The organism is Flagellimonas sp. (genome assembly GCF_965222555.1).
In the GTDB taxonomy this organism is placed as follows: Bacteria; Bacteroidota; Bacteroidia; order Flavobacteriales; family Flavobacteriaceae; genus Flagellimonas.
Genome location: NZ_CBDCUG010000005.1, coordinates 519044 through 576714, shown reverse-complemented (window position 1 = coordinate 576714; position 57671 = coordinate 519044). Strand labels below are relative to the sequence as shown.

Annotated in this window: 49 protein-coding genes and 1 tRNA gene (2 of these 50 running past the window's edge); 33 read left to right on the top strand and 17 right to left on the bottom strand. The window is 39.4% G+C overall.

What is annotated here, in order from left to right; translation table 11 throughout:
* From ACOQO1_RS11085 to ACOQO1_RS11030, 12 genes are all read left to right on the top strand, one after another.
* Positions 1 to 943, top strand: partial view of an oligosaccharide flippase family protein gene (locus ACOQO1_RS11085; protein WP_420602940.1) — the 3' portion only. It extends 404 nt beyond the left edge of the window; 943 of the gene's 1347 nt are visible here — the last part of the coding sequence; the start codon falls outside the window, past its left edge; its stop codon occupies positions 941 to 943.
* The gene (locus ACOQO1_RS11080) at positions 940 to 2424 is read left to right on the top strand and encodes an O-antigen ligase family protein (protein WP_420602939.1); all 1485 of its coding nucleotides are present in this window, start codon (positions 940 to 942) and stop codon (positions 2422 to 2424) included. Before ACOQO1_RS11085 ends, ACOQO1_RS11080 begins: the two co-directional genes overlap by 4 nt.
* A gap of 10 nt (positions 2425 to 2434) precedes the next feature.
* Positions 2435 to 3334, top strand: coding sequence for a glycosyltransferase family 2 protein (locus ACOQO1_RS11075; RefSeq protein WP_420602938.1), 900 nt, complete (start codon positions 2435 to 2437; stop codon positions 3332 to 3334).
* A gap of 120 nt (positions 3335 to 3454) precedes the next feature.
* Positions 3455 to 4144 carry a hypothetical protein gene (locus ACOQO1_RS11070; RefSeq protein WP_420602937.1) on the top strand — a complete coding sequence of 230 codons (690 nt, stop codon included), beginning with the start codon at positions 3455 to 3457 and terminating at the stop codon, positions 4142 to 4144.
* Positions 4145 to 4345: 201 nt separating this feature from the next.
* Positions 4346 to 6271, top strand: coding sequence for an LruC domain-containing protein (locus ACOQO1_RS11065; protein ID WP_420602936.1), 1926 nt, complete (start codon positions 4346 to 4348; stop codon positions 6269 to 6271).
* Between the two features lie 51 nt (positions 6272 to 6322).
* Positions 6323 to 7675, top strand: a complete 1353-nt coding sequence (locus ACOQO1_RS11060) for a UDP-glucose dehydrogenase family protein (protein ID WP_420602935.1) — start codon at positions 6323 to 6325, stop codon at positions 7673 to 7675.
* Positions 7676 to 7685: 10 nt separating this feature from the next.
* Entirely contained in the window at positions 7686 to 8654 is a 969-nt protein-coding gene (locus ACOQO1_RS11055; protein ID WP_420602934.1) for a UDP-glucuronic acid decarboxylase family protein, read from the top strand.
* Positions 8655 to 8678: 24 nt separating this feature from the next.
* Entirely contained in the window at positions 8679 to 9887 is a 1209-nt protein-coding gene (locus ACOQO1_RS11050) for a glycosyltransferase (RefSeq protein ID WP_420602933.1), read from the top strand.
* A 6-nt stretch (positions 9888 to 9893) separates the two neighbouring features.
* Complete coding sequence (locus ACOQO1_RS11045) at positions 9894 to 11051, top strand: glycosyltransferase family 4 protein (RefSeq protein WP_420602932.1); 1158 nt, start codon at positions 9894 to 9896, stop codon at positions 11049 to 11051.
* Between the two features lies 1 nt (position 11052).
* On the top strand, positions 11053 to 12246 hold the full coding sequence (locus tag ACOQO1_RS11040) for a glycosyltransferase (RefSeq protein WP_420602931.1): 1194 nt from the start codon (positions 11053 to 11055) through the stop codon (positions 12244 to 12246).
* A gap of 11 nt (positions 12247 to 12257) precedes the next feature.
* Positions 12258 to 12893: an acyltransferase gene (locus ACOQO1_RS11035; RefSeq protein WP_420602930.1), complete on the top strand. Its 636-nt coding sequence runs from the start codon at positions 12258 to 12260 to the stop codon at positions 12891 to 12893.
* Positions 12894 to 13151: 258 nt separating this feature from the next.
* On the top strand, positions 13152 to 14360 hold the full coding sequence (locus ACOQO1_RS11030) for a glycosyltransferase family 2 protein (RefSeq protein WP_420602929.1): 1209 nt from the start codon (positions 13152 to 13154) through the stop codon (positions 14358 to 14360).
* Here the strand turns inward: ACOQO1_RS11030 and ACOQO1_RS11025 are convergent.
* Positions 14357 to 15490, bottom strand: coding sequence for a hybrid sensor histidine kinase/response regulator (locus ACOQO1_RS11025; RefSeq protein ID WP_420602928.1), 1134 nt, complete (start codon positions 15488 to 15490; stop codon positions 14357 to 14359). The two genes, ACOQO1_RS11030 and ACOQO1_RS11025, sit on opposite strands and share 4 nt — an antisense overlap.
* A gap of 225 nt (positions 15491 to 15715) precedes the next feature.
* Here ACOQO1_RS11025 and rfbB point away from each other — a divergent pair, with 225 nt between their 5' ends.
* The 3 genes from rfbB (at position 15716) to rfbD (ending at position 18696) form a co-directional block, all read left to right on the top strand.
* Entirely contained in the window at positions 15716 to 16753 is a 1038-nt protein-coding gene (gene rfbB, locus ACOQO1_RS11020; RefSeq protein ID WP_420602927.1) for a dTDP-glucose 4,6-dehydratase, read from the top strand.
* Between the two features lie 10 nt (positions 16754 to 16763).
* A complete protein-coding gene (rfbA, locus tag ACOQO1_RS11015) occupies positions 16764 to 17624 on the top strand; it encodes a glucose-1-phosphate thymidylyltransferase RfbA (RefSeq protein ID WP_420602926.1) in 861 nt (286 codons plus the stop codon).
* 202 nt (positions 17625 to 17826) lie between these two features.
* Positions 17827 to 18696, top strand: a complete 870-nt coding sequence (rfbD, locus tag ACOQO1_RS11010) for a dTDP-4-dehydrorhamnose reductase (RefSeq protein WP_420602925.1) — start codon at positions 17827 to 17829, stop codon at positions 18694 to 18696.
* Here the strand turns inward: rfbD and ACOQO1_RS11005 are convergent.
* Positions 18693 to 19793, bottom strand: coding sequence for a DUF4407 domain-containing protein (locus ACOQO1_RS11005; RefSeq protein ID WP_420602924.1), 1101 nt, complete (start codon positions 19791 to 19793; stop codon positions 18693 to 18695). The genes rfbD and ACOQO1_RS11005 overlap by 4 nt on opposite strands.
* A 248-nt stretch (positions 19794 to 20041) precedes the next feature.
* Here ACOQO1_RS11005 and ACOQO1_RS11000 point away from each other — a divergent pair, with 248 nt between their 5' ends.
* Positions 20042 to 21244 carry an NAD(P)/FAD-dependent oxidoreductase gene (locus ACOQO1_RS11000; protein ID WP_420602923.1) on the top strand — a complete coding sequence of 401 codons (1203 nt, stop codon included), beginning with the start codon at positions 20042 to 20044 and terminating at the stop codon, positions 21242 to 21244.
* Between the two features lie 56 nt (positions 21245 to 21300).
* On the opposite strand, the gene ACOQO1_RS10995 is transcribed toward ACOQO1_RS11000, so the two are convergent.
* The 4 genes from ACOQO1_RS10995 to ACOQO1_RS10980 form a co-directional block, all read right to left on the bottom strand.
* Entirely contained in the window at positions 21301 to 23235 is a 1935-nt protein-coding gene (locus ACOQO1_RS10995; protein WP_420602922.1) for a M56 family metallopeptidase, read from the bottom strand.
* A gap of 2 nt (positions 23236 to 23237) precedes the next feature.
* A complete protein-coding gene (locus ACOQO1_RS10990) occupies positions 23238 to 23603 on the bottom strand; it encodes a BlaI/MecI/CopY family transcriptional regulator (RefSeq protein WP_097046753.1) in 366 nt (121 codons plus the stop codon).
* A gap of 242 nt (positions 23604 to 23845) precedes the next feature.
* Positions 23846 to 24730: a DMT family transporter gene (locus ACOQO1_RS10985; RefSeq protein ID WP_420602921.1), complete on the bottom strand. Its 885-nt coding sequence runs from the start codon at positions 24728 to 24730 to the stop codon at positions 23846 to 23848.
* A gap of 112 nt (positions 24731 to 24842) precedes the next feature.
* Positions 24843 to 26231 carry a dipeptidase gene (locus ACOQO1_RS10980; protein WP_420602920.1) on the bottom strand — a complete coding sequence of 463 codons (1389 nt, stop codon included), beginning with the start codon at positions 26229 to 26231 and terminating at the stop codon, positions 24843 to 24845.
* Positions 26232 to 26330: 99 nt separating this feature from the next.
* On the opposite strand from ACOQO1_RS10980, the gene ACOQO1_RS10975 reads away from it, so the two are divergent.
* Positions 26331 to 26412 (top strand) — tRNA-Leu (locus ACOQO1_RS10975).
* Positions 26413 to 26492: 80 nt separating this feature from the next.
* Here ACOQO1_RS10975 and ACOQO1_RS10970 read toward each other — a convergent pair.
* On the bottom strand, positions 26493 to 27575 hold the full coding sequence (locus ACOQO1_RS10970) for a glycoside hydrolase family protein (protein ID WP_420602919.1): 1083 nt from the start codon (positions 27573 to 27575) through the stop codon (positions 26493 to 26495).
* Between the two features lie 293 nt (positions 27576 to 27868).
* Between ACOQO1_RS10970 and ACOQO1_RS10965 the strand changes: the two genes are divergently transcribed.
* Positions 27869 to 29221 carry a sulfatase gene (locus ACOQO1_RS10965; RefSeq protein WP_420602918.1) on the top strand — a complete coding sequence of 451 codons (1353 nt, stop codon included), beginning with the start codon at positions 27869 to 27871 and terminating at the stop codon, positions 29219 to 29221.
* A 100-nt stretch (positions 29222 to 29321) separates the two neighbouring features.
* The gene (locus ACOQO1_RS10960) at positions 29322 to 31130 is read left to right on the top strand and encodes an arylsulfatase (RefSeq protein WP_420602917.1); all 1809 of its coding nucleotides are present in this window, start codon (positions 29322 to 29324) and stop codon (positions 31128 to 31130) included.
* Between the two features lie 87 nt (positions 31131 to 31217).
* On the opposite strand, the gene ACOQO1_RS10955 is transcribed toward ACOQO1_RS10960, so the two are convergent.
* The 6 genes from ACOQO1_RS10955 to ACOQO1_RS10930 form a co-directional block, all read right to left on the bottom strand.
* The gene (locus tag ACOQO1_RS10955) at positions 31218 to 32348 is read right to left on the bottom strand and encodes a sialidase family protein (RefSeq protein WP_420602916.1); all 1131 of its coding nucleotides are present in this window, start codon (positions 32346 to 32348) and stop codon (positions 31218 to 31220) included.
* Positions 32349 to 32444: 96 nt separating this feature from the next.
* Positions 32445 to 33611: an aldose epimerase family protein gene (locus ACOQO1_RS10950; RefSeq protein WP_420602915.1), complete on the bottom strand. Its 1167-nt coding sequence runs from the start codon at positions 33609 to 33611 to the stop codon at positions 32445 to 32447.
* Between the two features lie 14 nt (positions 33612 to 33625).
* Complete coding sequence (locus ACOQO1_RS10945) at positions 33626 to 35440, bottom strand: glycoside hydrolase family 2 protein (protein WP_420602914.1); 1815 nt, start codon at positions 35438 to 35440, stop codon at positions 33626 to 33628.
* A 99-nt stretch (positions 35441 to 35539) separates the two neighbouring features.
* Positions 35540 to 36475, bottom strand: coding sequence for a pyridoxal-phosphate dependent enzyme (locus ACOQO1_RS10940; RefSeq protein WP_420602913.1), 936 nt, complete (start codon positions 36473 to 36475; stop codon positions 35540 to 35542).
* 92 nt (positions 36476 to 36567) lie between these two features.
* Positions 36568 to 37470: a universal stress protein gene (locus ACOQO1_RS10935; protein ID WP_420602912.1), complete on the bottom strand. Its 903-nt coding sequence runs from the start codon at positions 37468 to 37470 to the stop codon at positions 36568 to 36570.
* Positions 37471 to 37553: 83 nt separating this feature from the next.
* Positions 37554 to 38243 carry a Crp/Fnr family transcriptional regulator gene (locus ACOQO1_RS10930; RefSeq protein WP_420602911.1) on the bottom strand — a complete coding sequence of 230 codons (690 nt, stop codon included), beginning with the start codon at positions 38241 to 38243 and terminating at the stop codon, positions 37554 to 37556.
* Between the two features lie 118 nt (positions 38244 to 38361).
* On the opposite strand from ACOQO1_RS10930, the gene ACOQO1_RS10925 reads away from it, so the two are divergent.
* The 10 genes from ACOQO1_RS10925 to ACOQO1_RS10880 all read left to right on the top strand — a co-directional run bounded on the left by ACOQO1_RS10925 (position 38362) and on the right by ACOQO1_RS10880 (position 48694).
* On the top strand, positions 38362 to 40734 hold the full coding sequence (locus tag ACOQO1_RS10925) for a heavy metal translocating P-type ATPase (protein ID WP_420602910.1): 2373 nt from the start codon (positions 38362 to 38364) through the stop codon (positions 40732 to 40734).
* 15 nt (positions 40735 to 40749) lie between these two features.
* Positions 40750 to 41202, top strand: a complete 453-nt coding sequence (locus ACOQO1_RS10920) for a hypothetical protein (protein WP_420602909.1) — start codon at positions 40750 to 40752, stop codon at positions 41200 to 41202.
* A 69-nt stretch (positions 41203 to 41271) separates the two neighbouring features.
* Positions 41272 to 41481 (top strand): cbb3-type cytochrome oxidase assembly protein CcoS, encoded by a 210-nt coding sequence (gene ccoS / locus ACOQO1_RS10915; RefSeq protein ID WP_420602908.1) that lies wholly within the window; start codon positions 41272 to 41274, stop codon positions 41479 to 41481.
* 2 nt (positions 41482 to 41483) lie between these two features.
* Entirely contained in the window at positions 41484 to 43685 is a 2202-nt protein-coding gene (ccoN, locus tag ACOQO1_RS10910) for a cytochrome-c oxidase, cbb3-type subunit I (RefSeq protein WP_420602907.1), read from the top strand.
* 2 nt (positions 43686 to 43687) lie between these two features.
* Complete coding sequence (locus tag ACOQO1_RS10905) at positions 43688 to 43873, top strand: CcoQ/FixQ family Cbb3-type cytochrome c oxidase assembly chaperone (protein WP_420602906.1); 186 nt, start codon at positions 43688 to 43690, stop codon at positions 43871 to 43873.
* A gap of 4 nt (positions 43874 to 43877) precedes the next feature.
* Positions 43878 to 44762 carry a cbb3-type cytochrome c oxidase N-terminal domain-containing protein gene (locus tag ACOQO1_RS10900; protein ID WP_420602905.1) on the top strand — a complete coding sequence of 295 codons (885 nt, stop codon included), beginning with the start codon at positions 43878 to 43880 and terminating at the stop codon, positions 44760 to 44762.
* Between the two features lie 68 nt (positions 44763 to 44830).
* Positions 44831 to 46240: a cytochrome c oxidase accessory protein CcoG gene (gene ccoG, locus ACOQO1_RS10895; protein ID WP_420602904.1), complete on the top strand. Its 1410-nt coding sequence runs from the start codon at positions 44831 to 44833 to the stop codon at positions 46238 to 46240.
* Between the two features lie 10 nt (positions 46241 to 46250).
* Complete coding sequence (locus tag ACOQO1_RS10890) at positions 46251 to 46697, top strand: FixH family protein (protein ID WP_420602903.1); 447 nt, start codon at positions 46251 to 46253, stop codon at positions 46695 to 46697.
* Positions 46698 to 46699: 2 nt separating this feature from the next.
* Positions 46700 to 47410 (top strand): sulfite exporter TauE/SafE family protein, encoded by a 711-nt coding sequence (locus ACOQO1_RS10885; RefSeq protein WP_420602902.1) that lies wholly within the window; start codon positions 46700 to 46702, stop codon positions 47408 to 47410.
* 12 nt (positions 47411 to 47422) lie between these two features.
* Positions 47423 to 48694 (top strand): acetyl-CoA hydrolase/transferase family protein, encoded by a 1272-nt coding sequence (locus ACOQO1_RS10880; RefSeq protein WP_420602901.1) that lies wholly within the window; start codon positions 47423 to 47425, stop codon positions 48692 to 48694.
* Positions 48695 to 48793: 99 nt separating this feature from the next.
* Here ACOQO1_RS10880 and ACOQO1_RS10875 read toward each other — a convergent pair whose 3' ends face one another.
* Positions 48794 to 49615: a universal stress protein gene (locus ACOQO1_RS10875; protein WP_420602900.1), complete on the bottom strand. Its 822-nt coding sequence runs from the start codon at positions 49613 to 49615 to the stop codon at positions 48794 to 48796.
* A 17-nt stretch (positions 49616 to 49632) separates the two neighbouring features.
* Positions 49633 to 50991, bottom strand: a complete 1359-nt coding sequence (gene hemN, locus ACOQO1_RS10870; RefSeq protein WP_420602899.1) for an oxygen-independent coproporphyrinogen III oxidase — start codon at positions 50989 to 50991, stop codon at positions 49633 to 49635.
* Positions 50992 to 51147: 156 nt separating this feature from the next.
* Here hemN and ACOQO1_RS10865 point away from each other — a divergent pair, with 156 nt between their 5' ends.
* Both ACOQO1_RS10865 and ACOQO1_RS10860 read left to right on the top strand, forming a co-directional pair.
* Entirely contained in the window at positions 51148 to 52992 is a 1845-nt protein-coding gene (locus ACOQO1_RS10865) for a CBS domain-containing protein (protein WP_420602898.1), read from the top strand.
* A gap of 1 nt (position 52993) precedes the next feature.
* Positions 52994 to 54214, top strand: coding sequence for a succinylglutamate desuccinylase/aspartoacylase family protein (locus tag ACOQO1_RS10860; RefSeq protein WP_420602897.1), 1221 nt, complete (start codon positions 52994 to 52996; stop codon positions 54212 to 54214).
* An 18-nt stretch (positions 54215 to 54232) separates the two neighbouring features.
* On the opposite strand, the gene ACOQO1_RS10855 is transcribed toward ACOQO1_RS10860, so the two are convergent.
* On the bottom strand, positions 54233 to 54958 hold the full coding sequence (locus tag ACOQO1_RS10855) for an energy transducer TonB (protein ID WP_420602896.1): 726 nt from the start codon (positions 54956 to 54958) through the stop codon (positions 54233 to 54235).
* 103 nt (positions 54959 to 55061) lie between these two features.
* Positions 55062 to 55769, bottom strand: a complete 708-nt coding sequence (locus ACOQO1_RS10850) for a DUF2490 domain-containing protein (RefSeq protein WP_420602895.1) — start codon at positions 55767 to 55769, stop codon at positions 55062 to 55064.
* A 339-nt stretch (positions 55770 to 56108) separates the two neighbouring features.
* Between ACOQO1_RS10850 and ACOQO1_RS10845 the strand changes: the two genes are divergently transcribed.
* The gene (locus tag ACOQO1_RS10845; RefSeq protein WP_420602894.1) at positions 56109 to 56900 is read left to right on the top strand and encodes a universal stress protein; all 792 of its coding nucleotides are present in this window, start codon (positions 56109 to 56111) and stop codon (positions 56898 to 56900) included.
* Between the two features lie 19 nt (positions 56901 to 56919).
* Positions 56920 to 57671, top strand: the 5' end (the start) of a protein-coding gene (locus tag ACOQO1_RS10840; RefSeq protein ID WP_420602893.1) for an SLC13 family permease. 1084 nt of this gene lie beyond the right edge of the window; the window shows 752 of its 1836 coding nt (coding positions 1-752); the start codon lies at positions 56920 to 56922; its stop codon lies beyond the right edge, outside the window.

Genomic DNA, 57671 nt, shown 5'->3' with positions numbered 1-57671 from the left:
AAGTTGGAACAATGCCATGGCTCTTTTTCAGGCTAAGCAAGATTTTAAAGGGATGATGTATGTGCGTTTGTCCAATATCGGGCTGTTTGTTGTTTTTCTAATTTTCAACCAATGGTTGCTGCATTGGGGAATTCTTGAAATTCTCTGGGTACACCTGGGTGTGAATGTGGTATCGAGCATTTGGTGTGTTGCAAAGAAATGGGATGGATGCCTTTATCTAAAACATGCTGAAAAAAAGACGACAAAAGAGCTTATAAACTTTGGAAAATACTCAATGGGAACCCTTATTGGATCTAGCTTGTTAAAAAGCGCCGATACATTTATTATTGGAATGAGCCCAATTTTGGGGTCGGCCGGAATTGCCATGTATGCCATTCCCCTAAAGCTTACGGATCTTTTGGGAATCCCATTGCGAAGCTTTACCATGACGGCCTATCCAAGAATGTCCAAAAAATGCATTGATGGTGATATGCAAGGAGTTCGCAAAACTTTTTACGCCTATTCCGGAGCCATTACCCTATTGTTTGTTCCCGTTGCAATTGTATGTTTCATTTTGGCCGAAGAGTTGGTGCTTATTTTAGGTGGGACCGAATACATTGAGGTATTGCCACAATTGACGCTTATTTTTAGAATTTTCACCCTCTACACGCTTTTGTTGCCTATAGACAGATTCACAGGTGTACTTTTAGATAGCATCAACAAACCCAGACTAAATCTGAACAAGGTCATTATCATGACTTTGGCAAATATTGTGGTGGATTTTATTGCAGTGTTCGTATTTGAATCCTTGGCTTGGGTTGCCGTGGGAACAGTGATCTTTACCATAATTGGGATCTTCTTAGGTTTTTACTATCTGCGTCGCGAGATTCAAATTCAATCCAAACGCATTTTTCCCGAAGGGATACTTTTTTTCAAGAGCCTTAATACCTATTTGGTACCATGAATCCGTTTGAGCGAACATATGGTCAGGATTTGCTCAAAAAGCCATTGCCGATAATTACACTATTTTCTTTGGCAATTGCATCCGCTTTGCTCATTGCTTCAAAGGGAATAATTGCTGGAATAGGAATCATTGCATTTCCTCTGGGGGTGTTGTACGTAATCAATCTATTTCTTAATCCAAGAATCGGAATTATAACCATTATTGCCTTTAGCTTTTTTGTTACTGGAATTTCAAGATACCTTCCGGGGACCTGGGGTTTAATGATAGATGGCTTGTTGTTTATGATGTACTTGGCTCTCTTTTTTAAAGAGTTCAGGATACGATTGCCATGGAACAATGCACGTTCGCAATTGACCATCTTGGTCAGTATTTGGTTTGGTTATGCCATGATGCAAGCAGTAAACCCAGAAGCGGTTAGCATTGAAGCTTGGTTCTATGCCATGCGGGGGATAGCGCTCTACCAGTGGTTGATTATTCCATTGTGCTTCATTTTGTTCAACCGGCAAAAGGATATGATGACCTTGTTTATGATTTGGGGTGTGATCAGCCTTTTGGGAACTTTAAAAGGAATCGTCCAACTTACGCTTGGAGTAGACCCTTTTGAACAAGCTTGGCTAGATGGTGGAGGTGCTGTTACCCATGTACTATTTGGAAAGCTTAGGATTTTCTCCTTTTATTCTGATGCGGGACAGTTTGGTGCATCACAAGGACATACTGGGGTTGTATTCGGGATTTTGGCCCTCTTTATGAAAGACAACTTTAAACTTAGGGCATTTTTTGGCTTTGTGGCGATCATGGGGCTTTATGGGATGTTGATTTCAGGGACCAGAGGTGCAATTGCCGTACCTGCAATGGGCGGGGTCATGTTCATTATTGTAAGAAAACATATTCCTAGTATTGTTTTAGGTGCGATGGCTGGAATAGCGATTTTTGTCTTTTTCAAATACACTACCATTGGCAATAACAATGACCAAATCAGAAGGATGCGTACCGCATTCGACCCTAACGATGCATCCTTGCAAGTACGTTTAGAGAATCAAAGAAAACTGTCAGGGTATTTGGCATCTAGACCTTTCGGAGGTGGTATAGGATCAACTGGAAATTGGGGGCAACGGTTTACGCCACATACGTTTTTGGCAAACACAGCAACGGACAGTTGGTTTGTGGCCATTTGGGCCGATATGGGAATCATTGGTCTATGGTTGCACTTGTTTATTCTATTTTTTGTTTTGATCACAGGGGCATACAATTGTATGTTCAAAATCCGGGACGATTGGTTAAAAGGACAGATAACCGCTTTGGTGTGTGGTATGGCCGGAATTATGCTGGCCTCTTATGGAAATGGGGTGTTCGGACAGTTTCCCACTGGAATCTTAATGTATGTGGGCATGGTTTTCATTTTTATATCTCCAAAGTTGGACAAGAAAATCCAACAGCAAAAAGCACAATTGGAACAAGAAGAATTAGCTCTAGCAGCATAAACAAAAAATTATGTCAGAAAAATTTCCTTTGGTGTCCATTATCACCATCAATTATAACGAATCGGAAGTAACCCTTGAGATGTTACAATCCCTAAAGGGATTAACCTATCCAAATGTTGAGGTGATTGTAGTGGATAATGCATCGCCCAATGATGATCCAGATATGATCAAAGAGCAATTTCCCGAGATAACTTTGATAAAAAGCAAAGAAAATCTTGGATTTGCCGGCGGAAATAACCTAGGCGTAAAACAATCCGAAGGGGAATATCTGTTGTTCATTAATAATGATACTATTGTTCCGGAAGGATTTATTGAACCTTTGGTTCAAACCTTACAAAAAGATGAAACCATTGGAATGGTAAGTCCCAAGATTAAATTTCATTGGAATCCTGAGTTGATTCAGTATGCGGGCTATACTCCCATGAGTCACTGGACCATTAGAAATAGTAGTATTGGATACCACCAAAAGGATGATGGACGTTTTGATATTGCAGGGGAAACCGAATCCATTCATGGAGCTGCTATGATGGTTCCCAAACAAGTAGTGGATAAGGTTGGAATGATGACCGAAATATACTTTTTATACTACGAAGAGCATGATTGGGCAGAGATGATCAAGCGTGCCGGATATAAAATCTACTATCAGCCAAAATCCTATATTCTTCATAAAGAATCAATTTCCACAGGAAAATTTAGTCCATTGAAAACCTATTACATTTCCCGAAACCGGATTTTGTTCGCTAGACGAAACTTTAAGCCATTGCAATTGGGAATCAGTCTGTTGTTTCAATGCTTCGTTTCCATTCCCAAAAACAGTCTTCAGTTTTTGGTTAAAAAAGAACTCCAACACTTCAAGGCATTTTGGAAAGCCATTTCATGGAATTTGACACACAAAGCGGAAATGGGATAAGTAAATTCAGAGGCATTTTTCGATTCTGTCAATGCAAAATAGGCTTTCATCAATTAAAAGATGGGGTAGGTGTAATATTTTCTATTTTTAACTGGATAGATTTTAATAAAGCACATATATATGTCACAAAGGAAAAAACCATGGGGCACCTATATTTTTTTAGGGGCCATCTTATTTAGTGGATTCATGTTCTATATGATGAGTACCAGTGAAACCAGTAATGGGGTGGTAAATTTGGTTTTAAAAAAGAATAATAAAGTGTATGTCTACTCAAATATGGGGTCAACAATAGTTCAAAGCAGTATCGCAAAAAGGGAAAGCCCTAGCACTATGGCATTTATACAGATGTATGAGGAAGATGATAAGCTCTACATTGCGCCAAATAATGTAAAAGATATAGTCAATCTGCTTTGTGGTAACTATCAAATACATGACTATCCTGAAAAAAGCTCGGATGGTTATGTGACTTCTGGTAGTTCAACATGTTTTGAAAGTACCTATGTAAATCAAACTACCAAAAATATTGGTGAACAGGTAAGTGTTAATACAGTGAAACTGACCAGCGAGAATACAGGTAAGACTTTCAACGTCATATCAGAAACAAACAAGAGGACATTTAAGTCTAAAGCTTTGAAAAACTGCTATGAAAAGTCCTTTATGATAAAAACATCGGTGCAGCCAGGCGAATTTGTCATTGCTTCAAAAGATTTCATAATGGTCAATCTGCAGGATGTGGTTGATTTTTATGGGAACAAAGTTACTCTTACCCTAAACAAAGAGGAGCAGATTTTATATGTAGAGTATCTTTAAAGAGTACAAAATCAACGAGTTATTGTTAGTATTGGGTTATTTTTCCTTTAGACGGCCTTTTGCCTAAAAAAAGCACGTATTCTTTTTTATGGAAACCGTTAACTCGGCGTTGACAACACGAATTGAACACTTTACAACAAATACTTTTCCTTCTAAAAATGTAGGATAATATTTACAATTGTATTTATTAAACCTACTTTAATGCTCAGAAATGTAAAAATAGTCGTCTTATCCATGCTCCTGTCCATTTCATATGGATGTGTGAGCGAAAAAGATCTGGACCCACCTGCGGAAGTGGAAGGTCCCCTTTCTGCATTTGATATACCATCAAGTTTTGATTTTTCTACAAGCAGAAATGTTACCGTGACTTTGGATGTTCCTGAACTTCTGGAAAATGCCGTATTTACACTACATAGTAAAAAAGGATCACAAGATAGTGTTGCCTTTGCAAAAGCAACATTTGATACAAATGGACACTTTGAAAAGAAATTTGATTTAGGAACCGAAACGGATTCTATCTTAATTACCACAAATTATTTGGGATTGACTCCATTGGTGCGATTGCCCATTGTAAACAATAGTATCAGTTTTGATTACAGTACTTTGTATGATCGTAGCAACCCAGTTTCCGGTAAAATAAAAAGTGTTGACCTAAGGGCAAAAACCAATAAACCGCCAGGAGATATCGATTTTGATTTTTTGAGTAGCCATAACTCAAATGGGGTTCCTGATGTAATGGAAACTCCAGATGTGATTACCCAGGAATTGTTGGATGATATCAATGCATCCCTTCCTGAAAATCAAAATGTAAAGGATCTCCATCCCGAATATTTGGACAACAAAGAAACCAATTTGGTGATTACAGAGGAGGCCGATGTTTGGGTCACTTTTGTGGCCGAAAGTGCGGTCTGGAGAAATACGTTGGGCTTCTATTCATTTCCTGTGGGCAATGCTCCCGCATCACCTGATGATATCACTTCCCATACCGTTATTTTCCCCAATGCTTCAATGAATGGGGCCGGAGGAGGACTTTTTCCTGGAGATAAGGTCCATATTGGAAGATTTCCAGCAAATACGGTGGTTTCGTGGTTTGTGGTTTCAAACGGATGGAAAGGGAACAAAGTGGGCAAAGGTCAACATACCTATTATTCCGAAGAAACTTTTAATACGGACAATAATAATAAGTCCCAAATGGTACTACTGCATGATTCGAGTAGAAATCTTGCAGTTTTGGGTATAGAGGATGGTCCTAGAAATGGGGATGACGGGGATTTTAATGATTCGCTGTTTTATATCACTTCAAATCCTGTAAGTGCGGTTCAAGTATTGGATTTTGCTACACTTGATGTGGCCAATGATGCCGATGTGGACGGAGTTGACAATACTCTGGATGATTTCCCTTTCGATTTTAATTTGGCCTTTAACAATTTTGCTCCTTCCATCAATTCCTCTGGGAAAATGGTTTTTGAAGACTTATGGCCACACGTTGGGGACTACGATTTTAACGATTTGGCGATGGACTATAACTTCAACCTGATGGCCAATGCCGATAACATGGTAACAAAACTGCAGGCCACATTCACTATAGAATCCATTGGAGGACATTTGGAAAATGGATTTGCTTTTACGTTTCCAATAGCACCCTCAAACATTTCAAGCATAACCGGACAGGTCTTAAATGCAGGTTACATCAATGTCGATGCTAATGGCACCGAGACAGGAACAGCCTCAGATGAGACTGTAATTTTTGTGATTGGGAATGTGGTTGGTAGAGAAGGCGAAACCATTAATATGGAAGTTACGTTCACCAATCCAATGTCTGTGACCTCGCTGGGGGATGTCCCATTCAACGCATTTTTAATTGCAGATGGAGTTAGGGCCAAAGAAATACATCTACCGGATTTACCTCCTACCAGTAAGGCTGGGTTTCTGGCCACGGGTGACGATTTTAGTAACCCTTCGAACGATAGGTATTATAAAACAAGCATGAACCTTCCGTGGGCACTGAACATTTACGAAGGTTTTGTGCCTCCTCGTGAAACAGTATCCATTAGTGAGGAATATCCCGATTTTGTGAATTGGGCCAACTCAGGGGGAACCCAGAATCTAGATTGGTATATAAAATAACATTTCAAGTAATAGAGCATTTAAAATCAACCTTAATAGAAATATCAAATTATGAATATAACAGTTATCGGAACAGGCTATGTGGGCTTGGTCACAGGAACCTGCTTTGCAGAAACCGGAATCAACGTCGTTTGTGTGGATATTGATGAGAAAAAAATTGAAAAACTCCGAAATGGGGAAGTTCCTATTTATGAACCAGGACTTGACGTGCTTTTAGAGCGAAATATGGACAAAGGAAGAATCTCCTTCACCACCAACCTCAAAAAAGGAATCAAAGAAAGTGATGCTGTTTTCATAGCTGTAGGAACACCTCCGGATGAGGATGGAAGCGCAGATTTAAAATATGTCTTGGGTGTGGCCAGGGAAATAGGTCAACATATGGAAGATTACAAAGTAATCATCACCAAAAGTACGGTACCCGTTGGCACTTCTTATAAAGTTAAAGCTACTGTCGAAGAGGAATTGGCCAACAGAAACGCTCGTATTCCTTTTGATGTGGCTTCAAACCCCGAGTTTTTAAAAGAGGGAAGTGCTGTTGAAGATTTTCTAAAGCCAGATCGTATTGTGGTGGGGATTGAAAGCAAGCGTGCCGAAAAAGTGATGCGCAAACTCTACAAACCCTTCTTAATGAATGGGCATCCACTATTGTTTATGGATATTTTTTCTTCGGAAATGACAAAATATGCTGCTAATTCCATGCTAGCTACCAAGATCAGCTTTATGAACGATATCGCAAACCTATGCGAATTGGTTGGCGCCAATGTCGATTTGGTGAGAAAAGGGATTGGTTCAGATTCCAGAATTGGAAATAAGTTCATTTATCCGGGAACGGGATATGGAGGGAGCTGTTTTCCCAAAGATGTTCAGGCTTTGGTAAGAACCGCAGATGAATATGGACATTCTTTGGAGGTTCTAAAAGCAGTTGAAGCAGTCAACTATCGCCAAAAATCAGTGTTGGTAGAAAAGATAAAAGCGCACTTTGGCGAAAATTTGAAAGGTAAACAGTTTGGTCTTTGGGGATTGGCTTTTAAACCCAAAACCGATGACATGCGGGAAGCACCATCGTTGGTCATTATAGATCAGTTAAAAGCACTTGGTGCAAATATTAGAGCCTATGACCCTGTTGCCATGGAAGAAACCCATCGAATTTTGGGAGACAAAATCGAATATGCTAAGGACGAGTACGATGCCATTATAGAAGCCGATGCTTTGATTGTGGTAACAGAGTGGTCTGAGTTTAGAATGCCAAATTTTAGAATTCTCGAAAAATTAATGAACGAGAAACTCATTTTTGATGGCAGAAACGTGTACGATCCCGAAGAAATGAACGAAATAGGATTTGCTTATTACAGCATTGGAAGGAATGCGGTGAACAGTAAAGAAAAAGAAACAATAAAAATTTAATAGGGGTAAAATGAAACGAATATTGGTAACCGGGGGAGCAGGTTTTGTTGGCTCTCATTTATGTGAAAGACTTTTAAGTGAAGGAAATGAGGTGGTTAGCATGGATAACTATTTCACGGGAAGAAAGAGCAAGATTGTCCATTTGATGGACAACCCATACTTTGAAATAATCCGGCACGATGTAACCTTGCCCTATTTCTTGGAGGTAGACGAAATCTATAATTTGGCATGCCCGGCATCGCCAGTACATTATCAGCATAACCCTATCAAGACAATAAAAACATCTGTTTTAGGGGCGATAAACATGTTGGGATTGGCCAAGCGTATCAAAGCAAAGATTCTTCAAGCATCAACAAGTGAGGTATATGGAGACCCTGAGCTGCATCCTCAGCCAGAGGATTATTGGGGGCATGTAAACCCAATTGGGGTAAGATCATGCTACGATGAAGGAAAACGTTGTGCAGAATCGCTGTTTGTCAACTATCACAATTCAAATGATGTTTTGGTGAAGATTATTCGAATCTTCAACACCTATGGTCCACGAATGGAACCGGATGACGGAAGGGTGGTTTCCAACTTCATTATGCAAGCGCTCCAAGGAAAGGATATCACCATTTTTGGCGATGGTACCCAAACACGAAGCTTCCAATATGTAAGTGATTTGGTAGACGGAATGATCAAGATGATGGATACCGAAGATGACTTCATCGGTCCAATCAACATTGGGAATCCGGGAGAATTCACCATGTTGGAGCTGGCAGAAAATATTATTGATCTAACAGGGTCCAAATCCAGAATCATTCACTTGCCATTACCGGCAGATGATCCCATGCAACGCAAGCCCGACATTTCGTTGGCGCAGGAAAAGTTGAATGGGTGGGAGCCGACTGTAGATCTTAGAACTGGCCTTGGAAAAACCATTGAATATTTTGATAATCTGCTCAAGGAAAAATCCATAAAAGAATTGATTGAAGGGTAATTGATAACTAATACGAATACGTACATGGATGTAATAAAAATTTTGGTCAATAGTTTGGAAATCCTTTTAATAGGATACTTCGGATTTGCATCCATTTATGTGTTCGTTTTTTCCTTTGCTGGACTTTTTTCGGTAAAAAAAAGGAAAGAAATACTCCAAAAACAACGGAAGTTTGCTGTGCTCATTCCTGGTTATAAAGAGGATAGTGTAATTGTGAATGTGGCCCAACAAGCCTTAAAGCAAACCTATCCACAAAATCTGTATGAAGTAGTCATAATCGCGGATTCGTTTCAGCAATCCACCTTGGACAAACTTCAAAACTTACCCTTAAGGGTAATAGAGGTTTCCTTTGAAAAAAGCACCAAATCCAAAGCACTCAACCAAGCAATGAAAATCATTGGCGATGATTATGATGTGGCTTTGATCTTGGATGCGGACAATATTATGGAGGAAAACTTCATTGAAAAAATCAACAAAGCCTTTAATCAAGGCTATAAAGTGGTGCAAGGACATCGCATTGCAAAAAACACCAATACTTCTTTTGCCATTCTTGATGCGATCAGCGAAGAAATCAACAACCACATTTTTAGAAAGGGGCATCGGGTTGTTGGACTTTCATCAGCGTTGATCGGATCGGGGATGGCTTTTGATTATTACTTTTTTAAGACCACTATGGCGAATGTGAACGCTGTGGGTGGTTTTGATAAGGAATTGGAATTAAAGCTCCTGAAAAACAGGACGAAAATCGAATATCTTGACAATGCCTTGGTTTTGGACGAGAAGGTTCAAAAATCAGAAGTGTTCGCCAATCAACGTAAGCGATGGCTTTCGGCTCAGTTTGTCTATTTTGGGAGATATTTTATGCCAGGACTGAAAGAATTGCTTACCAAAGGTAATGTTGATTTCTTCGACAAGGTCTATCAAATGGTTTCTCCACCAAGGGTGCTTTTATTGGGATTGGTTTCGGTTATCACATTTGCATATTTTATGCTGAATTTGATTTGGCCGTCAAACTTTATGGTAATTCCTGGAATCTACTGGTATGTCAGCTTTGGTTTGGTCATTTTAGCCTTTGTCTTTGCCGTTCCAAAGCAATTTTACAGCAAAGCCACCTTTAATGCAGTTCTTACCCTCCCCAAAGCATTCATGTTGATGTTATTATCACTTTTCAAATTAAGGGGAGCCAACAAAAAATTCATTCATACCCAACACGGGACCATTAACAGTCAATAAAAAGCAATGAAAATTGGAATAGAAGGACAACGTCTTTTCAGAAAAAAGAAGCACGGTATGGATATGGTGGCGCTGGAGTTGATTAAAAATCTCCAGAAGATTGACCAAAAAAACGAATATGTTGTTTTTGTAAAACCAGATTTTGATGACACCTGTATCCCAAGTGCACCCAACTTCAAGATTGTTGAGCTGAATTCCAGATTTGGATATCCAGGATGGGAACAAATAGCATTACCAAGAGCGGCCTATAAAGAAGGTTGTGATGTGCTGCACTGTACTAGCAATACAGGTCCTCTATTTTCCAAAGTTCCTATCATTACCACTTTACACGATATTATTTATCTGGAAAGCATCAGCCTCCTCAAGAAAGAAGGCACCTGGTACCAAAAATTAGGGAATATGTACCGAAGGTACTTTGTGCCTCCGGTCATTAGAAAAAGTAAAAAGGTGATTACCGTATCCAATTATGAAAAGGAGCGGATAAACAATCATTTTGGATTTAAAGATAATCGGTTGACAGCCATTTACAATGGTGTGGGATCTCACTTTAAAAAGGTGACCGATGCAGCACAATTAAAGACAATTAAAGAACAATACAATCTGCCAAACGACTTCTTTTTCTTTTTAGGAAACACAGATCCCAAGAAAAACACCAAAGGTGTATTGAAGGCGTTTGCCGATTTCAATAAAATTTACCCCAAAAAGTATAAGCTTGTAATGCTTGATTATGATGAAGGAGAATTGTTGAAGTTATTGGATACTACCGGAGGTCGAGAGATTAGGGAGTTGATTCATTTAACAGGCTATGTGCCCAATACAGATTTGCCAGCTATTATAAGCCAGTGCACCATATTTCTGTATCCATCATTGCGCGAAAGCTTTGGTATTCCTATTCTGGAAGGAATGGCCTGCGGTGTTCCAGTGATTACGTCAAACACATCGTCCATGCCAGAGGTGGCAGGAGAGGGAACAGCACTTATGGTGGATCCCTCAAAACCTATTCAGATTACTGAGGCTATGAGAAACCTTATTGAGGATAAAATGCTGGCCAAAGTACTTTCTGAAAAGGGAATCCAGCGAGCAAAGGACTTTTCATGGGAAGCCATGGCAAAAAATGTACTCGAACTATATGAAGATGTCCATAGTGAACTAAAAAGCAATTGATATGATAAAAGGTCAAGACATTGTTGTTGTGGGCATACAGGCCTGGGATATAGAAATTGGCAGTAATTGTAAAAACATTGCCTCTGAGTTTGCCAAGCACAACAGGGTGCTTTATGTGAACCCACCATTGGACAGGGCCACCCTAAAAAGGGAAAAAAATACCGAAAAAGTCCAAAAACGCATCAGGATAAAAAATGGAGAGGAAAATGGATTGGTCAAGCTAGAAGAAAATCTATGGAATCTTTATCCAGAATCCATGATAGAATCCATCAATTGGATTCCCTTTCATCCTATTTTCAAAATATTGAATAGAAGAAATTCAAGAATTTTTTCAAACGATATTCAAGATGCGATTGACCATTTAGGGTTTAAGGATATATTGATCTTTAATGACAGTTCCATGTTTCTGGGATTGCATTTAAAGGAATTTTTAGAGCCCAAAAGCTATACCTATTACATGAGGGATTACCTGATCAAGGTGCCCTACTGGGGAAAACATGGAAGCAGGATTGAACCTCAAGTTATTCAGCAAGCAGATGTAGTGGTGAACAACTCTACTCTGTATGCCGAGTATGGGTTAAAGTACAACACCAATAGTTTTATGGTTGGTCAGGGGTGCGATGTTTCCCTTTTTAATGATGAAAATGGAAGCATTCAGATTCCAAAGGAGTTTGATTCGATTCCAAGACCAATAATTGGCTATGTTGGCTATTTGACCAGTATGCGATTGGATATTGCGCTCTTGGAATACATGGCGAATATGAAGAAAGATTGGAGCATAGTTTTGGTTGGCCCGGAGGATGACGATTTTGGACGATCAGATCTTCATCAAATGGATAATGTCTTCTTTTTGGGAAGCAAAGATGCCTCTCAGCTTCCAGCATATGTAAAAGGGTTTGATGTGGCCATGAACCCACAGGTGGTGAACGATTGGACCATTGGGAATTACCCACGTAAAATTGACGAGTACCTAGCCATGGGGAAACCCACGTTGGCAACCCAGACCAAGGCTATGGAAATGTTCAAGGACCATGTCTATCTAGGGACCAACAAAGAGGAATATATCCAATTGGCTGAAAAAGCCTTGACAGAAGATTCACCAGAGTTGCAGCAAAAGCGGATTGCATTTGCAAAAAGCCATACCTGGGAAAACAATGTGCTTGCCATTTACGATGCCATTAAAAAATCAGCATAAAGCAAAAGATTATGGGATTAAAAGATAAAATCAAGAACAACGTTGCCATTAAAAAATTTGTGCATTGGTTGTTGGTGCCCAAGAATCAGGCAAGGCCGCGTTTATGGGTCAAATGGTTTGTAAATCCCTTTTACCACAAAAAAGGAAGGGGAGCAACAATTTGTAGAAGAACCCGAATGGATGTTTTGCCATGGAACACCTTTGAATTGGGCGATAATTCTACCATTGAAGATTTTTCCACGGTAAACAATGGGGTGGGAGCAGTAAAAATTGGGTCAAGGGCCAGAGTAGGCCTTGGAAATACCTTGATTGGACCTGTGACTTTAAAAGATGATGTGCGTTTGGCTCAAAATGTTGTGCTTTCTGGACTCAATCACAATTACGAAGATATTTCACAGCCCATTCATGCACAGGGAGTTTCCACCGCTGAAATTGTAGTAAAAGAAGAAACCTGGATTGGCGCCAATAGCACCATTTTGGCAGGAGTAACCATAGGGAAACACTGCATTATTGCCGGTGGCAGTGTGGTGACCAAGGATATACCTGATTATTCGGTGGCGGTCGGTAATCCAGCTAGGGTAATGAAAACATTTAATCACAGCACTGGGGAATGGGAACGTGTTCCCAAGAAAATGGTGGCTGTTTGATGAAATGCACCATGGTGAATTTGAAGATTTCGCATAAATAGTTGGAGATTAAGTGGAAGTGCGTTTCGCTTTAGCGAAAAAGAGCATGAAACGAAGAATCTATCAACGGTTTTGTGGCAACGACACAAAAATTTCCTCGAAATCATCTTGATTTTTTGGTTCGTTTTGTATCAAGACAAAATGAAAAAGGAATTTAAACCCTTGAGATTGGGGAGTAATAATAGGGTAGGAGCAAGCCCACATTAAAAGAAAAATATAATGGAAGTTTTAAAAGTAGTTTTTTGGATTTCGTTGTTCATCATTTTTTACTCCTATTTGGGATATGGAATACTATTGTTCCTGATCATTAAATTGAGAAGGATGTTGGGATTGGCAAAGCCATTCCAAGGCAATGAAGATTATGAGCCGGAAGTGACACTATTTGTTACAGCTTTCAACGAGAAGGATTTTTTAGATCAAAAAGTAAAAAACTCCCAAAGTTTGGATTATCCGCAAGAAAAAGTAACCCAGATTTGGGTGACGGATGGTTCAGATGATGGAACTCCTGAGTTGTTAAAAAAATATGATGGGGTAAAGGTCTATCACAAAGATGAAAGAGCAGGGAAGATTGCCGCTATGAATCGTGGCGTTGAATTTGTTCAAACTCCTATTGTTATTTTTTCTGATGCCAATACCGATTTGGGAAAAAAATCCATCAAAGAGATAGTGCGTTTGTTCCGAAATCCAAAAGTAGGATGTGTTTCCGGGGAAAAACGAATCTATTCCAAAGAAGCGGATAGTGCTGCTGGCGCCGGCGAAGGCATGTACTGGAAATATGAATCGCAGCTTAAAAAATGGGATGCCGAGTTGTATTCTGTTGTGGGAGCTGCCGGAGAACTCTTTGCCATCAGAACTGAGTTATGGCAAGAAGTTGAAAAAGATACACTATTGGATGATTTTATCATTTCATTACGAGTGGCAATGTCCGGTTATACCATCCAATATAACCCTGAAGCCTACGCCATTGAAACCGCTTCGGCAAACGTAAAAGAAGAACTCAAGCGAAAGGTTAGGATTTCAGCAGGAGGAATTCAATCAGTAGTTCGATTGAGAGCTTTGTTGAATTTCTTTAAATACGGAACATTGTCATTCCAATATGTTTCGCACAGGGTATTGCGATGGACATTGACCCCGTTGTTATTGTTGCTGATTATTCCATTGAATTATGTGCTTGCGCAAAATGAAGGCCTGTTCTCTTTTGGATTGTTCAGCATTCTATTTTGGGGCCAGGTGTTGTTTTATGCTGCTGCCTTGCTGGGATGGTTTTTGGAGAACAGACAGATTCGACTAAAAATACTCTTTATTCCCTACTACTTTTTCATCATGAACTTATCCGTCTACCTAGGTTTTGCCCGATATATCAAAGGAAATCAGTCCGTAAAATGGGAACGGGCCAAAAGGGGAGTGGGGACAGAGGCCGTTGCTTAATCCTGATCTGAATAAACAGGAAGATCGAAATAAAAGGTACTTCCCTCTCCAACTTTGCTTCTGATCTTTAGCTCGCCACCATTTTTTGTGACGAAATTTTGACAAAGAATCAGCCCTAAGCCGGTGCCTGGCTCTTTTTCAGTGCCCAGTTTACTAAAATGCTCATTGGGGTTTAGGATTTTTTTAATGTCCTCCTTAGGAATTCCATTGCCATTATCTTCAATTTCAATAACAAGAGTATCCTTTTTTAGCTTTCCGTTGACTTTAATCACTCCTTCGACTGGAGTAAACTTTATGGCGTTGGACATAATGTTCCGAAGTACAGTTTTAATCATATTGTTATCTGCAAAGGCAAAAAACTCTTCCGGAACATTGTTCTGCATTTCAATTTTTTTATGATCACTGCCCAATTTTAAAAGTCGGAAGGTCTGCTCTACCAAATCGTTAAGATTCAATTTCTCGGGAATCATTTGAATTTGATCACTTTCAGATTTGGCCCACCCCAATAGGTTTTGAAGCAAGTTGAGGGCTTCGTCCATGGTCTTTAATAGGTCATATACCGTTTCATCCAGGAATTTATCATCCTTGGGGTCAATAATGCCCCGCATGATGAAGTCCATCTTTAACTTGGCGGCACTCAAAGGTGAACGAAGGTCGTGACCAATAATGGAGAACATCCGATCTTTTAGATTATTGGATTGTTTCAGGTTTTGGGCCTGCTCTTCAATTTGGTTTTTGGCCCGTTTTAGTTCTACATGGGTCTGGATTCGGGCAATGAGCTCTTGTTCATTAAAAGGTTTGGTCACATAGTCAACCCCTCCAACTTCAAAACCCCTTACTTTGTCCTTTACATTGACCTTTCCGGTAAGAAATATGATGGGAATATCTTTGTACTCTTTGAATCCCTTGATTTTTTCACACAACTCAAAACCTTCAATACGTGGCATGATTACATCCAAAAGGATAAGATCTGGTTTTCTTTCCTTTAGAAGTTCAAAAAAATAATCATCATCACTGGTACCCACATAGTGATACTCATTTCGTTCTAAAATAAATCGTAAAAGTTCAAGATTTAGCTGTTCATCATCCACAGCTAGGACATAGGGTTTTTCCGTAACTTGGTTTTCCATTTAGGGTATTAAAGAGTCCATTACTAAAGTAGGAAAAAGATTTTAAGTATTTCAGGATTAACTGTCAGAATGGAAATATAAAGGCCATATGAATAGTTTATTTAGCCTTAAAACCTAATATTAAAGTGTTCCACCAACAAAATCCAACCATTCACAACAATAATTGAACGACAATAAAAAGTAGGATTATATTTACAAATATAGCAGTACAAAAATATAATCTGAATGACAAATGTTTTAGTCACGGGAGGAGCAGGATTCATTGGATCCAATTTTGTTCCCTATTTTTTGGAGGTAAATCCTGATGTTCATCTGGTCAATATTGATGCACTTACCTATGCAGGTGATTTGAACAACTTACGAGAAGTGGAAAATCATGATAGATACACTTTTATTAAAGGAGATATCTGTGATAGAAAACTTATTGAGAAGATTTTTGAAAAATATGATATCCAAGGTGTTATGCATTTCGCCGCAGAATCACATGTAGACAATTCCATAACCAATCCGGATGCATTTATGCAGACCAATATTTTAGGCACATTTAATTTGATAGATGTTGCTAAAAAGTATTGGATGGTCAGTCCAGGAGTTTATAAAGAAGCCTACAAAAATTCAAGATTTCATCATGTATCTACTGATGAGGTATATGGTACTTTGGGAAAAGAAGGGTTGTTCATAGAAACCACACCTTATGCACCCAACAGTCCTTATAGCGCATCAAAGGCATCTTCTGATTTTATCGTGAGAAGCTATCATCATACCTACGATATGAATGTGGTAACTACCAACTGTTCCAACAATTATGGGCCAAAACAACACGATGAGAAATTGATTCCGACCATAATTGGAAAAGCACTTGCCGGTGAACCTATTCCCATTTACGGAGATGGTTCCAATGTAAGGGACTGGTTGTATGTTTTAGATCATTGTAAGGGCATTGCGCTAGCCTATGACAAAGGAGTTTCTGGTGAGACCTATAACATTGGAGGAAGAAACGAAAGAAATAATCTGTACATAGCCCAAACGGTTTGTGAAATCTTGGACCAAAAACATCCAAGATCAGAGGGTTCTTATAAAGCCCTGATCACCTATGTAAAGGATAGGGCAGGGCACGATTTTAGATATGCCATTGACGCTTCAAAAATTGAGAATGAACTAGGATGGGAAGCCGATGAGAATTTTGAAAGTGGTATTGACAAGACCATTGATTGGTATCTGAACAAGTTCATTCATAACAACAAGACCAAGAGTTTAGCTTAAAATTAGACAGATGAAAGGAATAATATTAGCTGGAGGATCAGGAACAAGGTTGCACCCCATTACATTGGCGGTAAGCAAGCAACTGATGCCGATTTATGATAAACCCATGATTTATTACCCACTTTCAACTTTGATTGAATCCGGAATCTGGGAAATACTCATTATTTCAACCCCGCACGATTTGCCCATGTTTAAACTTTTGTTGGGTGATGGAGGAAAATACGGTTGTAGGTTTGAATATGCTGTTCAGGATGAACCCAATGGTTTGGCAGAAGCCTTTATCATAGGTGAAAAGTTTATAGGAAATGACAAGGTGGCGCTGATTCTAGGGGACAACATTTTTTATGGAACTGGATTGGAAGAGTTGCTGCAATCCAACAACGACCCAGATGGGGGCATTATATATGCGTATCACGTAAATGACCCTGAGCGTTATGGTGTTGTTGAGTTTAATGAAGATGGAAAAGTGATTTCCATTGAGGAAAAACCCCAAGAACCAAAATCCAATTATGCGGTTCCCGGTATTTATTTTTATGACAATGATGTAGTGGAGATTGCAAAGAACATTCAACCAAGTGCAAGAGGAGAATTGGAGATAACCGATATCAATCAGGAATATTTACGAAGGGGTAAGCTCAAAGTGAGCATTATGGATAGGGGAACTGCCTGGTTGGACACTGGAACTTTTCAATCGTTGATGCAGGCTTCGCAGTTTGTTCAGGTTATTGAAGAGCGACAAGGCCTTAAAATAGGGGCTATTGAATCTTCGGCCTTTAAAATGGGATTCATTACCAAAAATCAATTTAAAAAGCTCACCGAACCCTTTTTGAAGAGCGGCTATAGCAAACGGTTGTTAGAGGTTTTGACTTAGGTCAAGGGGATTGCAGAGCTAGAATGGGAAGAATATTTCCAAAATTTTTGCAGATAAAAGAGAATGTTTCTTTGAAATCGCACTGCTTTTTTGACTTGATTTACCCAAGGCATTGAAGGGTTTTGTTTGCGGCTAAATGGATTTAAGCAAATTGAATTTGGACAGTGATTGTTCACAAAATATTTAAAATAACAAGAATGATATGAAGATATTGGTGACTGGTGCATCGGGGCAATTGGGAAAAACATTTAAATCCATTGCCGTCCAAGGGCAGGCAAAAGATTTGGAATTTGTGTTCAAATCTTCTGCAGAATTGGATATTACTGACTTTGATGCGGTCCATGAAGAACTCGTTTCTTCGGATTATGCCTATTGTATAAACTGTGCGGCCTTCACCAATGTAGACAAAGCTGAAGCAGAGAACGATCTGGCCTACAGGGTAAACGTAAGCGGAGCTCGAAACTTGGCCATGAACTGCAATGAGAGCAGTACCGTATTGATTCATATTTCAACGGATTTTGTTTTTGACGGCTTCTTGAATACACCATATTTGGAAGAGGATATTGCCAGACCTATCGGGTTTTATGGTGACACCAAATACAAAGGTGAACGAGCAATTATCAATAATCTGGAAGAGCATTTCATTATTAGGACTTCTTGGTTGTATTCTGAGTATGGCCACAACTTTATGAAGACCATGCTCAAGCTAGGAGCTGAGAGGGAAGAACTTTCCGTGGTGTATGATCAGGTAGGAACCCCGACTTATGCCTTGGATCTGGCCAATGTGATATTGCATATCATTAAGGCGCACAGCATTGATTACGGAGTTTATAACTACAGTAATGAAGGAGTTGGTAGTTGGTACGATCTCGCCAAAGAAATATTTGAACAAAATAAAATAGATATTAATCTAAAACCTATTCGTTCTGAGGAGTACCCTACACCTGCAGAGCGACCTAAATTTAGCGTTTTGGACAAATCAAAGATCAAAAATACTTTCGGCATTCAAATTCCACATTGGAGAGAAAGTCTTGCCGTGGCCCTAAAAGCATATTCCAAGATTAATATTTAAAGCCCTTTTATCTGGGTATTGTGAAAAGCATTTGCTTGTAGTTTAAGCAACTCCTCCGCTTTTTCCTTTTTGTAACGGTATAGCTCCTCCTCGTTTTTAATATCCTCATAAATTTTTTGGTTGAGGTCACCATCTGTTGAAAAGAGCAATTTGCGTTGCGCCACTTTCTGATTTACCCAGGTGGCTACAACGCTTTCCTGTTCTTCAAATTTATAGTCGTACTCTCCTTTTGGGGCCAAAAGTTTGGCAATAATCGGAGCGGTTTCAATGGCTAAGAACAAGAGGAAGATGAAAAATGATGGGAACCATGGAAGTTTGCCCAAAGCATTGATTCGTGCCATAAGCCCATCAAAACCGTCAATAATCGGTTGTGAACCCGTCACTACTTTTTCGTATTCTGTGTTTAGCGCAGCAATTTGCCCTTCAATAGCCGAAATTTTAGCAGTATTGGTTTCTTTCAATTGCTGTAATTCGGCTAGATAGGCATCATGTTTTTCGCGTTTTTCTTTATAAACAGGACCTTTACCTAACAAACCTGTGCCCGCTGTTCCTTCCGCTTCCGAAATATAGGTGTCATAAAGGGCATTGGTCTCCGCTTCTTTTTGGGTAATCTCAATTTTTAAATTGGCTATGTCTTGACTCAGGCTTTGAATTTTAGGTGTGTACTGTAGTGCAAGCTGCTCTTTGTTGGCCAAGGTCATGGCATTTTTTTCTTCCAACAATACCTGATTGATTTCCTTTTCAAAAATCTTCATTTCAAGTGGCTTGGAAATCACTACGGCAATAATCATGGCCAAAATAATTCGTGGAGTGGCCTGGAGCAATTCACTTTTAAAATTGTCTCGTTTTTTAATAGTGGAAACAATATAACGATCCAGATTAAAAATCAACAAGCCCCAAATCAAACCAAAGAAAATGGAGGTGTAAATATTGTCAAAAACGGTGTAAAGTGCATACCCGCTGGCAATAAATGCCATTACAGCGGTAAAAAATACGGTAGCACCAATGCCAGCATATTTGTTGCGTTCGCCGTTGGAACAAGTGTCTAAAATTTGGGTGTCCGCTCCTGAACAGAAGATGAAAAAGCGTTGTAACATGATAGTGTTCGTTTGGTTCTTGATTGACTATTAGAACGCAATTTTGAACAATTTGTTACATAAATCACCCAGAAAACCATTTCACAACACTTTTTAAACCATATCGAAAGTAAATGGGAAGCTGTTTTTTATCCATAACTGTATTGTAGTATTGGTTTAAAAGGAGGTTAAATTTTTGATACTATGTAACTTATGTAACTGTGTAGGGATTAAAAACAATCTATTTTTAATATACAAAAACAGAAGCCATGAGAACAACAGTAGTTATAGGTGGAAATTTTGCTGGAATGACCGCCGCTTTGGAAATTAAGAGAAAAGGAAAAAAGGAACATAAGGTCATAGTTATAGATAAATCCCCGTTGTTCCTATTTATTCCGTCCCTGATTTGGGTTCCTTTTGGACGTAGGGAAATCAAGGATATTTCCTTCCGGAAAGATGATATCCTTAAAAAGAAAGGAGTGGATTTTGTGCAGGCGGAAGCCTTAAAAGTTGACCCGAACGCCCAAGTGGTATTGACTAATAAAGGTGAGTACAGGTATGACCATCTGGTAATAGCAACAGGACCAAAAGTGAAGTATGATGTTGCTCCTGGAGTAGCTGAACATGCCTATTATATTGGTACACCACAGGGAGCCATGAAAACGAGAAAGGCCTTGGAGGATTTTAAGAAGAACCCTGGTCCCGTAGTTATTGGTGCAACCCAAAATGCCGGATGTATGGGAGCCGCCTATGAGTTTTTGTTTAACATTGAAAAATGGCTCAGAGAACAAAAGATTAGAAAGAAAGTGGATTTGTATTGGATCACGCCTGAAACTTTTTTAGGTCATTTTGGTATTGATGGGATGACAGGTGGTGAAACCATGCTCAAATCCTTTATGAAAATGTTCAACATTCATTATCGTACTGAAGTTGGGGTAAAAGAAGTGACCAAGGATTCAGTAACGTTGACATCTGAAGAGGTGTTGCCGAGTAAGTTCACCATGTTGATGCCCCCTTTCTTGGGTGTTGATTTTGTGACCAATTCTCCTGAACTCAATGCCAACGCTTCAGGGTATTTGCCCGTAGGCGAGGATTACAGACACCCCAATTTCCCAAATGTTTGGGCTGCTGGAATAGCTGTTGATGTGAAATTACCTTTTAAACCGGGGAAAGTTCCTTTTTCAGGCCCTAAAACCGGATATCCTTCAGATGAGACCGGAAAAATAGTGGCCGAGAACATTGTTAGAATTACCAATGGAAAGACCAAGCTAAAAAAGAAAGCTTGGGGGAAAATTCCTGGAATCTGTGTTATGGATGCCGGTAAAAAAGAAGTCATTATCATCAGCGACCATTTATTTAAGCCCAGAAACTTTGCGATCATGATTCCCAATGTGTTTTACGATTTTTCCAAGGTGCTTTTTGAGAAGTATTTTCTTTGGAAAACAAGAAAAGGACATTCTTATTTACCTTAAGTAATAATTATAAAAAAAGCCCTGATTTCAGGGCTTTTTTATTTGGTCTAGAAATATTACCGATTAATAATAATGGGGTCTTTGGAGATTTTTACCACAGGTTTGCCATTTTTGGTATCCGCTCGTGAATCAATATTTAAACTCTTGTTGGCCTTGATCATATTTATGGCCTTTTCAGAGCTGATTTGCTTTCCCTCATAATAAAATACAGCTCCCTTTTTTGCCATTTTTATAACATGCTCCTGAGGGGTTGGAGGGGCTGGAACTTCAATAATCTCATCACTTGAAGGAGGAACAGGCGGTGGGGGAACTTCTTTAACTTCTTGGTTACGTAAAACTTTTGGAGGCGTTGGTGGTTCAGGGAAATTAGGAAAAGGTTCCGCATCTTTTCGTTGCTTCTCCGACATTAGATTATAAATATAGGTAAGGCGGTTCGCGTCTTTTAGGTATACCCTCATGTTGTTTTTGGGCATATCGTTATAGTGTTTGGCCAACTTGTTATATTCTGCCATTTGCTCTCTGGAGGCACTTTGTTGGGGTTGCTCAGGAAAGTTAGGAAAAGGCTCCGCATCTTTTCGTTGCTTCTCCGACATTAGATTATAAATATAGGTAAGGAGGTTCACATCTTTTAGATGTACTCGCATGTTGTTTTTTGGCATTTCGTTATAGCGCTTAGCCAGTTGGTTGTATTCTGCCATTTGTTCTCTGGTAGCACTCTTTTGAAGTTTTGGAGTACTGATTCCCATGATGTCATTGCCATCATTTGATTTGATATGTAATGTGTCGTTTGCTACGAATTGAGTTCCCTTGAAGGTTGCATCTAAATCGTTCTTGTTGATTATTATACTATCTGCGGTAATAATGGTTAATTCAACTTCAGATTTTATAAGCTGTTTTTTGATTGCCGTTAGAAGCTCAATATTAAGATGACCTTCGGCCTCCAAATGAACTTTTGAAGAGAGGTTATTTGAATGATTGGATTTTAATATACTGTTGAGTTCGGGAGAAAGATTTTCAAGTTGGACAATTTTTCCGTTAACAAAAATCTCTTGTTTAGCATTAATCTTGATTTTAATGGGATGATTTTTGGAAATAGCTGTAATGGGGTTTGATGCCCTGGATATTGTTTTTTTATCACTAAACCCATAGAGCAACAAGGAACAAAGCGGAAGCAATAACAAGCACCGGATTAACATTGATTTTTTTGACGTTTTTGTTTTCATGATGGTTAAACGTTTTTTGATTGATGAATAATTGATGGCGTTGGGCAATGTCGGCTGAAATTTTCTTTGTACACTCGAAAATGACAATAAGGTATTTTGATAGGTAACGGCGTCGATATCATTGGCCAATACTTCTTGATCTGCCAAAAACTCATGGTTTAATTTAATCGCTTTTTTGAAGAGAGGTACTAGCGGATTAAACCAAAACACGACCTGCAGCAACTCGATAAAAATTACATCCCAACTGTGTTTTTGAGTTACATGTGCCTCTTCATGAACCAACACTTCATTGGGTATTTCATTGTTTTCAAATTTGAGCTTGTTCAGGAAAATAAACTTAAAAAAGGTATGGGGAGGCATTTTTTCCTGCAATAACACTTTAGTGTGATGTCTATGTCTTTCCTTTGGATTGGTACGAATGCGTTTTACAATTTGGGCAAGGTTTTTAAAGAACATAAATCCAAAGAAAGCCGCTCCAATATAATAGATTGACCATACAAAAAAGCTGAGATCCAAGGGCGAAACGGACACATTCTGAACTTCTACAATTTCTCCGGCTCTAAATGTATTTATGGCATTTACTTCCTGCTGGAGAGGTACGGTTACGTATTCTACAAAAACCAATAATGGAATTATTAGTGATGCGATAAGAGAACCGATCAAATAGAATCGTTTGAACGTATGCATGCTCTCTTTTTCTAAAAGAATCCTGTAAAAAAGGAGTAGGATGGCTAGGCAGGCAGCGGATTTTAAAGTATACTCTACCATGGTTACTTTCTTTTTATTTGATCATCAATAAGTGTCCGTAAAGACTCAAGTTCCTCTTTGCTCAGATTGGTTTCCTTGGTAAAAAAAGAGGCAAATTGACTTGGGCTGTCTTCAAAGAAATTTTTGATCAAACCTTTTACATGTTTGGAGAAATAATCTTGTTTTTTAACCAAGGGGTAATATTCCCTAGATCTACCGAAACTTTTATAGGCCACGTAGCCTTTATCTATCATCCTTTTCAAAAGGGTCGCTACCGTTGTGGTGGCAGGCTTGGGTTCTGGATATGCATCAAGGAGATCTTTCATGAAAGCCTTCCGCTGCTTCCAGATGATATTCATAAGTTCTTCTTCGGATTTTGATAAAGACATGCTCTATAAGATTAGAATTAACTCTACAAACATAGAGTAAAAATTTAAATTCTACAAGTGTAGAGAATATTTAAACCTAATCATGATCTATACGTTATACTGATATGACCAAATGTTGAGTGTGGAATCTCAACTGTTTCGTTGGGGAAATGTCCAGTTAAACAGCTGTTATAGGGGCGACTGCTCTTAAATTGGAGGTTTCAGGTTTGTCTGAATATTGGAGAGTAGGGTTATCGGTACTTCTAATCTTGATTAGTTTTGGTTTTATTTTGATTTCGAATACTTTCAATAATTACCGTTGATAGAATAATCATTCCGCCCCAAAACGTGTTCCAACTTGGAATTTCCCTTAAGAAAATAAAGGCGATAACAATGCCCAAAACAGGTTGTACACTACTAATGATACTAGCCGTGCTCACGGTAAAATGTTTTAAGCTGTTTACCAACAGGGTATGGCCCACAGCTGTGGTAATAATGGCCAAAAGAATAATATAGGGATACTGTGTTGTAATGTTTGAAGTGTCCATAAACAATAAAGTAGGAGTCAGTATAATGGTCACAATACCAATTTGATAAAGCATAATGGTGGTTGCATTGTAGTGATGCTCGGAAATCAACTTTTTTGAAATAATGTTTCTTAAGGCATAGAACAATGCAGATACCAACCCGAAAAAGATACCCTGGAACATAGTGCTTTCCATATCAAATTCAGGAGCGAGAATATAAATGCCCAAAAGAGCCAAAGCTCCCAGTACAATGTACATGGGGTCAAACTTTGTTTTAATAAACAAAGGCTCTAGGAATGCGGTTATGATAGGATAGGTGAACAACGAAAGCATTCCCATGGCTACATTGGAGAATTTTAAAGCATAGAAATAGGTTATCCAATGTCCGGCCATGAACAAGGCACTTAGCACAAAAGGAATGATGTTCTTTTTCGATTTTAATTGATAGGGAATCTTTTTATACCTGCAAAAAGCATATAATACAAGTAAGGCCAACAATGAACGCCACCAATTTGTCACCGGAACGGGCAAGTCTATAAACTTTCCCAAAGCACCAGATGTGCTGATAAAAAGCGTTGCTAGAAGCAGATAAACAAGGTGGTTATTGTATTGGTTGCTCATGTGTTAGCGATACTAGCGGTTAGCTTTTGGCGAGCGTGAGCTTTGAGCCAAAACTAGCAGCGGATAGCGCGGCCCCACCAATTTTAATATTTGGATTGGTGGGGCAACACTCTTATTTTAATAATTCAGTAAAGTATTTATAAAAATATGGAATGGTCTCAATGCCTTTTAAGTAGTTCCAAACCCCAAAATGCTCGTTGGGGGAGTGGATGGCATCGCTGTCTAACCCAAAGCCCATTAAAATGGTTTTACTCTGCAAAACCTGTTCAAAAAGTGCAACAATCGGGATACTTCCTCCGGTACGCTCTGGTATCGGGGTCTTTCCAAAAGTGGTTTCATAAGCTTTGGCAGCGGCCTTATAGCCAATACTATCTGTTTTGGTCACATACGGAAGCCCTCCATGGTGTGGGGTTACTTTGACCTTCACACTTTTTGGCGCTATGGATTCAAAATGTTTTGTAAACAATTCAGTGATTTCCTCCGGATCTTGATCAGGCACCAAACGCATGGATATTTTTGCATAGGCCTTGCTGGCAATGACCGTTTTTGCTCCCTCGCCGGTATATCCTCCCCAAATGCCATTGACATCCAAAGTAGGGCGAATGGAATATCTTTCTGAAGTAGAATACCCTTCTTCGCCTTGTACATCTGCAATGTCCAATGCCTTTTTATAAGCATCTAGGCTAAAGGGAGCTTTGGCCATTTCGGCTCGTTCCTCAGCTGATACTTCTTCAACTTTATCATAAAACCCTGGAATGGTGATATGGTTGTTCTCATCATGTAGGGATGCAATCATTTTATTTAGGACATTTATGGGATTGGGTACTGCACCTCCATAGATTCCAGAATGAAGGTCACGGTTTGGTCCGGTCACTTCTACTTCTACGTAACTTAATCCCCTTAGCCCAGTGGTTATGGATGGTACATCGTTGGCCATCATACCTGTATCGGAAATTAAAATAATGTCGTTGGACAGTTTTTCTTTGTGATCTTCAAGAAAATCGGCTAAACTATCACTGCCTACTTCTTCTTCACCTTCAATCATAAATTTTACATTACATGGTAGCGTGTTGTTTTTTATCATGAACTCCACTGCTTTTACATGCATGAACATCTGTCCTTTGTCATCACAGGCCCCTCGGGCAAAAATGGCGCCATCAGGATGTAATTCAGTTTTTTTGATGACGGGTTCAAATGGAGGCGACTCCCAAAGCTCTATAGGGTCGGGGGGTTGTACATCGTAATGGCCATAGACCAAAACCGTGGGAAGGCTTGAGTCGATTATTTTTTCCCCATAAACCACAGGATATCCCTTGGTATCGCAAATCTCGGTGTTTTCACAACCTGCTTCAACAAGTGATTTTTCAACTGCTTTGGCAGTTTCCAAAACATCTTGGGAAAAAGCGGTGTCAGCGCTGATGGATGGTATTTTTAGAAGTTCAACCAATTCGGAAATGAATCGGTCTTTGTGGGTAGCAATGTAGTCTTTTATTTGTTCCATGTAATTAGTTAAAAAAGGAGACTAAAAGTACAAAAAACAAGTTTTTAAATGGAGGGTATTTATGAATCGGAAAATTGATTTATATTTGCACACCTTTTTGCGGGTGTGGTGGAATTGGTAGACACGCTAGACTTAGGATCTAGTGCCGCGAGGCGTGGGGGTTCGACTCCCTTCACCCGCACAAAAAGCTCTCAAAATTTTGAGAGCTTTTTTATTTATAACTTTCTGCTTTTCACTAGCTACAGATCCGAACAGTAAAACTTATTTGGTTTTAATTGGAATATGCACATTAAATGGGAGGTTATTCCCCTCACCATCTTTTAATTGTGCTGCACAGAAGAGCATAGCTGGTTTACCCTGTTTATCAAGCCATAATTGAGGTCTTTCCAAATATCGTAGTTCACTAGTTGTGCCATCTTCCCATTTGATTTTTGGAGTCATAACGTTCGGATTCTCTGCTGCATTCCAATCTTTACCATTGTTGGATGTAAAAAGAGCTAATCCATGGTCTCCTGTATAAAGACCCCGTTGATCATCCAATATGGCATAATATCTCCCGTCTTGAAACCATAAAAAGGGGTCTTCGGCCTCTTTGTCGGTTAAAATAGGGTTCTCCGCAATAACGAAAGGCCCATCCGGATTCAATGATGTGGCAGTACAATGAATCATTCGGTTTTTAAGTTCAGGAGTGTTTGATCGTGTTTTGAAAATCATAAGATAGGAACCATCAGGTTTTTGGCAAACACTTGGGTTTACCATATACCCTTCAGCTCCTTTTCCTTCTTGGTAGTCTATCAAGGGTGATTGGGAAACTTTCCAAGGACCTGTTGGGTTTTCCGCAACCGCAACACCAATCCTTTGCCCCCAACGGTGGTTTTCTGTGTCATTCTCCCTTCCAAAATCGTCATTAACGTGTGAAATAAAGTATAGGTAGTATTTGTCGCCAAACTTTTTGATATGTGGATTATGGGCGGACTGCTCGTTCCAATGCCCTTTGCCAAAACCTTCTAATATTACCTTCTCATGTTTATATGGACCTCCCGGGGAATCAGCTGTTGCATAGGCAATCACCGAATGGTCCAACCATCCTGGAAATCCTTCAGATTTGGGCCATCTTGAATAATAAAGGTGGTATTTTTGGTCATCTCCTTCCACCATTGAAGCTCCCCATATATAATAATTGGGATCTTTAAGTACCGAATGTAAAGGAGTAGGCTGCACAAGATTGCTTAAAACCAATTGCTGAGAGGGATTGTTTACTTCCTTTTGTCTTTCTTTCTTTTCTTTACATGATACGGTCAGTAATAGAAGAATCCCCAAAACTGATATTTTTCTATTTTTCATTTGACGAATTTATTTGGTTACCATTGTTTTGCCCTTTTCATTGCTTCCAGTGGTTTACAAAATGGAATTATTTGGTTGCTCTTTAGATGAAAAATGACCAAAAAGTAATAGGTATTTTTTGATTATTCATTCTTTTCTACCATATATAGCAATAAATGATTGTAAATGGCAAAAAAAGTACAGGATTAAGCAACCTATCAACAGGTAAGAACTAACTCCTTTCATTACATTTAACTTTTGACAAATGCTTTTTTTGATTAAAGCAGATAAACAGATAATTACGAGTTCATATTATGAAAGCTAAACAAACTATATACAACCTATTGTTGTTTTTTACTTTGATGTTGTGCTTTGGATGCAATGGCAAAGCTTCGGTTGAAAAAGAAAACGACCAAAACCCGAATGTCATAATTATCTATGTGGATGATATGGGCTATGGGGATTTAAGTAGTTTTGGCAACCCTACAATCTATACGCCCCATTTGGATAAAATGGCTGCCGAAGGGATGAAACTTTCACAGTTTTATGTTGCAGCACCTGTGTGTAGCCCTTCAAGAGCAGCATTATTGACAGGAGCTTACCCAAAACGGGTAGGATTGGAAAAGGGAGTGCTCTTTCCTCAATCCGTAACTGGTCTTAATCCGGAAGAACAAACTATTGCAGAAGTCCTTAAAGAAAAAAAATATTCCACAGCCTGTATAGGCAAGTGGCATTTGGGCCATCAAGAGAAATTTCTTCCACACAACCAAGGGTTTGATGAATTTTTTGGTATCCCTTTCAGTAACGATATGAGCAAAAAAGAGCAGGAATACATGGGGAGAAATGATTACAATTGGCAATTGCCCTTGCTATCACAATCTGATACTTTGGAACTGGACCCAGACCAGACCACACTGACCAAAAGGCTAACAGAGAAAGCAGTGACCTTTATAAAAAAGAATAGTGATGAACCTTTCTTCTTGTATTTGGTGCACCCAATGCCACACATTCCCATATATGCCTCTCCCAAATTTCAAAATACAAGTGTACGTGGACCATATGGTGATACCATTGAAGAAATTGATTGGAGTGTTGGGCAGATATTAGAAACGTTGAAAACAGCAGGAATTGATAAGAATACGTTGGTGGTTTTTACTTCGGACAACGGTCCATGGAAAGTATTTAAGACAGAAGGGGGGTCTGCCGGCCCCCTAAGAGGTGCCAAAGGGACCACATGGGAAGGAGGGCAACGAGTACCGTGCATTGTCAGGTGGCCAGGAAAGGTCCCCGCAGGTACTGTACAACGACAGGTCATTACCAATATGGATCTATTGCCTACCATTGCGAACTTGTGTGATGCCCAACTTCCCAAAAAGAAAATAGACGGGCGTGACGTTTCCAACACTCTTTTAGGAACAGGTCAGAATTTGGACAGTTCACCATTTTTGTACTATGCTTCCAATGGAAAACTTGAAGGTATCAGAGATGGAAAATATAAACTCCTACAACTTGAAGAAGGTACTTTTCTGTTTGATCTAGAGAGTGATATATCTGAGGAATACAATTTATTTGAAGAACATCCTGAAAAAGTGGCCTTGCTCAAGGAAAAAATGAAAAAGCTGGATTCTGTTATAAGCTTGGAAAGACGAACCGTTGGAAGCTTGTGAAGCACATAATGAATTTAAACCTAAACAAATTGGGCAAACTATGAAGGCATTTACGGAATCGAAGCAGTTGGTAAACAGTAGTTCAATCCAAAGAGGCATCATGAAAAAAATAAAAATAGAGTGCGTTACCATACATCATTTTTTGGTTTTATGGGTGGTATTGGTCTTGTTATCTTCTTGTGGAGACAAGAAAGCGCCAAAAACAATCGATGCAAACAAACCCAACGTCATTATCGTAATTACAGATGATCAAGGATATGGAGATTTAGGCCACACAGGTAACCCGATCATTAAGACGCCACATATTGATGAATTTTCTGAAGAGGCTGTTAACCTAACAAATTATCATGTGGGTACCACATGTTCCCCAACTAGAGCCGGCCTTATGACTGGCCGAAACTGCAACAGAAATGGTGTCTGGCATACCATTATGGGAGCCTCAATTCTTAATGAAGATGAAACTACATTTGCCGATGTCTTTAAAGCAAATGGATATGCAACCGGAATGTTCGGGAAATGGCATCTTGGCGATAACCATCCTTTCCTGCCTCAAGACAGGGGTTTTCAAGAAGCCTTTTACCATGGAGGTGGAGGTGTTGGCCAAACTCCTGATTACTGGAACAACGATTATTTTGACGACACCTATTTTAGAAATGGGATTCCGGAAAAGAAGAATGGGTACTGCACGGACGTTTGGTTCGAGGAGGCCATGAAATTTATGGAAAGCAGCAAAGAAAGTCCTTTTTTGTGTTATCTAAGCCTAAATGCGCCTCATGGCCCCTATAATGTGCCACAAGAGTATTATGACTTGTACAAGGAAGAAGAACAACTTTCAGAAAGGCAGAAGAGATTTTATGGGATGATTACCAATATTGATGATAATTTTTCAAAATTATTAAGACATATGGAGAAGCTGGGAATTTCGGACAATACCTTAATAATCTTCACAACGGATAACGGCACCGCTTCAGGTTCAGGGGGATATAATGCGGGCATGCGAGGAATGAAAGGAAGTGAATATGATGGAGGGCATCGCGTCCCGTTTATTGCGCGCTGGCCCAACGGAAATCTTACAGGAGGCAAAAACTTGGATGGTCTTACGGCCCATGTTGATGTATTTCCAACCCTTATGACCCTTATGGGATTGAACTTTACACCAGAAAAAAACATGGATGGTAAAGATATCAGTAGTTATCTCTTGGGTAAAGAGGATATTATGGACAGGTACTTGGTTACAGATACCCAGAGGGTGCCATGGCCTATAAAAGGAAAACAGAGCTGTGTAATGAATGGAAATTGGCGTTTGGTCAACGGAACTGAACTTTACAATATTTCGAAAGATCCTGGCCAACAAAAGAACATTGCCGATCAATACCAAGAAAAGGTCAAGGAAATGAATACTTTTTATCAAGATTGGTGGAACGAGGTAGCCGAGGAAACAAAATATTCCACAATCAATTTGGGGACTTCTAAGGTCATAGATGTTTTAACTTGCCATGATGCGCAAACTAAAGATGAGTATCCGCCTTGGAACCAGACTATGGTAAGAATGGGAAAACCGATGAAGCCAGCACCTTTTTCCGTAAATTTTGTAAGTGCAGGCACCTATCGGTTTTATCTGAGAAGATGGCCGGTTGAGAGCAAACTTTCACTCGGGGAGAGCGTAAGTGACTCCATACCACCAACTTCTTTTAAAAATGCAAGGGTAAATGGAAGGACCATGGAATTTGTAAATGCCCATTTAGAGGTTGCAAATCAAAAAAAATCGATAAAAGTGGACAATACAAAAGAAGCAGCAATACTGGAGATGGAAGTACAGCAGGGAACTACAGAACTTTTAGCTTATTTTGATATGAGTAATGGGGAACAGACGAATGCTTTTTATGTGAATGTTGAAAAGGTAAATTAATGGCCCAAGTTTGCTGCTAACCGATTCAAATTATTTTGGTTAAATAAAAGTGTTCCCTTGTAATATTGCTTAATACCGCAATCACGGCTATTCACTTTTTTTGGTCATCATATATTGATCGTTTCCATCGGTAAGCCATTCCAGTGAAACTCGTGTAAAAACATTTTCGGTATAATTATCTTTTTCAAAGAACAAACCAATATCTCCATTGGAAAGAATGGTCAAAGATGAATATGCGGAACCTTCTTTATAAATGGTTTTGCCTTTTGACCAAGTTTTTCCTTCATCATAACTGATTCTTAAGGTCAGGTTCGTTCGTTCGGATTCCATTTTTGCGTTTGAAAACAGGAGCCTATTTTTGTTGGAGCCATCCTTAACACTGGTATATCTAATAATACTGGCATTGCAACCAGGATCTATTAGGGTTGAATCAGGTTTTGAAAACCATGTTGTACCTTGATCTGTTGAGGTATGTACAAATCGTAACCCTTTACCATTTACACGACTGTTTATCATCCAAGTTCCATCCTCCAATTGAACAATTTTAGATTCATCTCCGGGCAAAATCGGGTTGTCAATTAAATACCAATTTTTACCTTGGTCGTCGCTGCCAAAAAGATGAAGGCCCTTATCCAAATTTACAAGGGTATGCAATAGCTTTCCGGAAGTGGTTTGAATTCCCCTACCTGAGGTTATGAACTTGAAATCTTTGTGCCAATTGGACTTTGTTATTTGGGAAGTAATATCAATTGGTGAACTCCAGGTTTTTCCGTTGTCCAAACTCTTTGTAAGCATCAAGTAATAGATGTCCTTTTCTTTGTCTAGATCCATGTAATTAAAGAACATGAATATTGTTCCCGTAATTTCGTCTATAATCATGGAAGGGTCAGAAGCAGATTTGCCTATGGGATAGTCTACGATGGTCTCAATGTTGGACCACGATTTCCCGTTGTCCGTGCTACGCCGAAGCACAATATTGATGTCATTGTTCCATTTTAAGTCACCACAAGAGGGGACCCTTTCGTCAATTGCTACCACCAAATCTCCATTTGGAGCAGTTACCATAGCAGGTATCCTATAGCAAGAAACGCCAGGTTTCAATGTAGCATCAAACAAATTTGTAAAGGTTAAGTTGTCACCAAGAGCCTGTGTTTCTTTATTCTGTGGGTGCCCCACTATTACAATTGCAGAAAAGAATATGGTAAATGGTAGTTTCATTGATCTGAATGAGCCATTTGAACTCATAACTGAAATTACAAAAATTAAACTTCAGAACTTTTTTAGAATTGATTTCCTGCTTGGATTAAATTCAAACTACTCAACAGTTGAAAACTTATAAATGCAAATAGAGTAGTATTCTTGGTCGGGATCTAATCTTACAGAGGGAAATTGTGGTTTGTTAGGACTATCGGGGAAATGTTGCGTTTCCAGACAAAAAGCAGTTCGGTAGCCATATGATTTTTCATATTTCCCTGTTACGGAACCATCCAAAAAATTACCGCCATAAAATTGTAAACCAGGTTCGTTGGTAAATACTTCCATAACCCTGCCAGAGGTGGGTTCAACTACTTTGGCCGCAAAATTCAACCCATTTTTATTTTGATTCAATACAAAATTATGGTCGTAGCCCAATCCAAATCTGAGTTGTTCGTAAGATTCGTTTACCCGTTTGCCAATTGGAGTCGACTCTTGAAAGTCCATGGGCGTGTTTTCTACTTCAAGTAGTTCACCTGTCGGAATCAATCCTTCATCCACTGGGGTATAACGAGACGCGTTGATTTGTAATAAATGGTCATTGATGGTTCCATTTCCGGCCCCTTTTAAGTTAAAAAAGGAATGATGGGTAAGATTTACAATAGTGGATTGATCAGTAGAAGCCCAATATTCTATTTTCAACTCATTGTGATCTGTTAGTTGGTATTTTACCTTTATGGTCAGGTTTCCTGGATAACCTTCTTCCATGTGTTTGGATAAATAACTGAGTTCAAGTGCTTGTGGGTTTATTTGCTCCACATCCCATACCACGGCATCGTACCCTTTGTTTCCACCATGCAAATGATTGTTGCCATTGTTGGTTACCAAGGTATACTCTTTTCCATCCAAAGTAAATTTACCTTGCCCAATCCGGTTCCCATACCTTCCTATCAATGCGCCGAAATACCTTTCTTTGGTGGTCAAAAAATCATCAATGTTCGAATGCCCCAGAACAACATCTTCATAATCGCCATTCTTGTCCGGTATCCATAATGACACCACTTTCCCACCATAATTTGTGATTTGACAAACGGTTCCCATTTTATTTTTAAGGGTATACAGACGTACTTTTTTGCCATCCACTATTTTTTCAAAATCTGCTTCTTTGATCAGTGTAATTTCTTTGTTTGAACCCATTTGCGCTTTTGCTGCAATACTTGTAAATAAAAATAGGATAATCAATATCTTGTTGTTCACAGTATTGCTTTTTAAGATTGAATTTTTCATGTTATTGACCGCTCTTATTTCTTATTGATAAGGCCACTGTTGATTTTGTGTACTTTTTCAACATCCATTTTAATGATTTCGCGATCGTACGTAATCAATCCATTTACTTCGCCCTCAACATCTGTTGTCTGGGTATAAATGGCAGCGGCCAATCCTTTTTCAATTAAAGTAGGAATCTGAGCAGTAAGATCGGTATAAGATTTCAATAGTTCATCTCTGCCAGTTAAATTTCTATACCCCCAGTTCTTATCTTTTTGCCATAAATGTCCCTGAATGGGCAAGCCCAATCCACCATATTCACCCAATAATAAGACACGTCCGTTCAAAATATCAGGAGCGTGCAAGTTTGCCTGAGGCATGGAAGGTCCAGGGTATTGATGCTCATCAACCGTATGTCCGGCTGCAAAAAAATTTCCTCCACTTGGTCCATTCACCAAACGGGAGGGATCATAATCCATGGTCCAGTTAATGACTTCCACCGTATTGAACTGCCCCCAGGCTTCGTTAAAAGGAACCCACATTACTATGCTGGGCTTATTGTAATTGGCATCCATTATAGCTTTCCATTCCGTGTAAAATTGATGCGCGGATTGTGCAGTTCTTACCATTTCCCTGCCATCATACCCAGACGGTCCTCTCCAGTCTGCACTTTTATCTCCATTGGGCATATCTTGCCAAACCAACATCCCAAGTTTGTCGCAATGGTAATACCATCTGGCTGGCTCCACTTTTACATGTTTTCTTATGGTGTTGAAACCTAATTGTTTGGTTGCTTTTATATCATATTCCAGAGCTTCGTCGGTAGGAGCGGTATACAATCCATCTGGCCACCAACCTTGATCTAATGTTCCGTACTGAAAAAGTATTTTATTGTTCAATGCCATGCGTTCATGACCTTGGCCGTCTTTTACCACCGAGATTTTTCGCATAGCGAAGTAACTATCCACTTTATCCCTTGATCTTCCGTTTTCCAACATTTCCACTTTAAGGTCATATAAAAATGGAGTTTTGGGCGACCATAATTTTGCATCTGGAATAGTTAGGATAATTTTTTGACCAACTTTACCTTCGGCAACGGCTATTTTATTGCCCGAATCGTAAGCGGTTAACCTAATGGAATGGGTGGCTTTGGATGTTTTATTGGAAATTGTGGTTACGGCCAATTGTTGGTTGTCAACATCTGGTGTTATTTTGATGGATTTGATGGATTGGTCAGGAACGGGTTCAAGCCATACAGTTTGCCAAATTCCAGTGACCGGCGTGTACCAGATACCTTCTGGTTTTGATACTTGTTTACCTCGCGGTTGGGTGCCTTCACTTGAGGGATCCCATACGGAGACTACTAATTCTTGAGGACCTGATTTATGTAAAGCGTTTGTAATGTCAAAAGAAAAAGGATTATAACCGCCCTGATGTTCGCCCACCTTTTGCCCGTTTATATAAACAACTGTTTTCCAATCAACGGCACCAAAATGTAAAAGGATGTTCTGGTTTTTCCATGATGAAGGAGCTGTAAAGCTTGTTTGATACCAAACCTCTTCATTGGGACCTACTCTTTTTTGAACGTTGGATAAATGAGATTCAATAGGGAAGGGGACTGTTATTTTGCCATCATAAGAAGAAGGAATAGCACTGGCCTGTTTTTTAATGGTATAATTCCACTGCCCATTAAGATTTTTCCATTTGGCCCGCACCATTTGGGGACGGGGATACTCAAGCAATGGAGATTCTTTATCTACCTGGTCTGTCCATTTTGTGGTTAAAGTTTGTGCGCATAAGTAAAATTGAAAGGGTAATATGAATGCTAGCAGCGTAAGTTTGATTTTCATTTTTGAGCAGTATGATTTTGAGAAACGTAAAAGTTACGCTTAAAAGAAAAGAAATGCAAATCTTCCTACTTGCCATGATGGCTGAATCCAAGGAATAATTTAAAATGGTAAATTCTGTAAATCAACATTACCTCCTGAAAGGATCACACCTATTTTTTTGCCAGTTATCTCATTTTTGTGTTTGATTGCGGCGGCAAATGCTACTGCAGAAGATGGCTCACAAATTATCTTTAAACGCTCCCATATCATTCGCATGGCATGTATGATTTCATTCTCGGTTACCCTAACAATGGAATCCACATATTGTTGGATGATAGGAAAATTTCTATCGCCCAGCTGGGTCTTTAACCCATCAGCAATGGTATTGGTAGTTTTATTGGTTTCAATGTTTCCGCTGAGCATGGATCTGTACGCATCATCAACTTCATAGGGTTCTCCGCCAATCACCTTACAGTTATTTCCAAAATACTGGCTAGCTAGAGCGGTTCCCGCTATTAGTCCACCACCACCCACAGGAGCAAACACATAATCCAAATCTGGCTGCTGTTCCAAAAGCTCCTTGCATGCCGTTCCCTGACCTATTATTACATTGTCATCATTGGATGGATGGATGAACGTGGCCCCTTCTTTTTCCTGAATAGATTTTGATTTGGCTTCGCGAGCTAGAAGAGTGGGTTCGCATTCTATTACAATACCTCCATAACCCCTGACAGCATCTTTTTTTACCTGCGGTGCGTTTGAAGGCATTACAATAAAGGCCTTTACGCCCAAACTCTTGGCAGCAAGAGAAAGTGCTTGGGCAAAATTCCCAGAAGAATGGGTCACCACACCTTGTTGTCTTTGCTTTTCAGTGAGTAGCATGATGGCATTGGTGGCTCCACGCATTTTAAATGCCCCCATTTTTTGAAAATTCTCGCATTTAAAGAAAATAGAGGCATCCGCCATTGCATCAATGAGTTGTGAGGTAAGCACAGGGGTATTGTGAATAAAAGGTTTTATTCTTTTGTGACATTCAATAAATTCAGATTTATCCATCAAATTACCTTATACCATGAACTGCATAAAGATAGGAAGGGAATGGCAATTTAGATTGCCATTTTTTCAAAAGGGAAAAAAGGGTTTTGAGTTTAACGTGAAATTGCCTTTTCTTGTTCTTCAGGACTATTGGAAACCCCATCCATTCCCAATTCTGGAATCACCAATAAAGGAATTTGTGTATGGAAAGCTGTCCTTTTTACAATAGGTTCCCGTGTCATTTTTTCCAAATAACTATGTTGATAATTCAACAGAGCCAATAAATGAATGTCCAATTCTTCAGAAAACATTTCAAGCGTCTGTGAAACGGAGTGGAGTTCAGAAACGGTATGCACATAATGTTCAGTACCATTGAGGTACCTCCTGAGCATATTTAGGTTAAACTGTTGCAATTCAGATAAGGCCTTAATCCCATATTGCACATGTACAATACGAATGGTGGCTTGGAACATAGCGGCAAGTTCCAATAAGGGATTGAGTTCTGAAGCCGTATAAAATCGATTAAAATCGGTAGCAAAGGCAATCTCTGTCGGTGTGATAAAATCAAAGTGTTGGGGTATGGCCAAAACCGGACATTTTTTAATGTTCTTTATAATACGTACCGTATTACTGCCCATAAAAACCTCATCAATACCAGAAGCTCCCTTGGTGCCTGTTATAACCAACTCAATATTATGCTGATCTACCAAATCTTTTACTTCCTCAACCAATAAATTAAAAGAAGAAAAAGTCTCAAAATCATGTTTTGTATTGCCATATTTACTTTTGATGCGGGCAACTGTTTTCTGCAACCCTTCCTCTGATGAATTTCTAACGGCATCAACTATACGTACCCCATCAATCATTTTTGCCATAAACCTGCTACTTGGGATAACAGGGGTATAGGTGTTCAATAAATAAAATGTGCATTTTTTATTTCGGAACAATTGCATGGCATAGTCAATAGCATTCCATGCGTTCTCTGAAAAATCTGTAGGTATTAAAATCTTTTGCATCCGATTAAAAATAAGATGGAATAAAATTAGGGCTACGCAAAAGGGAATACTATGACAATTATCAGCTTTTTAAAAAGGTGGATTTAGAAACCTTCTACCAGCTCCTGTAATTTACGCTCATCCTTAATCCCAATCTTCTTGCCCGAAGCACGGATGAGTCCTTTTTTCTTGAATTCTGAGATGATTCGGATAGCAGATTCAGTAGCTGTGCCCACAACATTGGAGATATCTTCCCGGGACAAGGTCAGAGCCAAAAAGCCTTCTTCGTCCTCACCAAAATTGTTTTTAAGATAAAGGAAAGCCTCAGCAATACGCTGTTTCACCGTTTTTTGTGAGATGTTCACAATGACATCATCAGCTTCCTTTAAGTCGTGAGCCATATGGCGCAATACTTCCAAAGTGAAGTTTGGATTTTTTTGCAGTGTGTTTATAATGGTCTCCTTTGGAATAAAGCAGACCTCCATATCGTTCACAGCAATGGCAGATAGGTTTGCAGATTCTTCCGAAATAACGGAACGTTGCCCGATAACTTCCCCTTTTGTTGCCAATTTTACAATTTGATCTTTGCCATTGGCACTCAATTTTGAAAGCTTGGAAACCCCGTTTCGAACACAATAGACCCCATTAAGTTTGTCACCTTCTTCAAAAAGAGGGTCACCTTTCTTTACTTTTTTTGTGGTTTTGGAGTCCGACACTTCCTTCAATTCCTCTTTGCTCATGGCCCTGAGGGAGTTAAACTGTCTGATAATGCAATGTTCACACCTACTCTCCATAGTTGATCGATTTACCTGAATCACAAAATTACTTCCAAAGTATTGAATGGGAACTGATAAATGTCATATTTTAAAAAAGGATTGTGCTGCAATTTTGTCTCGGGTAAAGCAAATGTAAATGGCAAACATGACATGTTATCATTGTGGTGATAATTGTGACGGTGGCCGCATAAGTTTTGATGAGAAAAACTTTTGCTGTAATGGCTGTAAAACAGTCTATGAGATCTTCACATCCAATGGTCTGTCAGATTTCTATGAAATAGAGGCGCGGGCGGGTACCACGCCCAATGAAGTCCAAAAGAAATATGATTTTTTGGACAATCAGGAAATTGTGTCCCAACTTGTGGAGTTCGATGAAGAAGGAATTCAAGTTGTGAATTTGAGTATTCCCACCATTCATTGCAGTTCTTGTATTTGGGTCTTGGAAAATTTGAATCGATTGCATTCTTCCATTTCAAATTCGCAAGTCGATTTTCCAAAGAAAACCATTAGGGTTACTTATAAAATAGACGGTTTTTCATTAAAAGCACTTGTGTTGCTCTTGAGCAGTATTGGGTATGAGCCATACATTTCTTTGGAGGAATACAGTAAAAAAGACAGCAAAGTTGATCGTTCGCTCATTTATAAATTGGGTGTTGCAGGTTTTGCTTTTGGGAATGTAATGTTGCTGTCCTTTCCAGAATATTTTGAAGTGGAGGAATTTTGGCTGGATCAATACAAACAAGTATTTCGTTGGTTGATGTTTGTTTTTTCCCTTCCAGTGGTTTTTTATGCCGGTCAGGACTATTTTAAATCGGCCTATAAAGGATTACGCTCTAAACTATTGAACATTGATGTGCCCATTGCATTGGGTATTCTGACCTTGTTCTTGAGAAGTACGGTCGATATCATTTTTGATTTGGGTTCTGGTTTTTTTGATAGTCTTACCGGATTGGTGTTCTTTTTATTGCTCGGGAAGTTTTTTCAGCAAAAAACCTATTCGTTTTTATCATTTGAGCGGGATTACAAGTCCTATTTTCCCATTGCAGTGACCCGGCTGGGGGCTAATGGAGAAGAGGAAAACATACAGGTATACAAAATAAAAAAAGGTAATAGGATCTTGATTCGTAACCAGGAAATTATTCCCGTGGATTGCATTTTGATTAAAGGCGCGGCCGAAATTGATTACAGTTTTGTGACCGGAGAATCCCAAGCGGTTATCAAAAATTCAGGAGATAAGCTTTTTGCTGGAGGCAGGCAACTTTCAGGAGTTTTAGAAGTTGAGGTACTACGATCGGTATCTCAAAGTTATTTGACCCAATTATGGGGTAACTCCGTGTTCCAAAAAGATAAAGTTTCGGCCTTTCAATCCTTGACGGACAGTATTGGTAAAAGATTTACTATTGCCGTTTTGAGCATTGCAATCATCTCAAGCATTTTTTGGCTCTTCTATATGCCAAGTATGGCTCTTAATGTGTTTACGGCTGTTTTGATTATTGCCTGTCCATGCGCTATTGCACTAGCCGCCCCTTTTACTTTGGGCAATATGCTCCGCATTTTTGGAAAGCACAAGTTCTATCTAAAAAATGCCAATGTAATAGAACGATTGGCCAAAGTGGATACGGCAATTTTTGACAAGACAGGGACAATCACTTCTTCACAAAAGGAAACCATTACCTATGAAGGAATTGAGTTGACCGATGATGAAACGGTACTTTTAAAAACTACCCTAAGGGCTTCCAACCACCCCTTGAGCAGGTCGCTTTATAACCTTCTTAAGTCAAATGACATTGAAACCCTAGATGAATTCCAGGAATATACAGGCCTGGGCATTGAAGGAAAAATGAACGGGCATAGCATTAAATTGGGATCCGCGGCCTATGTGGGTAAAGAGGTGGTCGTGTCACAAGAAAATACGTCGGTATTTGTGAATGCTGATGAAGATTATAAAGGCCGATTTGTGTTCAAAAATAACTATAGAAAGGGTGTTGATGGGTTATTTGAAGAACTGGGAAGGTCAATGGAAATTGGAATTCTTTCTGGTGACAACGATGGTGAAAGAATACTGTTACAACAAAAGCTGCCAAAAAAGACCACCTTGTTGTTTGGTCAAAAACCCGAGGATAAACTGGATTATATTAAACAACTGCAAGATAAGCGCAGTGTGCTTATGGTGGGCGATGGATTAAATGATGCCGGAGCTTTGGCCCAAAGTGATGTTGGAATAGCGGTTTCGGAAGATATAAACGTTTTTTCACCGGCTTGTGATGGTATTTTGGATGCCTCGAACCTAACCAGGCTGCCCATTTTTGTAAGATTGGCACAGAAATCTGTACAGGTGATAAAAATGAGTTTTATACTCTCACTTTGCTATAACCTTGTGGGACTATACTTTGCCGTTACAGGTCAATTGGAACCTGTGGTGGCTGCTATTTTAATGCCGTTGAGCTCTATTAGTATTGTGGTGTTTGCCACATTGATGACCAACTTGTTGGGAAAAAAACTAAACTAACCAAAGGAGAATTAAATGATGAAGATTAAAACCGTTTTAGAGAATGTTAAGGAAAGGCTAGGGCCCGATTTATTAGCAATTAGTATTGGTTTTGTGTATTTGTGGTTTGGAAGTCTAAAATTCTTCCCAAGCCTTAGCCCTGCCGAAGGCTTGGCAAAAAACACCATTCATGCCCTTACGTTTGGTGTTTTGCCAGATTCGATTTCCATTGTCTTATTGGCTATTATGGAAGTTGGCATTGGTATTTTCCTGATACTTAATATTTGGCGAAAGATTACCATCAATATGGCTCTTTTCCACATGGCCTTGACGTTTGCCCCTTTATTGTTGTTTCCTACAGAGTCATTTCAAAGTGCTCCGTTGGTGCCAACACTTCTGGGGCAATATATAGGTAAGAATTTTATAATAGTCGCCGCACTTTTGACAATGATGAAAAAGGACAAAATTGAGGGAAAAACAATAAAATAGTAAAAGCTGACATATGTCATTTTTTTCAAAAAAGCCTAACAGTAGTTTTACCGCATAATTCAGGTAGGTATGAGTGTAATTTATGTGTTGTTGGCCATAAGCATTTCCGTTGCCTTGGTCTTTTTTGCCGCCTTTGTATTCTCTGTTAAAAAGGGGCAGTATGATGATTCCTATACTCCATCCGTGCGAATGCTTTTTGAAGACGAATTGATAACAGATCCAGAAATATTAAGTTCAGAAGAAAAAGAAATCAAACAAACTAAAAGTACAAACCAATAAATATGGAAATACAACAATTTCGATACGATAACAAGATCGTACAAAAGTTTTTATACGCCACCATGCTCTGGGGCGTTGTTGGAATGCTGGTAGGGCTACTACTGGCATTTATGTTTTTGTTTCCCAACCTCACTGATGGGGTTTCGTGGTTGAGTTTTGGGCGTATTCGTCCGCTGCACACCAACGCAGTGATTTTTGCCTTTGTGGGAAATGCCATTTTTGCCGGGGTATACTATTCTACCCAGCGGCTATTGAAAACACGTATGTTCAGTGATGCACTGAGCAATATTAATTTCTGGGGATGGCAATTGATCATTGTTGCAGCAGCAATAACGCTGCCTTTGGGGTACACAACATCAAAAGAATATGCCGAATTGGAATGGCCTATTGATTTGGCCATTGCGGTTGTCTGGGTAGTTTTTGGGTGGAACTTGATTGCGACTATTCTAAAGCGAAGACAACGTCACCTATATGTGGCTATTTGGTTTTACCTGGCTACGTTTGTTACCGTTGCGGTACTTCATATTTTCAATAGCTTGGAATTGCCGGTATCCGCTTTAAAAAGTTATTCGGTATATGCAGGGGTACAAGATGCCTTGGTACAATGGTGGTATGGTCATAATGCGGTGGCCTTCTTCTTGACCACTCCATTTTTGGGGTTGATGTACTATTTTGTTCCAAAAGCTGCTAATAGACCTATATATTCATATAGACTTTCCATAGTCCATTTCTGGTCATTGATTTTTATCTACATCTGGGCTGGACCGCACCACTTATTATATTCGTCATTACCAGATTGGGCCCAAAACCTTGGAGTTGTTTTCTCAGTGATGTTGATTGCTCCGTCATGGGGTGGTATGATCAATGGATTATTGACCCTCCGTGGAGTCTGGGACAAAGTACGAAGCGATGCCACATTGAAATTTATGGTAGTGGCCATCACGGGATATGGTATGGCAACCTTTGAAGGTCCAATGCTGTCCCTAAAAAATGTAAATGCAATTGCTCACTTTAGCGACTGGATTATTGCCCACGTACACGTAGGAGCTTTGGCGTGGAATGGGTTCCTCACTTTTGGTATGATCTACTGGCTTGTACCAAAAATGTTCAAGACAACATTGCATTCCAAAGGCCTGGCCAATTTCCATTTCTGGATTGGTACGCTGGGAATCATCCTTTATGCACTGCCTATGTATGTAGCAGGATTCACCCAAGCCTTAATGTGGAAAGAATTCAATCCTGATGGAACTTTGGTATATGGTAATTTTCTTGAAACTGTGACCCAGATTATTCCAATGTATTGGATGAGGGCCATTGGCGGGACCATGTTCATTGTAGGGATGTTGATTATGATTTACAATGTAGTGTTAACCATCAGAAAAGGAAGCAGTGTTGAGGATGAATTGGCAGAAGCACCTGCTTTGACTAGGGTTTCTAAAAAACGTGTTGCTGGGGAGACTTTCCACAATTGGTTGGAGAGAAGACCGGTACAGTTGACCATATTGGCCACCATTGCCATTTTAATTGGGGGAATCATCCAAATTGTTCCAACCATTTTGGTGAAATCCAATATTCCGACCATCACAAGCGTGAAACCATACACGCCGCTGGAATTGGAAGGTCGTGATCTTTATATCCGAGAAGGATGTGTGGGCTGTCACTCCCAAATGATCAGACCTTTTAGAAGTGAGGTGGAACGCTATGGCGAGTATGCTAAGGCAGGAGAATTTGTTTACGATCACCCCTTCCTTTGGGGAAGTAAACGAACTGGCCCGGATTTGTTGAGAATTGGAGGCAAATATTCAGATAACTGGCATTTGAACCATATGTACGATCCACAGAGCACCTCGGCAGGATCTATAATGCCGGCCTATCAATGGTTGGTTCAAAACGAGCATGATAGGAGCGGAGTGCAAAGTAAAATGGAGGTCATGGTCAAATTAGGGGTTCCTTATTCTGAAGAAGATATTGCCAACGCACCTCAATCCATGGCGGAACAAGCAGAACAAATTGAGAAAAATCTGTATACAGATCCAGAGTTTGAGCGGACATATGAAGCTGATAAAAAATACGCAGAGGAAAATGGGGAAGAATTTGTGGAAATGCGTAACCGCGAAATAGTTGCCCTGATTGCTTATCTACAGCGATTGGGAACCGATATAAAGATTAAGGATACTGACGAATCATTATCACAAAACCAATAGCCATGTTGAAATTTGTAAAAAACCATATGGAGAGTATAGAAGGTATAGCAAGCTATCCTATGATATCCCTAATGATTTTCTTCGTGTTCTTTGTTTTACTGTTTTGGTGGGTGTTTACCGCTACCAAGGAACACATAAAAGAGATGGGAGAATTACCATTAGATAACGATCAACACAACAAACTATAGTATTATGAGCACAAGAACACCTTGGTGGATACGAATTCCCGTATTATTCTTTTTGATCTTCGGATTAATGGAATACTTTATAGACTCTGGCGAAAAACCCGCCATTATTGAATATCCCATTACGCAGTTTTTCCTGCTACTGGTATTGATGATCTTAATCGCTATAGAACTGATTTTAAAATCAGTTGAGAACGTGATGTTCCAAACACTTTCACCTGAGGCCAAAGAGCGTTACCTGGAATCCAAGAACAAAAAAAGAGAGTGGAAATGGGCCAAAGAATGGTATAAACGCCTCACTAAAACGAAGGAAATAGAAAAGGAAAGTGAGATAATCATGGACCATAATTACGATGGAATCCGTGAGTTGGATAATGTACTGCCACCTTGGTGGGTGTACCTTTTTTATGCAACCATTGTCTTTGGGGTAATTTATTTGGTGCGTTTTCACGTTATTGGAGAGTATGATCAAAAATTAGAGTACGAACAGGAGGTGGCGGCTGCCAAGATTGCCATTGAAGAGTACAAAAAAACGGCCAAAGATTTGGTTGATGCAAATACTGTGGAACCTTTAACGGATGCTTCGGATTTAAGTGCTGGCGAAAAAATATACACGGCCAACTGCGTTGCATGTCACATGGCAGATGGAGGTGGTGGTATTGGGCCCAATTTAACAGACGAAAACTGGATTTTGGGAGGTGGTATCAAAAATGTCTTTAGTACCGTATCCGAAGGTGGAAGGGATGGAAAAGGGATGATAGCCTGGAAACAAACCTTGAAACCGGCCGAAATTGCTCAGGTGGCCAGTTATGTGTTAACCATGCAAGGAACCACACCTGCAAACCCGAAAGCTCCTGAAGGAGATGTTTGGGTGAATCCGGATGGTCAGTAGAGGTTTTACTAAGGAGATTGTCATGGTAAGGTCGAGCGCAGTCGAGACCCTAAATGTGAAAGAATAAAATGGAAGAAAATTTTAGGGATTCCATAGGAACAATAACCAAAGAAGGTAAAAGGGCTTGGATTTTCCCCAAAAAACCTAGTGGACAATTTTATAAGTATCGTAAATATGTCAGCTATTTTCTTCTGTTGTTCTTGTTTGCATCACCTTTTATAAAGATCAATGGACACCAGTTTTTGTTGTTCAATGTGGTGGATCGCCGATTCAATATTTTTGGTTTTCCATTTTGGCCCCAAGATTTTCATTTGGTCGTAATTTCAATGCTGGCAGGGGTCATCTTCATAGCCCTTTTTACAGTTGCCTATGGTCGCATTTTTTGTGGATGGATGTGCCCACAGACCATTTTCATGGAAATGGTCTTCCGTAGGATAGAGTATTGGATAGATGGAGACAGAGGTGCGCAAATGCGGTTGAAAAAAGCTCCATGGAACGGCCAAAAAATAAGAAAAAGGGTATTAAAGTGGATTATCTTTTTTATTATTTCCTTTTTGATAGCCAATGTTTTTCTGGCCTATTTAATTGGGAGTGAAAAATTGATTCGCTACATATTTGATGGACCATTGGCCCATATGGGAACAATGATTCCTTTACTGATTTTTACTGCGGTATTCTATTTTGTTTTTGCCTGGTTTAGGGAGCAAGTGTGTATCATAGCTTGCCCTTATGGAAGATTACAAGGAGTGCTTTTGGATGACAAATCCATTGTTGTGGCCTATGATCATAAACGTGGAGAAGGAGAAAATGGACGTAAGAAGTTCCGTAAAAATGAAGACAGGGATGCTTTGGGCCATGGTGACTGTATTGATTGTTTTCAATGCGTAAATGTTTGTCCAACAGGGATAGATATCAGAAATGGCACACAATTGGAATGTGTCAATTGCACGGCCTGCATTGATGAGTGCGATCATATTATGGAGAGCATTAAAAAACCCAAGGGCTTGATTCGTTATGCCAGTGAAGATGAGATAAACAAAAAAACAAAGTTCAAGCTTACTGCACGGATGAAAGGATATACCGCTGTTTTAACGGTATTGATCGGGATTTTAGTTGGAATGCTCTTCCTTAGGAACGAGATTGAGGCGAATATCCTTCGATTGCCGGGACAGTTGTACGAGCGCAAAGCCAACAACATTATTAGCAATGTGTATACCTATAAATTGGTGAATAAAACAAGTAAGGATATTGATGACGTGAGCTTTAAGTTGATATCCCATAAAGGGGAGATTAAAATGGTATCGCAAGACAGTTTCAAAGTCTCTGCAGAACAATTGGCTGAGGGAACTTTATTTATAGAAATCAATAATTCGGCTCTGACAGGAGATAAAGATAAATTGAAAATTGGGGTCTACAGTGGCGAAGAACTTATTGAAACAACCGTAACACAATTCTTGGCACCAAGGAGTTACAACTAAGAGGAAAAAAATGAAAATAAATTGGGGAACAGGAATAGTATTGGCTTTCATCGCTTTTATAAGTTTCATCTTATACTTCGTAATCAGGATGAGTACGGATAACAGGGCAAATCATGATTTGGTTACCGAGGAATATTATAAGCAAGAGCTGGCCTATCAAAATGAAATCGATGCATCCAAATCTGCTTCCGAAATGGATGCCAACCTAAAGGTTGAGAAATCTGAAGCTGGTTTGAAGATTATTTTTCCAGAACGGTTTGACCCAGAAAAAATTAAAGGTACAGTGTCCCTTTATAGACCGTCTAACAAGCATTTGGATATTGACTTTCCTATAAGTTTGTCCAAAACACATTTGCTCATACCTGACAATAGCTTGGTGGACGGTCGTTGGGACATTACGATAAAATGGCAATATGAAGATAAAGTCTTTATGCACAAGGAAAAATTGACCTATTAAATATGTTGTTATCTGCATTGGCACTAGGGTTTTTGGGAAGTCTGCACTGTTTAGGCATGTGCGGACCCATAGCCTTTATGTTGCCTTTGGACAGAGAGAATCAGGTTAAAAAAACGATTCAACTTTTTATTTATCATTTTGGAAGACTTTTGGCCTATGGTTCTATTGGAGTTCTTTTTGGGCTTTTGGGAAAAGGTCTTTATGTTTTTGGGATACAGCAAAAATTGTCCATTGGGGCAGGGATACTTATGATTCTCTTAGTTGTGCTGCCAAGTAGCTTTTTGGGTACCCATAAACTTTCAAGACCAGTGTATGCCATTTTGGGCAAGGTAAAATCAAAATTAGGAACTGAACTAAAGAAGAAAACCCCAGATGCCTTTTTGACCATAGGTTTTTTGAATGGGTTCTTACCCTGCGGATTGGTCTATATGGCGTTGCTTGGGGCCATTGCATTGGCCACTCCCTTACAGGGAGGGTTATACATGATGTTGTTTGGTGCGGGAACTATTCCATTAATGAGTTTGGTTGTTTTCTCAAAAGGCTTATTGGGTAATTCCATGAAGTCCCGTGTGCGAAAATTGATTCCGGTGTTTGTGGTGCTCATTGGAGTATTGTTTATTATAAGGGGACTTGGATTGGGGATTCCGTATGTGTCACCTAAACCTGTGCAAACGAATTTGGCATCATCTACAATAGAATGCCATCAACCTTAAAAATATTTTAAAGTGAGAATTACGTCTATAGAAGAAGTTGTAGGGATAGTGAAATCTGGTGATCGTGTCTTTTTGCAAGGAGCGGCAATGACCCCTAATGAACTAATTGATGGGCTGTGTGAACGTTACAAGGAGCTGGATAATGTGGAGATTATTTCAATTCATACCGAAGGTAGTGCCAAATACACGCAAGAACCTTACAGCAATGCCTTTACATTGAATTCTTGCTTTGTTGGAGGGAATGTAAGGAAAAGTGTAAATACACCCCATGCAGGGTACATTCCCATATTCCTGAGTGAGATTCCATGGTTGTTCAAAAGAAATATTTTACCATTGGATGTTGCCTTTGTTCAGGTTTCTAGCCCAGATAAACACGGGTATTGTTCTTTGGGCGTGTCTGTTGATGTAGCCCTTCCAGCAATACGAACTGCAAAGAAAATTGTTGCACAGATTAATCCAAACGTACCCAGAACACATGGAACGGGAATTATCCATATTGATCAAATAGAACTTGCTGCCGAGGTAGATCGCCCTATTCACGAACATAAAGCTGGGGAAATATCGGAATTAGAGCATAAAATAGGAGCCAATGTGGCCTCCTTGATAGAGGATGGCGCTACCATGCAAATGGGTATTGGTAATATTCCCAATGCTGTACTGGCCAATCTTGGAAATCACAAACGTTTGGGAATCCATACCGAAATGTTTTCCGATGGGGTTTTACCACTGATAGAAAGCGGTGTGATCACAGGTGAGGAGAAAGTGGTGAAGAACGGGAAAATTGTAAGTTGTTTTGCAGTGGGATCGGGAAGATTGTACGATTTTATTGATGATAATCCGATATGTGATTTCAGGGATTCTGGCTATACTAATGATACCGCACGGATAAGAAGAAATCCAAAGGTCACGGCAATCAACAGCGCAATTGAGATTGACCTAACCGGTCAGGTATGTGCAGATACCATTGGTAGTTATCAATTCTCCGGTGTTGGAGGCCAAATGGATTTTATTCGTGGTGCTTCACTTTCCGAAGGAGGCAAACCCATTTTTGCGATATCGTCCGCAACCAAAAAAGGGACTTCCAAAATAGTACCTTTTTTAAAAGAAGGTGCAGGGGTTACAACCACTAGGGCACACGTTCATTATGTAGCTACCGAATATGGTGTGGTGAACCTGTATGGGAGAAATTTACAGCAACGAGCCAAGGCATTGATTTCCATTGCGCATCCCGATCATAGAGAGTTGTTGCAGAAGGCCGCTTACGAAAGATTTAATGGACAGTAGTAGTAGTGACGGTGAGCTGAAAAGAAATAAGGGAAGCTATTATAGCTTCCCTTTTGCTTTTTGAAAAATCGTAAGTAATTCATCAAAAAACTCAACCAACTAAATTTTAAATGTAATCACTGGGATGTTGGAATGGTTGGCAATATCCTCTCCAATACTTCCCATAAAGAAATGGGACAAACCTCTTCTACCATGTGTTGGAATACCAATTAAATCTGCTGCAACCGATTCACTGTAATTCAACACCCCTTTTTCAACCGTATAATCGTTGTAAATTTCCACTTCCAATCCCAAGGTTGCCATGTTTAAGAGCTTTGAGATTCTTGTATATGCATCTTCAGTGCTTAAAAACTCATCCCCCGGAGTATTTATGTAGACAAGATGGAGTTTGGATTTAAAAAGGTTGGCAATTTCAGCGGCCCTTTTAAGGGCATGGATGTTTTCTTCCTTGAAATCACATGCAAACACAAATCGTTCTACTTTGAATTTTTCAATATCATCTTTAATGACCAAAACGGGGACATCAGAGGTGCGAACTACCCGTTCTGTATTGGAGCCAATGAATATTTCTTTCAATCCATCGGTGCCATGTGATCCCATTACAACAAGGTCTGCATTATGATTTTGGGCAATTTCGTTCACCTCACTGAAAACCTTATAATGTTTTATGATCGGGGTGATTTTTAAACCTTTCAGGTAGGGTTTGTCCAAGAAATCCGCAAAGCGTTTTTCACCAATCCTGATTAAATGGACCACCTGTTCTTGTGATACATATCCAGATTCGCTCATAATTGCTGGAGAGAGTTCCAGCATGTGGAGCACCAATAATTCAGCATCATAGTCTTTGGCCAAAGAGGCCGCCACTTTTAATGCTTTCTCTGATTGCTCTGAAAAATCTACGGGTACGATGATGCTTTTCATTTGTTTTAGTTTTAAGATTAAACGGTCATGGAGAACAACCTGGTTTCAGGTTTTTTCCGATGCAATTTTAAATCAAAGGCCATACTTATGTTCCGAACAAAAGGACGCCCCTTTTCTGTAACTTTTACATGGGTGGGTCCAATGGAAACCAGGCCATCTGATTCCAGTTCTGAAAGATTTTCAATTATTTTCTGAAAGTCACTTATTCGTGTTTCCCCAAATTCCCAGTTCGTTTCAAAACGACACATAAGATTTAGGATGTGTTTTCTTATCTGTTGATCTTCCTCAGTTAAAATATGTCCTCTATAGATTGGGATGACCCCATGGGATACCAAATGTTCGTATTCTTCAACACTTTTTACATTTTGGGCAAACCCGTACCAGCTATCACCAATGCTTGAGACACCAAGGCCAATCATTAATTTGGTCTTGGAAGGGCTATAGCCCATAAAGTTGCGATGTAAAGTCCCTTTTTCCATAGCTATACAGAGACTGTCCGTGGGGAGTGCAAAATGATCCATGCCTACATCTTTATAACCAAAATCAGTCAACATTTTTTTGCCCATCTCATATTGCTTCTTTTTTTCTGTTGAAGCCGGAAGGTCCGTTTCTTTATAGCCGCGTTGTCCGTTTCCTTTTAACCAAGGTACATGTGCATAACTGTAAAAGGCAATTCTATCTGGTTTTAGGGCGTTTGTTTTTAAGATGGTCCGTTTTACATCTGTCGTAGTTTGAAAAGGCAAGCCATAGATAATGTCATGCCCTACCGAGGTATATCCTATTTCCCTGGCCCATTCAGTAACATTTTTTACATTTTCAAAAGGCTGTATTCTGTTTATGGCTTTCTGAACGGTTTCATTGTAATCTTGGACTCCTAAGCAAACTCTTCTGAACCCAACATCAAAAAGAGCTTGTAGGTGTTCTTTTGTGGTATTGTTAGGATGGCCTTCAAAACTAAATTGAGGGTCATCTGCTTTTTTTGACCTGCGTAATATTCCTTCAATCAATAATTTTAGATGTTCCGGTGAAAAAAAAGTAGGGGTGCCCCCACCAAGATGTATTTCTTTGACTACCGGCTTGGAACCCAAAAGATCACAATACAATTGCCATTCTTTAATTACTGTTTTAATATAGGGGAGTTCAAGTTCGTGCCTTTTTGTGATGCGTTTATGGCAACCACAAAAAGTACACATACTCTCACAAAATGGCAGGTGAATATATAAGCTGATTCCATCTTCAGGATTCTCTTGAAAGGCCTTTAACACACTGGTTTTCCAAAGCTTTCCGGAGAAACCGTCTGAATCCCAATAGGGCACAGTAGGATAGCTGGTATACCTAGGACCTGGTACATTATATTTTTGAACTAGATGACACATAGTTGTTTAATGATATAAGTCAAAATTAGTCCTGTGTTTCTGCAAAAAACATGATAATTATCAGTATTGGTGAAATTGAGACTGACAAGTATCATGTTTTGGGGATTGTAAGCTTTGTAGATTAGTCAATGTTAAAACCAAGGTCGATAATTGGACATGGGAGAACACATTTTACATAGTAAATCCAATCAAGCTGAACGCAAAGCTTTTGTGGGACATTTGATTGATGACATCAAGGCTTTGGAGATTCTTTTGGAACAAGGTATGATTGAGAAAGATGTGGTCAGGATTGGTGCCGAACAAGAAATGTGTTTGGTAAATTCTGATTTTAGACCATCTGCAATATCACTTGATCTTATTGAAAAAATAAATGACACGCATTTTACCACTGAACTGGCAAGTTATAATCTGGAAGCCAATTTAGATCCTTTCAAGTTGGACAAAAATTGTTTTGCCAAAGTAGAAAAACAGCTCAGAGGATTACTTGGAAAAGCAGAGACGGAAGCAAATAAAATGGGGGCCAAGATTGTTTTAACGGGGATATTGCCAACAATCAGCAAGAACGAACTGGGAATAGACTTTATGACGCCCATTCCACGATACTACAAAATTAACGATATTTTATCTGCCTGGAGAGGGGATCATTTTACATTAAAAATAAAGGGTGTGGACGAGTTGTCCCTCCACCATGACTCCGTACTGTTTGAAGCTTGTAACACCAGTTTTCAACTGCATTTACAGATTTCACCTGAAGATTTTATTAAAAGTTACAATTGGTCACAGGCCATAGCAGGCCCTGTTCTTGGGATTTCATGCAATTCCCCTTTGTTACTGGGAAGAGAGCTTTGGAAAGAGACGCGAATTGCACTTTTTCAGCAAAGCTTGGATACCCGTAAATGGGGGCATTTGCCCAAAGAGCAGGTTGCCAGGGTCAGTTTTGGAGAGCATTGGCAAAAAGATTCAGCTGTAGAAATCTTTAAGGAAGATATTTCAACGCATAGAATTCTTCTGACAAAGCCAATTAAACAAAATTCACTTTTGAAATTGGAAAATGGCGCTATTCCCAAACTTGAAGCACTTAACCTATTTAATGGGACGGTTTACAGGTGGAACAGACCATGTTATGGCATTGGCAATGGTAAGCCCCACTTGCGAATTGAAAATAGGTATATCCCCTCTGGCCCCTCAGTAATAGATCAAATGGCAAATTTTGCCTTTTGGGTGGGGTTAATGGTTGGAAGACCCAAGAAATATGATGACATCTCGAGCATTATGGATTTTAGGGAGGCAAAACTTAACTTTTTGAAATCTGCCACCAATGGAAGGCAGACCATATTTTCATGGTTGGGTAAACCAATGACCTTAAAGAAAGTGGTACGTGACGAGCTTTTACCCATTGCTTATGATGGATTAAAGAAGTATGGCGTTGATATAAAGGATATTGACCGTCTTTTGGGTATTATTGAGGCAAGAACAAAAGGAGGCACAGGAGCTGAATGGCAAGTGAGGAATTTTAGAAGATTGAGAAAACAAATTAAGCTGGACAGCACATTGGTAGCGTTGACGAAGGCCATTTATACAAACCAGAAGAATAACCTGCCCGTGCATCAATGGAAGACTATTGAAGGAAATCAGCAAGCTCAGGAATCTTTACAATGGGTGGGGCAAATAATGTCAACAAAACTGATGAAACTCTACGAAGACGATTTTGCCAACCTCGCCATTTCCATTATGCAATGGAACAATATACACCATTTACCTGTGGAAAATAGCAAAGGAGAATTGGTTGGACTTTTAACCTGGAGCCATATTGAACGTTTGGGAAGCATTCAAGAAAACGATGCCAAAGTCTCGGAAATCATGATCAAGAAAGTGGTGACCGTTAGGCCCAGAACAAAAATAGAAACCGCAAAAAAACTCATGGAGGATTATCAAATAGGATGTTTGCCCGTATGCTCAGGTTCTAGTTTAGTGGGTATAATCAGTAAAGTTGATTTGTAATATGCCACAAATACATAGTCTGCAAAGGAAAGAGAATGTGATGACTGAGCGGGTAATTGGCCATTTACAAGGTGAGTATAAAGGTCCAACACTTGTTTTTTTTGGAGGCATTCATGGCAATGAACAGGCAGGAGTGGTTGCCCTAAAACATGTTGTGAAAGAGTTAAGAATGCATAAAACCCCAATATATGGTGAGATTTATGCCATTGCGGGAAACCTTAGGGCACTTGAGCAAAACGTAAGGTTTCAAAAAGAGGACCTGAACAGGATATGGAATTCTGAAAGAATATCCAGTATAAAATCAAAAAATGGAGAATGTAGTGCTGAGGAAATTGAAATGCTCCACCTGCATAATTTACTTTACCAGGTTTTAGAGAACGAAAACCCACCATTTTATTTTATTGATCTGCATACAACATCGAGTGACACATCACCTTTTATAGTGATGAACGATAGTTTGTTGAACAGAAAATTTGCGTCAAACTATCCATTGCCCATTATTCTGGGGATTGAGGAATATCTATCGGGCGCTCTGTTAAGTTTCATTAATGAAATGGGGTATGTCTCTTTGGGCTACGAAAGTGGAAGACATGATGATATAAAATCCGTAAAGAACAGTATTGATTTCATTCATTACACATTGGCAATTTCAGGAGCTTTTAATTTAAGCAATGATGAGGTAAAGGCATTGAGGCATAAAATTTTGAAATCAAGTAAGGTGCCCAATATGTTTTATGAAATTTATTTTCAACATGAAATTGGGAGCGGTGAAGATTTTAAAATGTTGCCCGGGTTTATCAATTTTCAGAAAATTACCAGAGGAGAGAAAATTGCCCAACAGGATGGCAATATGTTGATGGCAAACCGCAAGAGGCAAATTTTTATGCCCTTATATCAAGATCAGGGAGGAGAAGGCTTTTACTTTATAAGACCAATCCCTAAAATTTTTCTTTGGGCATCAAAAGGCCTAAGAAGATTTAAGGCGGACCATGTTTTGGTCAAGTTACCTGGGGTCAAATGGGCATCATTTAAAAGGGATGCAATGCTTGTAAATTTGAGAACCGCTAAGTTTCTCGCCAAATCAATTTTTCATTTATTGGGGTATAGGGCTCGACAACTGGATGAAACGCATATGCTAGTTAGGAACAGAGAGGCGGCTTCTAAAACGGAAGAGTATTTAAACGCCGCTTGGTTCAAGAATAAAAGGAGAGGCCCACATTAATTAGTGGGCCTCAAATGCTTATTGTATAGTAAAGCTTATGGGAATGGCATAGCGTACTTTTACTGGTTTACCCCTTTGTACGCCAGGTTTTACCTTTGGTAAAGCGGCAATAATCCTTTCAGCTTCCTTTTCTAAAAGTCTATCTGGACCTCTTCTCTGGATATTTCCTACCCTACCATTGGAGTCTATTTCAAATTGTACAAACACTTTTCCTGATATTCTCATTTCTAAAGCGGCCTGTGGGTATCTGAAAGTCTTTTTCACATGCTCCAACACCATTTGGTTAAAGCAAGCTTTACGTTCTTTTTCGGTCTCGTAGACCTCACATCCAGGAAATACGGGGACATTTTCAATTATTGCAAAGGGGACAATCTCCTCTTCTTCAACTTCTCCTACTTCAACATCATCAATTTTTACTATGGCATCTTCAATAAAAACCTCTTGACTACTTTCTGTACTTTCAATTAAGGTTTCTTCAATATCCTCAACATCCTCTACAATTTCTATAACATCTGGAGCGGCCGGTGGAGGTGGGGGAGGAGTAGTCCGAATAATTTCCGTGATGGGGACATCTTCCTTTAGATCATCCGTCAATTGGGCAACTTCCGTAAGTTGGGTTTCTTTTTCATAGGTCTTGACCTCAAAGGATTGCCAAGTAACAAATAACACGGAGGTCAAACCTATCATAAAATAGAGACTGCTATTGCGTCCTATGTCTGCGTTTGGATTCTTTTTTGGTTTCATGACTTTTCTTATTTAACTTTTATAAAAGTAGATAGGTCACAAATCAAATAATATGATAATAATCAGTTTGTTGTGTTAAAGAGCCCCTTGTTGTTTTATAAATTTAATTGGTGTTTTGGGCTATTTCTTTTGGCGAGAATTTGGTTCTAAAAGTGACGGCCATTCTAATAAAATTGCGATCACTGTATTTAAAATGATTTTTTAGATATCCGATTTCAATATGAATGGCAGGGGAAAGAATTTGTCCAAAGCCGATATAAAATCTGTTTTGGTTGAAAAAGGAATGATCTAAGCTTAAAAAAATCTCGTTGAAGGATTTTACGTAGGTATCATTATAAATTGGCCGTACAAATTGTAGTCTATAGCGAAACCTGTTGTTCCAATGTTTTTTTTGATCACTTTTGATCCATCTGTTTTCCAATCGCCATCTATGGGAAATAATATTTCTTTTGAACTTTGATTTTAATGCAAATTGCTCATAGACCCAATACTGATAGGTTTTGGTAGTTTCATGGATTTCAGAATAGTTTTTGGAGACTAAAAAAGCAACACCACCGGTAAAAATGGAAGACTTGCTAAGTTGATATGAAATTCCGGTTCTAATAAAAGAAAAATCATATTTTTCCAGCATTTCATTGTGCCTAAGAATACCCGCAATAGGGATGCTCCAGTTGTCTCCGATTTTATTGTTTCCATAAACCTCCAACCAAGAGCCCGAGCTGCCATCATGCGGCAGTTGTGCATAGTCAACGGTGCATATAAAAAAGGTAAGGACTGAAATCAGGGAAAGAGGCAGCTTTGTATACCCCATAATACAGTGGTTGATGTTTTTATGTGCAAAGTTTCAGATTTAAGGACGGCGTATAATATGATACTTATCAGTATTACGATCTATATTTTACAGGAATGCCAGTGACATGGGATAACCTTGGTTTTTTTCTTCGATCCTATTCTGGCCACGAAGAAATATTATTGATAATGATTAACTCTATTTCCATAAGGAAGTTATCAACCATAATTTAAGAACTCATAAAAATTAGCGCCAAAGGTTTGCAATTAAAATCTGAAAACCTGATCTCCGTCATATTTTAGGTTATGGGTCAACTCTACTTTTGAAGTGAAGATTTTAATCACTTTTAAATAAATAGGTATGAGCAATATTGACAAAATTTTAGTTCCTTTTGATTTTTCAGAATCATCCGTAAATGCCCTTGAATATGTGATCAACTTTGTTGGACCCAATAGGGATATAAACATTCTTGCGCTATATGTGGCAGCTATGCCTATGACAGAATCCGAAGAAAACACCTTGAAAACGGATTTTGAGAAGGTGATACATTCTTTTCATAAGAAAATCAAAGAAAGTCCGGAGTTTATTACGATAACAGGAGACGTTATTGAATCCATACTCTCTGTCCAGGAAAAACACAACACCGATTTGATTATGATGGGGACCATGGGTGATAAAAGCACCGATGAGGCCATTACCAATACCTCAAGACTTGTATTGGAAGCCAATTGTCCGGTTATCTCAATTCCTTATGGATGTGCTATAAAAGAGCCAAAAGATATTGCCTTGGTAATGGGTGGAGAGGAGATTGAGGATAAAGAAGTGTTGAAAACCCTTTTGGATGTAGCTCGAACATTTAATTCAAGAGTTCATGTGCTTACCATTTACAAAGAATCTGTTTATGCAGAGGAGTCAATTGTAGACAAAACAGAAAGACTGTTGGAGTACTATTTGGAACACTTTTATGTGGAGCACACCTTTAACAAGAATCAAGACGTGGAAGAGGGAATCTTGGGGTATATCACTAAGAAAAATATAGACCTTCTGGCCATCTTGCCCAGGAACCACACAAGATTGAGCACACCATCGGAAGGTAGGTTGACAAAACTATTGACCTTGCATTCAGAGATTCCGGTTTTGACATTGGATTGATGACGCCAACACAAGAACTATGACCACATTACTTGTAATACTCGGTATTACTATTGTTCTATTTGTCTGGGGAAAGTTTCCGCCCGATGTTGTAGCGCTCATGTCAATGTTGTCCCTTTATCTTTCGGGGATATTGGATATAACGGAGACCTTGTCCGGGTTCAGCAATACAACAGTGATTATGATTGCTGCCCTGTTTATCATAGGAGAGGGACTTTCCAGAACGGGCTGGACAGCCGTGGCGGGAAGGTATTTTGTTAAATGGGCAAAAAATAGCATTCCAAAGCTATTGGTCATTGTAACCTTGGGCTCTAGTTTGCTCTCAGGTTTTGTGAGCAATACGGGAACTGTTGCAGCGCTGTTGCCAGTAACCGTTACGGCGGCTTGGAATGCAGGTACACTCCCTTCCAAATTATTGATGCCGGTGGCTTTTGGGTCCAATACAGGAGGTTTGCTCACCCTTACAGGGACCCCACCCAATATTATTGCCAGCAATGCTTTAGTGGAAAAGGGTTTTGAAGGATTCTCCTTTTTTGAGTTTGGACTTATAGGGCTTCCCTTGTTGCTGATATCCATTCTATACTTCAGGTATATTGGATTTCGGTTGCTTCCAAACCATAGGACAAAAAACAAACCTATGGCCATTGATCAGGAAATGCACAAATGGATGAAAAACTATAGTATTGGAGATAACCTTTATCGATTGCGTATAAGATCAATGTCCCCGCTTATCAACACCAAAGTAGGAGAGTGGGGTTTTGAGGAATCCTA

Coding starts and splice junctions, on each gene's coding strand:
- rfbA (WP_420602926.1), top strand. CDS start 16,764: ATGAAAGGAATAATATTAGCTGGAGGATCAGGAACAAGGTTGCACCCC.
- ACOQO1_RS11040 (WP_420602931.1), top strand. CDS start 11,053: ATGATAAAAGGTCAAGACATTGTTGTTGTGGGCATACAGGCCTGGGAT.
- ACOQO1_RS11075 (WP_420602938.1), top strand. CDS start 2,435: ATGTCAGAAAAATTTCCTTTGGTGTCCATTATCACCATCAATTATAAC.
- ACOQO1_RS11035 (WP_420602930.1), top strand. CDS start 12,258: ATGGGATTAAAAGATAAAATCAAGAACAACGTTGCCATTAAAAAATTT.
- ACOQO1_RS11050 (WP_420602933.1), top strand. CDS start 8,679: ATGGATGTAATAAAAATTTTGGTCAATAGTTTGGAAATCCTTTTAATA.
- ACOQO1_RS11030 (WP_420602929.1), top strand. CDS start 13,152: ATGGAAGTTTTAAAAGTAGTTTTTTGGATTTCGTTGTTCATCATTTTT.
- ccoS (WP_420602908.1), top strand. CDS start 41,272: ATGAGTGTAATTTATGTGTTGTTGGCCATAAGCATTTCCGTTGCCTTG.
- ACOQO1_RS11045 (WP_420602932.1), top strand. CDS start 9,894: ATGAAAATTGGAATAGAAGGACAACGTCTTTTCAGAAAAAAGAAGCAC.
- ACOQO1_RS10930 (WP_420602911.1), bottom strand. CDS start 38,243: ATGGAGAGTAGGTGTGAACATTGCATTATCAGACAGTTTAACTCCCTC.
- ACOQO1_RS10965 (WP_420602918.1), top strand. CDS start 27,869: ATGAAAGCTAAACAAACTATATACAACCTATTGTTGTTTTTTACTTTG.
- ACOQO1_RS10990 (WP_097046753.1), bottom strand. CDS start 23,603: ATGTCTTTATCAAAATCCGAAGAAGAACTTATGAATATCATCTGGAAG.
- ACOQO1_RS11005 (WP_420602924.1), bottom strand. CDS start 19,793: ATGTTACAACGCTTTTTCATCTTCTGTTCAGGAGCGGACACCCAAATT.
- ACOQO1_RS10900 (WP_420602905.1), top strand. CDS start 43,878: ATGAGCACAAGAACACCTTGGTGGATACGAATTCCCGTATTATTCTTT.
- ACOQO1_RS10995 (WP_420602922.1), bottom strand. CDS start 23,235: ATGGTAGAGTATACTTTAAAATCCGCTGCCTGCCTAGCCATCCTACTC.
- ACOQO1_RS10890 (WP_420602903.1), top strand. CDS start 46,251: ATGAAAATAAATTGGGGAACAGGAATAGTATTGGCTTTCATCGCTTTT.
- ACOQO1_RS10955 (WP_420602916.1), bottom strand. CDS start 32,348: ATGAAACTACCATTTACCATATTCTTTTCTGCAATTGTAATAGTGGGG.
- ACOQO1_RS11025 (WP_420602928.1), bottom strand. CDS start 15,490: ATGGAAAACCAAGTTACGGAAAAACCCTATGTCCTAGCTGTGGATGAT.
- ACOQO1_RS10970 (WP_420602919.1), bottom strand. CDS start 27,575: ATGAAAAATAGAAAAATATCAGTTTTGGGGATTCTTCTATTACTGACC.
- ACOQO1_RS10850 (WP_420602895.1), bottom strand. CDS start 55,769: ATGGGGTATACAAAGCTGCCTCTTTCCCTGATTTCAGTCCTTACCTTT.
- ccoN (WP_420602907.1), top strand. CDS start 41,484: ATGGAAATACAACAATTTCGATACGATAACAAGATCGTACAAAAGTTT.
- ACOQO1_RS10960 (WP_420602917.1), top strand. CDS start 29,322: ATGAAAAAAATAAAAATAGAGTGCGTTACCATACATCATTTTTTGGTT.
- ACOQO1_RS10865 (WP_420602898.1), top strand. CDS start 51,148: ATGGGAGAACACATTTTACATAGTAAATCCAATCAAGCTGAACGCAAA.
- ACOQO1_RS10945 (WP_420602914.1), bottom strand. CDS start 35,440: ATGAAAATCAAACTTACGCTGCTAGCATTCATATTACCCTTTCAATTT.
- ACOQO1_RS10935 (WP_420602912.1), bottom strand. CDS start 37,470: ATGCAAAAGATTTTAATACCTACAGATTTTTCAGAGAACGCATGGAAT.
- ACOQO1_RS10905 (WP_420602906.1), top strand. CDS start 43,688: ATGTTGAAATTTGTAAAAAACCATATGGAGAGTATAGAAGGTATAGCA.
- ACOQO1_RS10885 (WP_420602902.1), top strand. CDS start 46,700: ATGTTGTTATCTGCATTGGCACTAGGGTTTTTGGGAAGTCTGCACTGT.
- ccoG (WP_420602904.1), top strand. CDS start 44,831: ATGGAAGAAAATTTTAGGGATTCCATAGGAACAATAACCAAAGAAGGT.
- ACOQO1_RS11080 (WP_420602939.1), top strand. CDS start 940: ATGAATCCGTTTGAGCGAACATATGGTCAGGATTTGCTCAAAAAGCCA.
- ACOQO1_RS10845 (WP_420602894.1), top strand. CDS start 56,109: ATGAGCAATATTGACAAAATTTTAGTTCCTTTTGATTTTTCAGAATCA.
- ACOQO1_RS11055 (WP_420602934.1), top strand. CDS start 7,686: ATGAAACGAATATTGGTAACCGGGGGAGCAGGTTTTGTTGGCTCTCAT.
- ACOQO1_RS11060 (WP_420602935.1), top strand. CDS start 6,323: ATGAATATAACAGTTATCGGAACAGGCTATGTGGGCTTGGTCACAGGA.
- ACOQO1_RS10985 (WP_420602921.1), bottom strand. CDS start 24,730: ATGAGCAACCAATACAATAACCACCTTGTTTATCTGCTTCTAGCAACG.
- ACOQO1_RS10950 (WP_420602915.1), bottom strand. CDS start 33,611: ATGAAAAATTCAATCTTAAAAAGCAATACTGTGAACAACAAGATATTG.
- hemN (WP_420602899.1), bottom strand. CDS start 50,991: ATGTGTCATCTAGTTCAAAAATATAATGTACCAGGTCCTAGGTATACC.
- rfbB (WP_420602927.1), top strand. CDS start 15,716: ATGACAAATGTTTTAGTCACGGGAGGAGCAGGATTCATTGGATCCAAT.
- rfbD (WP_420602925.1), top strand. CDS start 17,827: ATGAAGATATTGGTGACTGGTGCATCGGGGCAATTGGGAAAAACATTT.
- ACOQO1_RS11000 (WP_420602923.1), top strand. CDS start 20,042: ATGAGAACAACAGTAGTTATAGGTGGAAATTTTGCTGGAATGACCGCC.
- ACOQO1_RS10925 (WP_420602910.1), top strand. CDS start 38,362: ATGGCAAACATGACATGTTATCATTGTGGTGATAATTGTGACGGTGGC.
- ACOQO1_RS10855 (WP_420602896.1), bottom strand. CDS start 54,958: ATGAAACCAAAAAAGAATCCAAACGCAGACATAGGACGCAATAGCAGT.
- ACOQO1_RS10940 (WP_420602913.1), bottom strand. CDS start 36,475: ATGGATAAATCTGAATTTATTGAATGTCACAAAAGAATAAAACCTTTT.
- ACOQO1_RS10860 (WP_420602897.1), top strand. CDS start 52,994: ATGCCACAAATACATAGTCTGCAAAGGAAAGAGAATGTGATGACTGAG.
- ACOQO1_RS10920 (WP_420602909.1), top strand. CDS start 40,750: ATGATGAAGATTAAAACCGTTTTAGAGAATGTTAAGGAAAGGCTAGGG.
- ACOQO1_RS11065 (WP_420602936.1), top strand. CDS start 4,346: ATGCTCAGAAATGTAAAAATAGTCGTCTTATCCATGCTCCTGTCCATT.
- ACOQO1_RS10980 (WP_420602920.1), bottom strand. CDS start 26,231: ATGGAACAAATAAAAGACTACATTGCTACCCACAAAGACCGATTCATT.
- ACOQO1_RS11070 (WP_420602937.1), top strand. CDS start 3,455: ATGTCACAAAGGAAAAAACCATGGGGCACCTATATTTTTTTAGGGGCC.
- ACOQO1_RS10875 (WP_420602900.1), bottom strand. CDS start 49,615: ATGAAAAGCATCATCGTACCCGTAGATTTTTCAGAGCAATCAGAGAAA.